This window comes from Pseudomonas sp. MF6755 (assembly GCF_016405635.1).
In the GTDB taxonomy this organism is placed as follows: domain Bacteria; phylum Pseudomonadota; class Gammaproteobacteria; order Pseudomonadales; family Pseudomonadaceae; genus Aquipseudomonas; species Aquipseudomonas haemolytica.
In genome coordinates this window covers 57,672-115,342 of sequence record NZ_JAEKDA010000019.1, presented here as the reverse complement: position 1 = coordinate 115,342, position 57,671 = coordinate 57,672, and the positions used below count along the sequence as shown (strand labels likewise).

Annotated in this window: 40 protein-coding genes and 2 riboswitches (2 of these 42 cut by a window edge); of the genes, 21 read left to right on the top strand and 19 right to left on the bottom strand. The window is 61.0% G+C overall.

The window, feature by feature from the left end; genetic code table 11:
* The 4 genes from JFT66_RS23880 to gloB all read right to left on the bottom strand — a co-directional run.
* Positions 1–436 carry the beginning of an extracellular solute-binding protein gene (locus tag JFT66_RS23880; RefSeq protein WP_153838302.1) on the bottom strand. It extends 1,403 nt beyond the left edge of the window, so only the first 436 of its 1,839 coding nucleotides appear in the window; the start codon lies at positions 434–436; its stop codon lies off the left edge, out of view.
* The gene (locus tag JFT66_RS23875) at positions 433–2,262 is read right to left on the bottom strand and encodes an extracellular solute-binding protein (RefSeq protein WP_034119365.1); all 1,830 of its coding nucleotides are present in this window, start codon (positions 2,260–2,262) and stop codon (positions 433–435) included. Before JFT66_RS23875 ends, JFT66_RS23880 begins: the two co-directional genes overlap by 4 nt.
* Before the next feature lie 226 nt (positions 2,263–2,488).
* Entirely contained in the window at positions 2,489–3,889 is a 1,401-nt protein-coding gene (locus JFT66_RS23870) for a transglycosylase SLT domain-containing protein (protein WP_034119364.1), read from the bottom strand.
* A 98-nt stretch (positions 3,890–3,987) separates the two neighbouring features.
* Entirely contained in the window at positions 3,988–4,755 is a 768-nt protein-coding gene (gene gloB / locus JFT66_RS23865; protein ID WP_198860308.1) for a hydroxyacylglutathione hydrolase, read from the bottom strand.
* 65 nt (positions 4,756–4,820) lie between these two features.
* Between gloB and JFT66_RS23860 the strand changes: the two genes are divergently transcribed.
* The 5 genes from JFT66_RS23860 to JFT66_RS23840 all read left to right on the top strand — a co-directional run bounded on the left by JFT66_RS23860 (position 4,821) and on the right by JFT66_RS23840 (position 9,910).
* The gene (locus tag JFT66_RS23860) at positions 4,821–5,579 is read left to right on the top strand and encodes a class I SAM-dependent methyltransferase (protein WP_034119362.1); all 759 of its coding nucleotides are present in this window, start codon (positions 4,821–4,823) and stop codon (positions 5,577–5,579) included.
* An 85-nt stretch (positions 5,580–5,664) separates the two neighbouring features.
* Complete coding sequence (gene rnhA, locus JFT66_RS23855) at positions 5,665–6,117, top strand: ribonuclease HI (protein WP_003173571.1); 453 nt, start codon at positions 5,665–5,667, stop codon at positions 6,115–6,117.
* A 70-nt stretch (positions 6,118–6,187) separates the two neighbouring features.
* The gene (gene dnaQ, locus JFT66_RS23850; RefSeq protein WP_198809844.1) at positions 6,188–6,928 is read left to right on the top strand and encodes a DNA polymerase III subunit epsilon; all 741 of its coding nucleotides are present in this window, start codon (positions 6,188–6,190) and stop codon (positions 6,926–6,928) included.
* Between the two features lie 136 nt (positions 6,929–7,064).
* Entirely contained in the window at positions 7,065–9,320 is a 2,256-nt protein-coding gene (locus tag JFT66_RS23845; protein WP_153872150.1) for an Orn/Lys/Arg decarboxylase N-terminal domain-containing protein, read from the top strand.
* A gap of 8 nt (positions 9,321–9,328) precedes the next feature.
* Positions 9,329–9,910: a GNAT family N-acetyltransferase gene (locus JFT66_RS23840; RefSeq protein WP_080752968.1), complete on the top strand. Its 582-nt coding sequence runs from the start codon at positions 9,329–9,331 to the stop codon at positions 9,908–9,910.
* 51 nt (positions 9,911–9,961) lie between these two features.
* On the opposite strand, the gene JFT66_RS23835 is transcribed toward JFT66_RS23840, so the two are convergent.
* Both JFT66_RS23835 and JFT66_RS23830 read right to left on the bottom strand, forming a co-directional pair.
* A complete protein-coding gene (locus tag JFT66_RS23835) occupies positions 9,962–14,179 on the bottom strand; it encodes a glycosyltransferase (RefSeq protein ID WP_198860307.1) in 4,218 nt (1,405 codons plus the stop codon).
* Between the two features lie 141 nt (positions 14,180–14,320).
* Positions 14,321–15,238 (bottom strand): LysR substrate-binding domain-containing protein, encoded by a 918-nt coding sequence (locus JFT66_RS23830; protein WP_198860306.1) that lies wholly within the window; start codon positions 15,236–15,238, stop codon positions 14,321–14,323.
* A gap of 183 nt (positions 15,239–15,421) precedes the next feature.
* On the opposite strand from JFT66_RS23830, the gene JFT66_RS23825 reads away from it, so the two are divergent.
* On the top strand, positions 15,422–15,760 hold the full coding sequence (locus JFT66_RS23825) for a hypothetical protein (protein WP_034119354.1): 339 nt from the start codon (positions 15,422–15,424) through the stop codon (positions 15,758–15,760).
* Positions 15,761–15,822: 62 nt separating this feature from the next.
* On the opposite strand, the gene JFT66_RS23820 is transcribed toward JFT66_RS23825, so the two are convergent.
* The gene (locus JFT66_RS23820) at positions 15,823–16,056 is read right to left on the bottom strand and encodes a hypothetical protein (protein WP_198860305.1); all 234 of its coding nucleotides are present in this window, start codon (positions 16,054–16,056) and stop codon (positions 15,823–15,825) included.
* Between the two features lie 227 nt (positions 16,057–16,283).
* Here JFT66_RS23820 and JFT66_RS23815 point away from each other — a divergent pair, with 227 nt between their 5' ends.
* The gene (locus JFT66_RS23815) at positions 16,284–16,841 is read left to right on the top strand and encodes an NADPH-dependent FMN reductase (protein WP_034119352.1); all 558 of its coding nucleotides are present in this window, start codon (positions 16,284–16,286) and stop codon (positions 16,839–16,841) included.
* 52 nt (positions 16,842–16,893) lie between these two features.
* Here JFT66_RS23815 and poxB read toward each other — a convergent pair whose 3' ends face one another.
* From poxB to JFT66_RS23800, 3 genes are all read right to left on the bottom strand, one after another.
* Positions 16,894–18,618, bottom strand: coding sequence for a ubiquinone-dependent pyruvate dehydrogenase (gene poxB, locus JFT66_RS23810; protein ID WP_198860304.1), 1,725 nt, complete (start codon positions 18,616–18,618; stop codon positions 16,894–16,896).
* Between the two features lie 249 nt (positions 18,619–18,867).
* A complete protein-coding gene (locus JFT66_RS23805) occupies positions 18,868–19,362 on the bottom strand; it encodes a DUF934 domain-containing protein (RefSeq protein WP_034119350.1) in 495 nt (164 codons plus the stop codon).
* Positions 19,346–21,004 (bottom strand): nitrite/sulfite reductase, encoded by a 1,659-nt coding sequence (locus tag JFT66_RS23800; protein ID WP_153872144.1) that lies wholly within the window; start codon positions 21,002–21,004, stop codon positions 19,346–19,348. The genes JFT66_RS23805 and JFT66_RS23800 overlap by 17 nt, the downstream gene beginning before the upstream one ends.
* Before the next feature lie 425 nt (positions 21,005–21,429).
* Here JFT66_RS23800 and JFT66_RS23795 point away from each other — a divergent pair, with 425 nt between their 5' ends.
* Positions 21,430–22,497: an ABC transporter substrate-binding protein gene (locus JFT66_RS23795; RefSeq protein ID WP_198860303.1), complete on the top strand. Its 1,068-nt coding sequence runs from the start codon at positions 21,430–21,432 to the stop codon at positions 22,495–22,497.
* On the opposite strand, the gene JFT66_RS23790 is transcribed toward JFT66_RS23795, so the two are convergent.
* Entirely contained in the window at positions 22,494–22,712 is a 219-nt protein-coding gene (locus JFT66_RS23790) for a DUF2970 domain-containing protein (RefSeq protein WP_153838294.1), read from the bottom strand. The genes JFT66_RS23795 and JFT66_RS23790 overlap by 4 nt on opposite strands.
* Before the next feature lie 113 nt (positions 22,713–22,825).
* On the opposite strand from JFT66_RS23790, the gene JFT66_RS23785 reads away from it, so the two are divergent.
* Positions 22,826–30,055 carry an NEL-type E3 ubiquitin ligase domain-containing protein gene (locus JFT66_RS23785; protein WP_198860302.1) on the top strand — a complete coding sequence of 2,410 codons (7,230 nt, stop codon included), beginning with the start codon at positions 22,826–22,828 and terminating at the stop codon, positions 30,053–30,055.
* Between the two features lie 54 nt (positions 30,056–30,109).
* Here the strand turns inward: JFT66_RS23785 and JFT66_RS23780 are convergent, their stop codons facing one another.
* Positions 30,110–34,921, bottom strand: coding sequence for a dermonecrotic toxin domain-containing protein (locus JFT66_RS23780; RefSeq protein WP_198860301.1), 4,812 nt, complete (start codon positions 34,919–34,921; stop codon positions 30,110–30,112).
* A gap of 136 nt (positions 34,922–35,057) precedes the next feature.
* Entirely contained in the window at positions 35,058–38,768 is a 3,711-nt protein-coding gene (gene metH / locus JFT66_RS23775; RefSeq protein ID WP_034119344.1) for a methionine synthase, read from the bottom strand.
* 166 nt (positions 38,769–38,934) lie between these two features.
* Here metH and JFT66_RS23770 point away from each other — a divergent pair, with 166 nt between their 5' ends.
* The 3 genes from JFT66_RS23770 (at position 38,935) to nfuA (ending at position 42,983) form a co-directional block, all read left to right on the top strand.
* A complete protein-coding gene (locus JFT66_RS23770) occupies positions 38,935–41,226 on the top strand; it encodes a fatty acid cis/trans isomerase (RefSeq protein WP_198860300.1) in 2,292 nt (763 codons plus the stop codon).
* Between the two features lie 87 nt (positions 41,227–41,313).
* Entirely contained in the window at positions 41,314–42,339 is a 1,026-nt protein-coding gene (locus tag JFT66_RS23765) for an acyltransferase family protein (RefSeq protein ID WP_034119459.1), read from the top strand.
* Positions 42,340–42,398: 59 nt separating this feature from the next.
* The gene (gene nfuA / locus JFT66_RS23760; protein WP_027606479.1) at positions 42,399–42,983 is read left to right on the top strand and encodes a Fe-S biogenesis protein NfuA; all 585 of its coding nucleotides are present in this window, start codon (positions 42,399–42,401) and stop codon (positions 42,981–42,983) included.
* A 302-nt stretch (positions 42,984–43,285) separates the two neighbouring features.
* Here nfuA and cobM read toward each other — a convergent pair whose 3' ends face one another.
* The 5 genes from cobM to JFT66_RS23735 form a co-directional block, all read right to left on the bottom strand.
* Entirely contained in the window at positions 43,286–44,032 is a 747-nt protein-coding gene (gene cobM / locus JFT66_RS23755) for a precorrin-4 C(11)-methyltransferase (protein ID WP_198860299.1), read from the bottom strand.
* A gap of 70 nt (positions 44,033–44,102) precedes the next feature.
* Entirely contained in the window at positions 44,103–44,495 is a 393-nt protein-coding gene (locus JFT66_RS23750) for a cobalamin biosynthesis protein (protein WP_198860298.1), read from the bottom strand.
* Positions 44,492–45,196, bottom strand: coding sequence for a CbtA family protein (locus tag JFT66_RS23745; protein ID WP_034119340.1), 705 nt, complete (start codon positions 45,194–45,196; stop codon positions 44,492–44,494). The genes JFT66_RS23750 and JFT66_RS23745 overlap by 4 nt, the downstream gene beginning before the upstream one ends.
* Before the next feature lie 11 nt (positions 45,197–45,207).
* A complete protein-coding gene (locus JFT66_RS23740; RefSeq protein WP_032875937.1) occupies positions 45,208–45,396 on the bottom strand; it encodes a CbtB domain-containing protein in 189 nt (62 codons plus the stop codon).
* Between the two features lie 97 nt (positions 45,397–45,493).
* Positions 45,494–45,707, bottom strand: a riboswitch (cobalamin riboswitch).
* Positions 45,708–45,852: 145 nt separating this feature from the next.
* Positions 45,853–46,272 carry a hypothetical protein gene (locus JFT66_RS23735; RefSeq protein ID WP_198860297.1) on the bottom strand — a complete coding sequence of 140 codons (420 nt, stop codon included), beginning with the start codon at positions 46,270–46,272 and terminating at the stop codon, positions 45,853–45,855.
* A gap of 196 nt (positions 46,273–46,468) precedes the next feature.
* Positions 46,469–46,668, top strand: a riboswitch (cobalamin riboswitch).
* Positions 46,669–46,761: 93 nt separating this feature from the next.
* Between JFT66_RS23735 and cobW the strand changes: the two genes are divergently transcribed.
* The 4 genes from cobW to JFT66_RS23715 are packed head-to-tail and all read left to right on the top strand — an operon-like array spanning position 46,762 to position 53,241.
* Positions 46,762–47,823, top strand: a complete 1,062-nt coding sequence (gene cobW, locus JFT66_RS23730; protein WP_233097184.1) for a cobalamin biosynthesis protein CobW — start codon at positions 46,762–46,764, stop codon at positions 47,821–47,823.
* A gap of 2 nt (positions 47,824–47,825) precedes the next feature.
* A complete protein-coding gene (cobN, locus tag JFT66_RS23725) occupies positions 47,826–51,587 on the top strand; it encodes a cobaltochelatase subunit CobN (RefSeq protein WP_198860296.1) in 3,762 nt (1,253 codons plus the stop codon).
* Complete coding sequence (locus tag JFT66_RS23720; RefSeq protein WP_198860295.1) at positions 51,587–52,585, top strand: ATP-binding protein; 999 nt, start codon at positions 51,587–51,589, stop codon at positions 52,583–52,585. Before cobN ends, JFT66_RS23720 begins: the two co-directional genes overlap by 1 nt.
* A gap of 53 nt (positions 52,586–52,638) precedes the next feature.
* The gene (locus tag JFT66_RS23715; protein ID WP_233097185.1) at positions 52,639–53,241 is read left to right on the top strand and encodes a vWA domain-containing protein; all 603 of its coding nucleotides are present in this window, start codon (positions 52,639–52,641) and stop codon (positions 53,239–53,241) included.
* Between the two features lie 125 nt (positions 53,242–53,366).
* Here the strand turns inward: JFT66_RS23715 and JFT66_RS23710 are convergent, their stop codons facing one another.
* On the bottom strand, positions 53,367–54,314 hold the full coding sequence (locus JFT66_RS23710; RefSeq protein ID WP_153838284.1) for a DUF1853 family protein: 948 nt from the start codon (positions 54,312–54,314) through the stop codon (positions 53,367–53,369).
* 145 nt (positions 54,315–54,459) lie between these two features.
* On the opposite strand from JFT66_RS23710, the gene JFT66_RS23705 reads away from it, so the two are divergent.
* The 5 genes in view from JFT66_RS23705 to JFT66_RS23685 are tightly spaced (at most 14 nt apart) and all read left to right on the top strand, a layout consistent with a single transcriptional unit that may run on beyond the window.
* Positions 54,460–55,350, top strand: coding sequence for an NAD(+) kinase (locus tag JFT66_RS23705; RefSeq protein ID WP_003217892.1), 891 nt, complete (start codon positions 54,460–54,462; stop codon positions 55,348–55,350).
* Entirely contained in the window at positions 55,347–56,321 is a 975-nt protein-coding gene (locus JFT66_RS23700) for a metallophosphoesterase (protein WP_442963613.1), read from the top strand. Before JFT66_RS23705 ends, JFT66_RS23700 begins: the two co-directional genes overlap by 4 nt.
* Entirely contained in the window at positions 56,318–57,187 is an 870-nt protein-coding gene (locus tag JFT66_RS23695) for a rhomboid family intramembrane serine protease (RefSeq protein WP_034119333.1), read from the top strand. Before JFT66_RS23700 ends, JFT66_RS23695 begins: the two co-directional genes overlap by 4 nt.
* Before the next feature lie 14 nt (positions 57,188–57,201).
* Positions 57,202–57,462, top strand: a complete 261-nt coding sequence (locus JFT66_RS23690) for a YeaC family protein (protein ID WP_034119332.1) — start codon at positions 57,202–57,204, stop codon at positions 57,460–57,462.
* Positions 57,459–57,671: the beginning of a DUF2797 domain-containing protein gene (locus tag JFT66_RS23685; RefSeq protein ID WP_034119331.1), read on the top strand. The gene runs 618 nt beyond the window's last position; only the first 213 of its 831 coding nucleotides appear in the window; it begins with the start codon at positions 57,459–57,461; its stop codon lies off the right edge, out of view. Before JFT66_RS23690 ends, JFT66_RS23685 begins: the two co-directional genes overlap by 4 nt.

Sequence of the window (57,671 nt, the reverse complement as noted above, 5' to 3'; positions counted from 1 at the left end):
CGTCCTTGATCAGGGTCTGGAAGGTGAACACCACGTCTTCGGCGCGGATCGGGTGGCCATCGTGGAAGCGCGCTTCGGGGCGCAGGTAGAAACGCACCCAACTGTTGTCCGGGGCTTTTTCGATTTTGCCGGCCACCAGGCCGTATTCGGTGATGGGTTCATCCAGGCTCTGCATGGCCAGGGTGTCGTAGATCAGCGGCAGGTTGTCCGCCGGCACGCCCTTGCTGATGTAAGGGTTGAGGCTATCGAAGCCGCCCATGGCCGATTCACGGAAGGTGCCGCCCTTGGGGGCGTCGGGGTTGACGTAGTCGAAATGCTTGAAGTCGGCGGGGTATTTGGGCGGCTCGTTGTAGAGGGTCAGCGCATGTTGCGGGGCGGCTTGCGCCGCGGTGCACAGCAACAGGCTGGCGAGCAAAGCAGTACGCAAAGACATCATTGGGCTTTCTCCGAAGCTTTCAGCCACCACGCGCTCAAGCCCAGGCTATAGGGCGGCGTGGTGACGAAGGCGAACCGGTTGCGGTACGCCAGGCGATGATAGTTGAGGTACCAGTTGGGAATGCTGTAGTGCTGCCACAGCAGCACACGGTCCAGGGCACGGCCGGCGGCCAGTTGTTCTTCGCGGGTCTGCGCCGCCAGCAGTTGATCCAGCAGGTGATCGACCACTGGGTTGGCGATGCCGGCGTAATTCTTGCTGCCCTTGATCGCCGCCTGGCTGGAGTGGAAGTATTGCCACTGCTCAAGACCGGGGCTGAGGGTCTGGTTGAGGGTCATCAGAATCATGTCGAAATCGAATTGATCGAGGCGCTGTTTGTACTGTGCACGGTCGACGGTGCGCAAGCGCGCATCGATACCGATATGGCTCAGATTTTCGACATAAGGTTGCAGGATGCGCTCAAGGTTCGGGTTGACCAGCAGGATCTCCAGGCGCAGCGGTTGCCCGTCCTTGTCGAGCAGGCGCTGCCCCGACAGTTTCCAGCCGGCCTCACCGAGCAGGGCCAGTGCGCGGCGCAGGGTGTCGCGGGGGATGCCGCGACCATCGGTTTGCGGCAGGCTGAATGCTTGGGTGAACAGGGCCGCCGGCAGTTGGTCGCGGTAGGGGGAAAGCATCAACCACTCATGCCCGGTCGGCAGGCCGCTGGCCGAGAATTCGCTGTTGGGGTAATAGCTCACGGAGCGTTTATAGGCGCTGCTGAACAGGGTGCGGTTGGTCCATTCAAAATCGAACATCAACCCCAGGGCTTCGCGCACCTTGGCCTGGCTGAAGGCCGGGCGACGGGTGTTCATGAACAAACCCTGGCTCTGGGTGGGAATCTGGTGGGCAATCTGTGCCTTGATCACATCGCCGCGATTGACCGCCGGGAAGTTGTAGCCGGTGGCCCAGTTCTTGGCCTGGTGCTCGATATAAATGTCGAATTCGCCTGCCTTGAACGCTTCAAAGGCCACGTCGCTGTCGCGATAGAACTCCACTTCGACCTTGTCGTAGTTGTAGAAACCCTGGTTGACCGGCAGGTCCTTGCCCCAGTAATCCTTGACCCGTTCAAACACCAACTGCCGGCCAGGGGCGACCTTGGTGATGCGGTACGGCCCGCTGCCCAACGGCGGTTCGAAGGTGGTGGCCTTGAAGTCGCGGTTCTTCCAGTAATGCTGGGGCAGCACCGGCAACTCGCCCAGGCGCAGGATCAACAACGGGTTGCCGGCGCGCTTGAATACAAAGCGAATGCGGTGGCGGTTGAGGATATCGACCCGGGCCACTTCCTGCAGGTTGGTGCGGTATTGCGGGTGACCATCTGTCAGCAGGGTGCGATAGGAAAACGCCACGTCATTGGCAGTGATCGGCTTGCCGTCGTGAAAGCGTGCCTCGGGGCGCAGGTTGAACACCACCCAACTGCGGTCCTCGCTGTATTCCACTGATTGGGCAATCAGCCCGTAGCTGGAGGTGGGTTCGTCGCCGGACGGCGCGTATTGGCCGGTGCCGACCATCAAGGGTTCGTTCAGCTCATTGACGCCGTATTGCAGGAAGTTGGCGGTGGAAACCGGGCTGGTGCCCTTGAAGGTGTAGGGATTGAGGGTGTCGAAGGTGCCAAATGCCATGACCCGCAATGTCCCGCCTTTGGGCGCTGCAGGGTTTACCCAATCGTAATGGGTGAATTTGGCCGGGTACTTGAGTGAGCCGAACTGCGCGTAACCGTGGCTCTCGGTAATCGCCGCGTTCGCAGCAAAGCTCAAGGCAAGACTTATTAGTAGAAGGAGAGGACGCTTCAAGTCAGAGATCCGATCCAGGCGGCTTGGGCTTTATGATCGGTACAGTAACAGCTTGTTCCGGCTGGAAAAAGCCAGTTGGAGCGATGGCGATCCAATGTGGGAGGGGCGGTGCGACGACTCGACTTGCTCCCGATAGCGGCCTGTCAGCCAATACATAGGCTGACTGACCCACCGCTATCGGGAGCAAGCCCCCTCCCACATTAGCCTCCCGGTGTTCTTGAGGCCTTTATCTTGGCCCGGAAACTACCAGCATCTGCCCTGGCTTCAACGCCTGGCCGGTGCGTGGGTTCCAACGCTTGAGATGTTGCATCTCGACGTTGAAGCGCTTGGCGACCATGTACAGCGAGTCGCCTTTCTTGACCTTGTACTGCACCGGTTTTTTCACGGCGGCCTTGCGGGTGTCCTGCATCACCAGGGTCTGGCCGACCTTGAGTGCCTGGCCGTTGAGCTGGTTCCAGCGCTGCAGGTCATGCACATCGACCTTGTTGGCCTTGGCGATCAACGTGAGGTTGTCGCCACTGCGCACCTTGTAGCTGCGGGTACGCCCGGCAACCGCCTTGGTCTCGACTTCGTCGAACACCGGTTTTCTAGGGCGCATACTCAGCAATTCTTCCGGCTTCATCGTCGAAAGGGTACTGGTCAGCAGTTGTGCCTTGGAAGTCGGTACCAGCAAATGCTGGGGGCCGTCGAGGGTGGTGCGTTGTTTCAAGGCCGGGTTGAGCTGGAACAGTTCGTCTTCGTCGATCTCGGCCAGCGCGGCAACCCGTGACAGGTCCATGCTTTGCTTGACTTCAACCACTTCGAAGTACGGCGTGTTGGCAATCGGGTTCAGGTTGACGCCATAGGCCTCCGGCGCCAGCACCACCTGGGACAAGGCCAGGAACTTGGGCACATAGTCCTTGGTTTCCTGGGGCAGGGGCAGGTTCCAGTAATCGGTGGGCAGGCCGAGCTTTTCGTTGCGCTCGATCGCACGGCTCACCGTGCCTTCGCCGGCGTTATAGGCCGCCAGGGCCAGCAGCCAGTCGCCGTTGAACATGTCATGCAGGCGCGTGAGGTAGTCGAGGGCGGCGGTGGTGGAGGCGGTGATGTCGCGGCGGCCGTCGTAGGCGCGGGTCTGGCGCAGGTTGAAGTAGCGGCCGGTGGAGGGAATGAACTGCCACAAGCCGACCGCATCGCTGCGCGAATAGGCCATGGGGTTGTAGGCACTTTCAATCACTGGCAGCAGCGCCAGCTCCAGGGGCATGTTGCGTTCTTCAAGGCGTTCGACAATGTAATGAATGTAGAGGCTGCCGCGTTCCCCGGCATTCTCCAGGAAGGACGGGTTGCTGGCGAACCACAGGCGCTGTTGCTCGATGCGCGGGTTGACGCCTGCACCGTCCTGCAATTGAAAGCCCCGACGCATGCGTTCCCAGACATCCTGGGGCACTTCGGGGCTAGGCTTCTCTGATAGCCAAATAGGTTTTTGCTTGATCTTGGCAGCAAGATTGGGTTTGGGTTGCACGGTGGATTGTGCAGCGTAATGGGTCGATTGGCAGCCCGCCAGAGTTGCGGAAACAGCCACCGCCACGGCTTGAGCCAGGCGGGTCAATGCGTCTGAAGAAATGGATTTACGAATAGATGACGACATTGGCTGGAAGTAAGTTCCGGGCAAAAATGTCGGGCGATTCTAGAAAGCGCTTTGGTTCCGGTCAACCATTCAGAAATTACGTATCAGATTGCATCCTGTTAGAACGTATCTTTCCAAGCCCTCAAGCTAGCAAACACCTCGGCCCCAGAGCGGTTGTCGCGGCCATTCCGTTCGTCCGCTTTTTGTTTAACGGATGTTTCAGCGGTACGTAGGAAAGGGTTAGTGAGCTTTTCCAGCGCCAAGTTGGACGGCAGCGTCATTTTACCGTGGGCGCGCAGTTGGGCGACTTTTCCCACGCGTTCAGCGATGTCGAGGTTGTCCGGTTCCACCGCCTGGGCGAATCTGAGGTTACTTTGTGTGTACTCGTGGGTGCAGTAGATCAGCGTATCGTCAGGCAGTGCCGCGAGGCGTTCCAGGGAGGTGTACATCTGGTGTGGCGTGCCTTCGAACAGCCGGCCGCAACCGGCCGCGAACAAGGTGTCGCCACAGAACAACAGGCCATGGCGATAAAACGCGATATGGCCCAGGGTATGGCCGGGCACGGCGAACACCTCAAGCTCCCAGCCCAGCACGGTGATGCGGTCGTTATCGGCCAGGCCGATGTCTCGTGCCGGGATGTTCTCATTGGCCGGGCCATAGACCGTCGCGCCCCACACACGCTTGAGTTGTTCGACGCCGCCGACATGATCGTGGTGGTGATGGGTGACCAGAATGTCACTGAGCACCCACTCGGGGTGGTTCTCCAGCCAGGCCAGGACCGGCGTGGCGTCACCTGGGTCGATCACCGCGCAACGATGGCTGCGATGGTCTTGCAGCAACCATATGTAGTTATCGGTAAAGGCGGGCAGGGCACTGATCTGTATCATTGTTTGATTCGCCAAGCTGAACACATTGGTGCATCTTAGAACGTCTTGGCGAGTTGGAGAATGCAATGACCGATAAAGCGTTCGCCCAGGCCGATCCTGAGTGGCTGGCCCTGATCAGCGCGGCCCGCGAATGGTTGTCCGGGCCGATTGGGCAATTTCTGCTGGATGAAGAACGGCGCATGCTCGAAGACGAGCTGGGCCGGTTCTTTGGCGGCTACCTGGTGCATTACGGGCCCTCGGCCGAAACCCCGCCCTCGGCGCCGCAGGTGCAGCGCAATGTACGCCTGGGTGCGCCGTTGCCAGGGGTGGAGATCGTCTGCGAGGAACAGGCCTGGCCCTTGAGCGAACACGCCGCCGATGTGGTGGTGTTGCAGCATGGCCTGGATTTCTGCCTGTCGCCCCATGGTCTGCTGCGCGAAGCCGCCAGCAGCGTGCGCCCTGGTGGCCATTTGCTGATTGTCGGTATCAACCCCTGGAGCAGTTGGGGCCTGCGCCGTGTGTTCGCCCATGACGGCCTGCGCCAGGCGCGCTGCATCTCGCCGTCGCGGGTGGGGGACTGGCTGAACCTGCTGGGCTTCGCGCTGGAGAAACGTCGCTTCGGGTGCTATCGTCCGCCGCTGGCGACGGCCAAGTGGCAGGGCCGCCTGGCCGGCTGGGAACGCCGAGCGGGTACCTGGCAACTCGCGGGTGGCGGCTTCTATCTATTGGTGGCGCGCAAGATCGTGGTCGGGCTGCGGCCGGTGCGACAGGAGCTGCGCCAACCCATGGGCAAGCTGGTACCGATGCCGATGGCCAAGGTCAACCGCAAGCAAAGCGAACCCTAAACCTCTTTTTGATTTCAGGCCGGGCTGCTCGGCCTCGGGATACTGTCGGTCAATTACCGCCAACCCGTTTTGATGGATGCAACCGATGACCGATAGCGTAGAACTCTTCACCGATGGCGCCTGCAAGGGCAACCCCGGCCCGGGCGGCTGGGGCGCCTTGCTGGTGTGCAAGGGTGTGGAGAAGGAACTGTGGGGCGGCGAAGCCAACACCACCAATAACCGCATGGAGCTGATGGGCGCCATTCGTGGCCTGGAAGAGCTCAAGCGGCGCTGCAACGTGCTGTTGGTGACCGACTCGCAATATGTGATGAAGGGCATCAACGAGTGGATGGTCAACTGGAAAAAGCGCGGCTGGAAGACGGCGGCCAAGGAGCCGGTCAAGAACGCCGACCTGTGGCAACTGCTCGATGAGCAATGCAACCGGCACGACATCACCTGGAAATGGGTACGTGGGCACATCGGCCACCCTGGCAACGAGCGCGCCGACCAGCTCGCGAACAGAGGTGTGGATGAAGTGCGTGGCTACAAGCAGAGCTGACGCCAGCGCTCGTGTTAACATCGCGCCCTTTTAAATGTACCGAACCGTTGAGAGCTGAACCCTGATGGCCATCCGATCTGTTGTACTCGATACCGAAACCACCGGCATGCCGGTGACCGATGGTCACCGGATCATCGAAATCGGCTGTGTCGAACTGATGGGGCGCCGTCTGACCGGTCGTCACTTCCACGTCTACCTGCAACCTGATCGGGACAGTGACGAGGGCGCGATCGGTGTCCACGGTATTACCGACGAATTCCTCAAGGGCAAGCCGCGCTTTGCCGAAGTGGCCGATGAGTTCTTCGAGTTCATCAACGGCGCCCAGTTGATCATCCATAACGCGGCGTTCGACATCGGCTTCATCAATAACGAGTTTGCCCTGATGGGGCAGACGGACCGTGCGGACATCTCCCAGCACTGCACGATCCTCGACACCTTGATGATGGCCCGCGAGCGTCACCCGGGCCAGCGCAACAGCCTTGATGCTTTGTGCAAACGCTATGGCGTCGATAACTCCGGCCGTGAACTCCACGGCGCCTTGCTCGACTCCGAGATCCTGGCCGACGTTTACCTGACCATGACCGGTGGGCAAACCAGCCTTTCCCTGGCCGGTAATGCCTCCGATGGTACTGGTTCGGCGGAAGGTTCTGGCAACCGACCTTCGGAAATTCGTCGTCTGCCGGCTGATCGCAAGCCGACGCCGATCATCCGTGCCAGCGAGCAGGATTTGGCCGAGCATGCGGCGCGGTTGGAAGCGATTGCCAAGTCGGCCGGTGCGCCGGCGTTGTGGGCTCAGTTGACCCAACAATAGCCCTGGCTCAATACAGTAAAAAATGTGGGAGCGGCTTGCTCCCACAGTTGATCTGCATGGCCTGCAAAATCTTCATTCGCCACATTCGCTCCCAGCTTCTACCCTTGAGTGCAAAGCCTCCGGAGTAAGAGCGCTCATGTACAAAGACCTGAAATTCCCCATCCTGATCGTGCACCGTGACATCAAGGCCGACACCGTTGCCGGCGACCGGGTTCGAGGCATCGCCAGGGAGTTGGAACAAGAGGGCTTCAGTATCTTTTCTGCCGTGGACTACGCCGAAGGGCGGCTGGTGGCCTCCACCCATCACGGTTTGGCGTGCATGCTGATCGCCGCAGAAGGTGCTGGAGAAAACACCCATCTGCTGCAAAACATGGTTGAGCTGATCCGCCTGGCGCGGGTGAGGGCGCCCAACCTGCCGATCTTTGCGTTGGGCGAGCAAGTCACCCTGGAAAATGCCCCCGCCGACGCCATGAGCGAGCTCAACCAACTGCGCGGGATTCTTTATCTGTTCGAAGACACCGTGCCGTTTCTGGCGCGCCAGGTCGCTCGCGCTGCACGCACCTACCTGGACGGTTTGCTGCCGCCGTTCTTCAAGGCGTTGGTGCAACACACCGCCGACTCCAATTATTCCTGGCACACCCCCGGCCATGGCGGTGGCGTGGCCTATCGCAAAAGTCCGGTGGGGCAGGCGTTTCACCAGTTCTTCGGGGAAAACACCCTGCGCTCGGACTTGTCTGTTTCGGTTCCCGAACTGGGCTCGCTGCTTGATCACACTGGCCCCTTGGCCGAAGCCGAAGCCAGGGCCGCCCGCAACTTTGGCGCCGACCATACGTTCTTCGTGATCAATGGCACGTCCACCGCCAACAAGATCGTCTGGCATTCCATGGTCGGCCGCGACGACCTGGTGCTGGTGGACCGCAATTGCCACAAGTCAGTGTTGCACTCGATCATCATGACCGGCGCGATTCCGTTGTACCTGTGCCCGGAGCGAAATGAGCTGGGGATCATCGGCCCGATTCCCCTGAGCGAATTCAGTCCCGAGTCGATCCGCGCCAAAATCGACGCCAGCCCCCTGACCCGTGGCCGGCCGCCAAAAGTGAAGCTGGCGGTGGTGACCAACTCCACCTACGACGGCCTGTGCTACAACGCCGAGCTGATCAAGCAGCAATTGGGCAACAGTGTCGAGGTGCTGCACTTTGACGAAGCCTGGTACGCCTACGCTGCTTTCCACGAGTTCTTCGCCGGGCGCTACGGCATGGGCACCTCGCGCACCCCAGACAGCCCCTTGGTGTTCACCACGCACAGTACGCACAAGTTGCTGGCGGCATTCAGCCAGGCGTCGATGATCCATGTACAGGACGGCGGCGCACGGCAACTGGACCGTGATCGGTTCAACGAAGCCTTCATGATGCACATATCGACCTCGCCGCAATACAGCATCATCGCCTCGCTGGATGTCGCCTCGGCGATGATGGAAGGCCCGGCCGGGCGTTCGCTGCTGCAAGAAATGTTCGACGAGGCCCTGAGTTTTCGCCGCGCCTTGGCCAACTTGCGCCAGCATATTGCCGCCGAAGATTGGTGGTTTTCCATCTGGCAGCCGCCCTCGGTTGCTGGCATCGATCGGGTGGCCACGGCGGATTGGCTGTTGCACCCTGGGGATGAGTGGCACGGCTTTGGCGACGTTGCCGAAGACTATGTGCTGCTGGACCCGATCAAGGTCACGCTGGTAATGCCGGGCCTCAACGCAGGTGGCGCCCTGAGCGATCGCGGAATTCCTGCTGCGGTGGTCAGCAAGTTCCTCTGGGAGCGCGGTCTGGTGGTGGAAAAGACCGGACTGTATTCTTTCCTCGTGCTGTTCTCCATGGGTATTACCAAAGGCAAATGGAGCACCTTGCTCACCGAGTTGCTGGAGTTCAAGCGCAGTTACGATGCCAATGTCAGCCTCGCCAGTTGCTTGCCATCGGTGTATGCCCAAGGGCCGGCGCGTTATCAAGGCATGGGCCTGCGTGACCTTTGCGACCAATTGCATAGCTGCTACCGTAGTAACGCCACCGCCAAGCACCTCAAGCGCATGTACACGGTGTTGCCGGAAATTGCGATGAAGCCCGCCGATGCCTACGACCAGTTGGTGAGGGGCGAGGTGGAAGCGGTGTCTATTGATGCCTTGCCAGGGCGCGTTGCAGCCGTGATGCTGGTGCCTTATCCGCCGGGTATTCCATTGATCATGCCTGGCGAGCGTTTTACCGAGTCAACGCGCTCGATCATCGACTACCTGGCGTTTGCCCGTACGTTCGATAGCAGTTTCCCCGGTTTTCTCGCGGATGTTCACGGGCTGCAACACGAAGATGACGGCAGTGGCCGTTGTTACACCGTCGATTGCATCAAGGGTTAAGGATGTTTATGCAAGCTGTAATGAACCCGAAGTATCCAGGGCTCAGCGTGCGGGTCGCCGACGAAGGTTTCGACGCCTATGTATGGGGCAATGATTTCAGTTTTGAGGTCAGCGTCTACGGTGTACCTCAGATGGGCCAGCGCGTTGATCAATGGCCTGTGGAGCGCGTGCTGCCGTACCGCAAGTGTTATGGCATCGACCCGGAAGAGTTCGCCAGCTTTCGCAATGCCACCGACAGCGCGATCTTCATGGCCTACCTGGATGACCGCGCGGTGGGGCATATCGTGGTCAGCACCAACTGGAACGGTTTTGCCCACGTTGACGAGTTGGCCGTGGTGTTACCCGCGCGACGCCATGGCGTCGCCAAGGCGCTGCTGGATGTGGCGCAGTTCTGGGCCCGCAAGAAAAACTTGCCGGGCATGATGCTGGAAACCCAGAACAACAACCTCGGTGCCTGCCGCCTGTATGAGCGTTGCGGGTATGTGATGGGCGGGATAGACCAACTGCGTTATCGCGGGATTGATCCGCAAACCCGCGAAGTGGCGATCTTCTGGTATCGGTTGTTCAAGACCGAGCAGGACGCGACTTGAACGTTACTGACAGGCAACGTTTCAAGCCGCGCCGGGCTGCTGGCGGTGAGGCTACGCGCCGAGCCACGAGTGCTCGGCACCCACTTCAATCTTTAGTTGCTCACGGAACGCCCTGTAGTGGTCCTTGGCTTCCTTCAGCGTTTCTGAAAGCCCGTCGGGCTCCATAAGGCCTTTGTCCGCAAAATACTGGCGAGTTTGGTTTTCCAGGTTGAACCGTTCGCCGAGCGTGCGTTTTCCATTAACCATGACCAAGTCCTTGGGCATTCCATCAAAGCCTGCGTCGTAGATGTCAGGTCGCTTGGATTTTAAAACGTCGTTAAACATGGTTGGGCCCACTGTTTCAAAAACCTTGCCTTCGTAGGTCAGAAAATCCTGGGTATAAGTGAATGTGCCGTTGGCGTCCCGGTCGATGGTCGGGCGATTGGCCTCAAAGTAGGGTTTGTTTTCGAGAAAACGGCGATTCTGCTCGGCGATCATTTGAGTGACGACCGGGTTGTCCGCCTGGGTGGCGAAGTTGCTTGTATTGTAGAAAAGCTTGTAGTCGGTGACTGGGTGTGCGACCGGCTGGCTGACCATGATATCCCCGTCGCCAGCGTTCAGGCCTGCCGATCCGACAGACCCTTTGATCACGTCATCTGTGTCCAGATAGATACCTCCATATTTATTCATCAGCGGGTAGCGTGCGACGTCCGAGGCGGCGGCGAGGTTCTGGCCCTGACCTTTGCGAAAGTATGAATACATGTCGGTGGTCTTCAAAGATTGGAAAAAGTCTTCTTCGTGCAGATTCATGACAGTGACACCGGGTGCGTCTTTTTCCAGCTTCAGTTTCATGGCCTGGAACAGCTCCGGGGTATCGGCATCGATGTGCACAATAGACTTGAACCCAGGGGTTTTCTCGGCGTTGTTCGCGATTTTGGCTACTAGCTTGTCGGGTATTTCGCCGCCTGCCCAGAAATAGTGAATGTCTTTGGGTAATGGCCTGACATTTTTGGGCTTGTGCAATATGGCCGGCGTGGCCGCTTCGATGAATCTGAATTGGTGCGATTCTATCTTCTTGGCTTTCATGAACTCATCAAGCGGTCCCTTCTGCCATGTGTTCTTTGCACTTCGCCAGAAATAAACCTTGTATTTGCCGCCTTGGCCCCAGGCACCTACCTGTGTGTCGAAAGTTGCGACATGGTTCATGCCATCGTATTTGATTGTGTAGGGATACGAAGGGGGGGTGCCTAATTTGACGTCGTCCACCGGCACAACGTAGGTGTCATCGTTGAGCTTCCACGCCGGCGGAGTTTGCCCGCCGATTAAACGATTGGCTGTGGCCGAAAGCTCCCAACCGTTGCTGCCCAGGTCCTTGACGGCAAGGTCGGGGTGGCCTGTGTTCGGGTGCTGGATAACACGCTGGCCATCCTTGAGTTTGGACTGATAGTGCCTGCCGTCGATTTTTATATATTCTTTGTTGCCCGGCCCCATATAGACATTGGCCTGCAAGCCTTTTACCTGCAGCAGATCAGGCGAGATATTGTCCGCGTAGTCCTGCAGCGCGGATGGGTTGAGCACTTTGAGTTCATCGGCGTTCGCGACCACGTGGGGCTTGAACTCCTTCAACAGCGCACCGTAGGGCAGCCCCTTTGCCACGTCATAGTCGTGCCAGTTGCCGTTGCGAAATACGGCACCGGCTTCCTCGGTGCGATCAAGTGCTTTATAGGTGCCTACGGCAACCACACCCTGCTGCTTGCCCGCTACTTTAAGCACCTCGTAGCTGCCGCTGGCGCCCCTGAGCACATTCGCTGCTGACCGCCCCTTGGACCAGACGAAGCGGCTGGCGCCTTTGAGCAAATCGCCCGTGCCACCCAGCGGGTTAAGCGCCTCGATCACGGCGCCGCCCAGGAATCGCGCTGCTTTTGTGGCGGTTTTCAGGCCGGTCACCCCCGTGGCAAGCACCTTGCCCGCCTGGGCAGCCTTACCGACGCCCAGTGTGACCAGGCCAACCACATCCAGGCCCAGGTCAAACAAGCCATCGCCGATGTTGCCCTTCATGAAATTGACAATTGCTGACCTGAAGGGAATCAGGTTGAGGAAAAAATTTCCGATTGCATCATCGGCGGCTGCGCTTTTGTCGTAGGAGGTCATGCCTTTGGCATGTTCAAGCAGGTCATCATTGTGCAGGTCGAGGGATTTGACGAATACTTTGGCGATGTAGTTCGTGCGTTCGGAATCGAATACTTGCGGTATTTGCGAGACCGTCGCCTTTTCCGTGGCCAGCTTGGTGTGCTCGTCTTCGAAAGGGTTGTACTGCACGGTTTTGTACAGCCTGTTGGCGTCTCTTCTTTCGAGTTTGTCGTAGGGCGGGGAGTACCGTTCGATGAGGAAGTTGTGCTTTGAAACAGTGCCGGTGCTGGTATCAATGCGATAGACGTTGACCTGACCGTCGCGAGTGGTCTTCACATCCAGTGTGTGACCTCGTTTGGTCAGGGTTTTCGTCCAGAAGTCGGTGCCTATTTTGTATTCGTTGGTATGGAAAAACTCGAGCTGGCCGTACTCGAAGTTCTGCTTGTCCTCTGGCGACAGGTTCGAGATGAGGTATCTGGCCAGGCCCGTGTGGCCTTTTTCCTGTTCCGCTATGGCTGCTTCGTAACGCTGGGTAAAAGCACTTGCTACCGTGAGTTTGCCGTTTGCGGATTTATCGCAGAATTCAACAATAGGAATCCGCTTGTCTTCGGTCACCCAATGTTCTTTCTCGCCTAGCTTGACCTTGTCACCTTGCATGACGATATCCAGCATCGAGTGGTCGCCGGGGAAGCGGCCGGGTCGTCCTGGGTTCAACCAGACTTTGCGAATGTTGTTTGCCTTGAAGACACTGTCCGGCACTCCCGGGAACTCTTCTCGCAGCAACTCGAGCGCCATTGCTTCACGGCTGGGAATGGACACTGCAAGCGCTGTGGACGTGGCTTGCAAGGCGCTTTGTTGGGCATTGAAGGCGGCTTGCACCGTCTGCATTTCCATCGGGGTATGCGCTGTGTCGCCGGCTTTCAATAGTCCCTGGACGACCCCCCAATTACTCAAGGCGTCGTGCTGGATACGCTTGAGGAGCGGTGCGCCGACATCGACGTCCTCGGCGGCAGCGAGCACCTCGCTATAGCTCATTGTAAGCACGCGCCCTGGCGATTGGGCCTCAAGCTTGGCCACCGCGATTGCCAGCTGTGCCCATGGGATGCTGCCGTAAGTCACGTTGGGCGGTATGTCCTTGACCCGGTATTCAGGCGCAACCCGTGCCAGCAGCATGCGGGCTGCAAGGTCGGCCGATTGCAAGGTGGCTCGCCCCTGGGCTACCAGATGGCGGCTCAAGCCGTCAATCACCAGCGCAGCCGGCTTATTCCAGTATTGCCGCTGCCCTAGGTCAAAGCCGGCGACGCTGTTGCGAGCCGGGGTGCCCAGGGATTCCGGGTCCAGGCCCAGATGGATCGCTGCCAGCAAGTAGTCATTGCTGCTGGCATTTGTCGCAATGCCGCCCAACTGGGTTTGTATAGCCTGCCCCAATGCCTGGACCTTGGCCGAGCCCAGCAGCGTTTCTACTGTGGAGCTGGAGTATTTGAAGTCATCGTTGGACAAGGTTGCCGCTGACAGCAGATAGCCAAGTACCCCTTTTTGCCTGTCGGCCAGTGGAAGTCCGGGCAATGTCGAGCCGGGAGCATTGAGCAGGTCGACAATGGCTTGTTTGTCCTGCGTTGCCAGCGGAGTCGGCCATGACAGCGCCCCGCTGAAATTACCCAGGGGGTGGGTGTGGACTTGCTGTATCGCACGCTGATACAGCGTGAGCAACTCTTCCAGGGTTTTAGGGACGTTCAAGCCACTGCCGCTGAGGAAGGTGTGAAGCTTGACCACGCTCGTTGGGGTCAGATTGTGTTTTTCGTAATAGTCGGAGAGTTCACAGACCGGCACTGAAAGGCTGGCCAGTTGTGCTGCCAGTTGTGTCTCAAGGCGGCTTTGCTGTTCGCTGGACACGTCACCCGGGAAAGCATTGGTCAGTTCTTCAAGGAGCGGGCGCAATTTTGCAGCCAGCTCTTTCCAGTTGCAGTGTTCAGCAAAGGCCTTTTTAAGGGCTGCAGGGTTGTCGAGCTCGTTGGGGCCAGGGTCGTTGGCCGAGACTTCGGGCCGGTTGTTGACGGGCTGGGGTTGCAGCTCGCCGAGAGCCGTGGCGGCTGATGGAGCGTCAGCCTGGCTCAGGGCCGTGACAGACAGGCGGGCAAGCGCGTGATGAAGGTTATTCATGGGAACCGTTCCTTAGTTTCAGATTCGTCCGATAGAAAGCGGCGTGGCGCTTCCTTCAGCGATTGGGTGTAGAAAACTTCGGACGAGGTTCCCGGCGCACCAGTACCGGATGTGTCAGAAAAGCGCGACTGAGGGGGAGCCTTAAGGTGCTGGCGTGCCCAGCGAAGCGCCGGCCAGCAAGGCTTCGGCTTTGTGCATGACAATCTCCAGCAGCGCGTTCAGCGCCGGCGTGGCTGCTGCGTCCTTCAAAGTCAGTGCGTAAAGGATGACAGGGATGGGAGGGGATAACGGGCAGCTATCCAGCCCCGATTCCCGCGCGCCGGCTGCAGTGAAAGGGTCGACAATCGCCAGCCCTTCGCCGGCTTCTACCATGCTGCGCATCATCTGGTAGGTCTGCACCCGCGTTTGCACCACCGGCAGCGGGCGCAAGGCTTGCAACTTGGTGTCCAGAAGGCGGCTGAGCGGGTCATGGCCCTCAAGCCCGATCATCGACTGACCGGCCAGGTCTTGCAGCGCAAGGTACTTCTGCTTGGGTTTGAGCCAGCCATGGGGGGCGAGCAATTGCAATTTGCCCTGGGCCAGTACGCTGCTTTGGATTTGGGGGTGTTCCGGGTCATGCAGGCTCAGGCCCACATCGGCTTCGTGCAGCAGTAGGCTCCTGACGATCTCCCGGGTTGGCTGGCTCGACAGATTGCACGGTGTATCCTGAAAACGCCTGCGCAGCGTGGCGATGCTTTGCGGCAACAGTTGATTGGCCAGGGGCGGGGTGCACAGTGCGCGCAGGGTGGGGGCGTGATGGTGTTTCAAACGGCTGGCCAGTCGCTGCACGGGCTCAAGGGCCTCGTACAGTCGGGCGATGTGCGTCTGCAACTCCAGAGTCTCCCGTGTTGCTTGCAAGCGCCCGCGCACACTGGCAAACAGCATGAAACCCAACTGCAACTCGGCATCCTTGAGGGTGGCATCTACCTCGCCCACGGAGAGTTGCAACCATTCGGCGGCCGTGCCGAGGTGTCCGGTCTGCAAGATGGCCTGAATCACTTCGATATGACGTAAACGCATGGCCGGAGTCTATGTGCAGCGCGACGGGGATTCAATGGTGCAAGGCATCGTGCGCAAAAAAGACTGCACGGGTCGCCCTGGCCTATGGCGTTCGGCCGCGACCTCACTAGAATGGCGCATCTGATCAGCAACGACCGCTGCCGGTTTTCCGGTACTTAAAACAAAAAACAGGTCTGGTCTCACATGCCTCCACCCTCGATGTTCTTCGGGGTAACGGCCAAGCAGCTTCTGGTCCTTGTGACCGTGGGGTGCGTGGCGGCTTACCTCTTCAATGATCACGCTGAACACACGCCGGAAAACCGCATACCGGAAGCGTTTATCCGTTCCCAGGAACAGGTGGGCGAACAGGTAGGCGCGGTGTTGGGCGTCACCTTGATCAGGCAAGTAGAGGCATACCCTGCGTACAACGCGTCGGGTTACACGCGTTCTATGTATGCGGTGGAGGGTGAGCGAGGAAAACTGCTGGTGACGCTCAAGCAAGATGGGCAAGGTATTGTGGTGACTGAGATCCGCAGCCCCTGATCACCTGCCCAGTCAACGCCAGCAATGGCCAGGACTGAGCGGGTCGATAAGGCGGGATCTTGTTACGCGGAGGTGGTTTGCGATTCGCGGACGATGATAGTCCCCGACTGGATCAGTTTGAATTCATCGCCTTCCAGTTTTTCTACACGGTCGCCAATGGCCAGCTTGTAGGTGGTGGTGGGCGTCGAGCCAGCCAGGTCGCCTTGCGCCGGGTTGGATTCCTGGAACTCATGCACCGAATACACGCGGCCTTCCGCGTCTCTGGCATGGAACTGTCCGACTAGTACTGCTGCCATCTGTTTAGAACCTCTGGAGATAAACACTCGATTTGCGGTTCTGTAGACCGTCAGTGAGCGGGGTAGTTTACCTATAAGAAAAAAATACTATTCGTTTAAAATTTCAGACATTTCCCACGCCTATGAATGCGCGTCAAACCCCTGCGGCGTTATCAAATCCTGCTGGTGTGCGTGGCGCGAAATCTCTATAACTACAAGCTCCTTTATTCAGAAGTCGGGAAACCTCAATGAGCAAGGTCTACACGATTGCCGTCCTGGTGGGCAGCTTGAGAAAAGAGTCGATCAACCGCAAGGTCGCCCTGGCCTTGGCCGAACTGGCCCCCGCCAATCTCAAGTTGAACATTGTAGAGATCGGCGACTTGCCGCTCTACAACGAGGACATTGACGGGCCAACACCGCCAGCAGCCTACAGTACTTTCCGTAAACAGGTGAGTTCATCCGACGCGGTGCTGTTCGTGACCCCCGAATACAACCGCTCCGTGCCGGCGCCGTTGAAGAATGCCATCGACGTAGGTTCGCGCCCTTACGGGCAAAGCGTCTGGAGCGCCAAGCCGGGGGCGATCATCAGCGTGTCGCCGGGTGCCATTGGCGGTTTTGGCGCCAACCATCACCTGCGCCAGTCCCTGGTATTCCTGGATGTATGGTGCATGCAGCAGCCGGAAGCTTATTTGGGCGCAGCGGGCAGTGTGTTCGATGAGGCGGGGAAGGTGTCGGAAAGGTCCAAGCCATTCCTGCAGGCATTCATCGATGCCTACGGCAAATGGGTCGAAAAGCAGACAGCTTGATTTGGCAATGAGATCCAATGTGGGAGCGAGCAAGCCCGCTCCCACAGGAGGGTTATCGCAGCCAGTTAGTCCTCGCCAGTTCTATCACTTCATCCCCGCGCCCGCTCATCACGGCCTTGAGCATATACAGGCTGAACCCCTTGGCCTGCTCCAGCTTGATGCTCGGCGGCATCACCAGCTCTTGAGTGGCGGTCACCACGTCTACCAGCACCGGGCCGTCATGAGCCAGGGCGCGGCGCAAGGCCGGTTCGAGGTCTTCGGATTGCTCCACGCGAATCCCCAGGATGCCCATGGCATTGGACATGGCCGCGAAGTCCGGGTTTTTCAGCTCGGTGCCGGTGTCGAGGTAGCCTGCAGCCTTCATCTCCATGGCGACAAACCCCAGGGACGAGTTATTGAACACAATGAGTTTCACCGGCAGATTCAGTTGCGCCAGTGAAATGAAGTCCCCCATCAACATGGTGAAGCCGCCGTCGCCAGACATCGAAATCACCTGGCGGCCAGGGAATGCCGCCTGGGCGCCAATGGCCTGGGGCATCGCGTTGGCCATCGAGCCGTGGTTGAACGAGCCGATCAGTCGGCGCTTGCCGTTCATCTTCAAGTAACGCGCAGCCCACACCGTAGGGGAGCCGACGTCGGCGGTGAAGATCGCATCATCGTCGGCCAGCTCGCTGAGCAAGCGTGCCACGTATTGGGGATGGATCGGTCGGTTGGTCTTGGACGGTTGGGCCAGGTCATCCAGACCTTGGCGGGCTTTTTCGTAGTGCTTCAACGAGGTATCGAGGAAGCTGCGATCGGTCTTGCGCGTCAGACGCGGCAGCAGCGCGTCGATGGTTTCACTGACATCGGCGGCGATGCCCAGGTCCAGCGTCGCACGGCGCCCCAGGGCCTGCGGATCGCGGTCCACTTGGATGATCTTGGCGTCGGTCGGATAGAACTGGCGATAGGGGAAGTCGGTACCGAGCATGATCAAGGTGTCGCAATCGAGCATGGCGTGGTAACCGGAGCTGAAACCGATCAGGCCGGTCATGCCAACGTCGAACGGGTTATCCCATTCCACATGCTCCTTGCCCCGCAGCGCATGCACCACTGGCGCGCCGAGGGCGTCGGCCAACGCCACTACCTGGTCGTGGGCACCGGCACAGCCGCTGCCGCACAGTAGGGTGACCTTCTGGCTGTCCTGGAGTATCTCGGTGAGGCGTTGCAGGTCCTGTTGCGCCGGCAAGGTGCGCGGCGCGTGCAAGGCCGGCCAAGGCTTGAGCTTGTCTTCCACTTCCAGCAGCGACACATCCCCCGGAATCACCACCACCGCCACGCCGCGATTGAGGATCGCCGAACGCATGGCACGGTGCAGCACTTGGGGCATTTGCTCGGGGTTGCTCACCAACTCGATAAAATGGCTGCATTCCTTGAACAGTTCCTGGGGATGGGTTTCCTGGAAATAGTTAAGGCCGATCTCCGAGGACGGAATTTGCGCAGCAATCGCCAGCACCGGCACATGGTTGCGATGGCAGTCGAACAAACCATTGATCAAATGCAGGTTGCCCGGCCCACAACTGCCGGCACACACCGTCAATTCACCGGTGGCGGCGGCTTCGGCACCGGCGGCAAAGGCGGCGACTTCTTCGTGGCGTACGTGCATCCACTCGATGCTGTCCATGCTGCGCAGAGCGTCGGTCAGGCCATTGAGGCTGTCGCCGGTCAGGCCCCAGATGCGCTTGATGCCCGCCTGTTCAAGGGTGGTCGCCAGTTGCTGGGCCAGGTTGATTTTCGCCATGAAGAACTCCAATCGTCAGTGAGGTTAAAAACTGCTGATCAATAGGGGACAGTTCGATCACGGCGGATGTTCACCGTTTAGTGTGAAGATTGCGTCATGGAGGCAAGGTATCGCCCACATAAATCAAGTGCTGACGCTCTCATGAAGAAAGCTTGCGAAAACAAAACACCCTGCGAAAGCGTAGCCTTCGCAGGGTGTTGGAGGACCATTGTCGGCCCTGGCGCGGCAGGGCTTTTCATGGGGCTGGGCTCAGCGCCGACGGAACAACGGCAGCGGCTCATCAGTGGCAGCCTGATAAGTTACCGAGAAGTCCTTGAGACTTTCCAGCGCTTCATACGGGTCTTTGTCGGCGCGCAAGGCGAAGGCATCGAACCCGCAGCGGTGAAGGTAGAACAGCTGGTCACGCAATACGTCGCCAATCGCGCGCAATTCACCCTTGTAGCCATAACGGTCACGCAGCAGGCGGGCGTTGGAGTAGTTGCGGCCATCGGTGAAGGCAGGGAAGTTCAGGGCGATGACCTGGAAGTGTTCCACGTCTTCACCGATCTCTTCGGCTTCTTCATCGGCGTCCAGCCACACGCCCAGGCCGCCGTCGCGGGCCTTGAGGGCGTGGCCGTGTTCGCGCCACAGGGCCAGCGGCACGATCAGGTCGTCGCAGTTGGAGATGCCGTCGAAGCTCGCGTCCTTGGGCAGCAGGTGCCAGGTTTCGTCGACGACTTCGTTGTTCTTAATGATTCGCTGCATAGACGCGCTCCTTGAACAGGTCGATGCCGATGCGCTGGTAGGTGTCGATGAAACGCTCATCTTCGGTGCGCTGTTCGATGTACACGTCGATCAGCTTGCCGATCACCTCGGGCATGGCTTCCTGGGCGAAGGATGGGCCGAGGATCTTGCCCAGGCTCGCATCGCGGCTGGCGCTGCCACCCAGGGACACTTGGTAGAATTCTTCGCCTTTCTTGTCCACGCCCAGGATGCCGATGTGGCCGACGTGGTGGTGACCACAGGCGTTCATGCAACCGGAGATGTTCAGGTCCAGCTCGCCGATGTCGAACAGGTAGTCCAGGTCGTCGAAACGGCGCTGGATCGATTCGGCAATCGGGATCGACTTGGCGTTGGCCAGGGAGCAGAAATCGCCGCCCGGGCAGCAGATGATGTCGGTCAGCAGGCCAATGTTCGGTGTGGCAAAACCGCCTTCGCGCAGCTCGCCCCACAGGGTGAACAGTTGGCTCTGCTCGACGTCCGCGAGAATGATGTTCTGCTCGTGGGAAGTGCGCAGCTGGCCGAAGCTGTAGCGCTCGGCCAGGTCGGCGACAGCATCCAGCTGCTTGTCGGTGATATCGCCTGGGGCGACGCCGGTAGGCTTGAGCGACAAGGTTACGGCAACATAGCCCGGCTTCTTGTGCGCCAGGGTGTTGCGAGTGCGCCAGCGGGCAAAGCCTGGGTGTTGCTGGTCGAGTGTGGCCAGCTCGGCGTCCTGGCTGGACAAGACCTTGTACTCAGGGTCGACAAAGTGCTTGGCCACACGATGCACTTCAGCTTCGGTCAGGGTGGTCTGGCCACCGCGCAGGTGTTCCATCTCGGCGTCGACTTTCTGGGCAAATACCTCAGGGGTCAGCGCCTTGACCAGGATCTTGATCCGGGCCTTGTATTTGTTGTCACGACGGCCATAGCGGTTATAGACCCGCAGGATGGCGTCCAGGTAGCTCAACAGGTCCTGCCACGGCAGGAACTCATTGATGAATGCACCGACCACCGGCGTACGACCGAGGCCGCCACCCACCAGCACGCGAAAGCCCAGCTCGCCGGCGGCGTTGTACACCGGCTCCAGGCCGATATCGTGCACTTCGATGGCCGCACGGTCGGAAGTCGAGCCATTGATGGCGATCTTGAACTTGCGCGGCAGGTAGGCGAATTCCGGGTGGAAGGTGGTCCACTGGCGCACGATTTCACACCACGGCCGTGGGTCGATCAACTCGTCCGCAGCGACGCCGGCAAACTGGTCGGTGGTCACGTTGCGCAGGCAGTTACCGCTGGTCTGAATCGCGTGCATCTGCACGGTGGCCAGTTCAGCCAGGATGTCCGGCACATCTTCCAGGGCCGGCCAGTTGAACTGTACGTTCTGGCGGGTACTGATGTGGGCGTAGCCTTTGTCGAAGTCGCGGGCAATCTTGGCCATCATCCGCGTCTGACGCGAAGTCAGTTGGCCATAGGGCACGGCCACCCGCAGCATCGGCGCAAAGCGCTGAACATAAAGGCCATTTTGCAGGCGCAGAGGGCGGAACTCTTCTTCGCTCAGTTCACCTGCTAAGTAGCGTCGGGTCTGATCACGGAACTGCTTGACGCGGTCCTCGATGATGCGCTGATCGTATTCGTCGTATACGTACATATAGGTCCTGTTCTCGGCAAATCTGCGCGCACGGCCGCGCACTCCCAACGGAGCCGGCGCACGATACCAGTTTGCGTATATGCGCAAAAGTGATGTTTGGGTATATGTAAATAACCAAACTGACTAATGAGAACCGTTATCGCGATATCCACATTTGTCATGCGGGCAATCATGATCTTTACTGTGGTCGAGTCTTAGTGCCGTCACCTATAAAACCGACAAGAGGCGATGCGATGAGCAATTCAACCAAAGCCCGTAAACCTGACAGTACCGTGGATGCCTGGGCTATTTTGTTCCTGATTATCCTGGTGGTGGGAACCGCCGTGTTCTGGGTCAGCCACCAGTAAAAAAGAGCGTTGATTGAGTCTCGATTGGCTGTCGATTTGCCACTATCATGGCGATCAATATTCCAGGCTCGAACAGCTATGTTGAAGGCTCTGATTGCGTGTGTGTGGTTAGCCGGATCGACGTACGGGGCAATGGCCCAGGCGGCGTCGGTGGTGTTTCTCAACCCGGGCACGTCCACGGAAACCTTCTGGGTCAGCTATGCGCAATTCATGCAGGCCGCCGCCAAGGACCTCGGCCTGGATTTGCGCATGCGTTATTCCGAGCGCGATGCCCATAACACCCTGATCCACGCCAGGGAAGCCCTGCAAGGCAGCGAGCGGCCTGATTACCTGGTGCTGGTGAATGAGGAATACGTCGCCCCGCAAATTCTGCGCATGGCGCAGGGCAGCGGGGTCAAATTGATGATCGTCAATAGCGCGCTGACGCCCGACCAAGTGCAATGGCTGGATGCCCGCACTGACGTCAGCTGGATCGGTAGTCTGGTAGCTGACGACGATCGCGCCGGCTACCTGATGCTCACCGACCTGCTGCGCCAGCATGGGCCGATTGCTCCCGATGAAACCCTCGATCTGTTGGCGTTTTCCGGCGTCAAGAACACCCCGGCTGCGCAGCGCCGTGAACAGGGGCTGCGCCAGGCCCTCGCCGAGCACCCGCAAGTGCATCTACGGCAGTTGGTCTATGGGGAGTGGAGTCGCGAGCGTGCCCTCGAACAAGCTACCCAGTTGTTCAAGCGTTACCCACAGACGGTGCTTGTGTGGTCGGCCAACGATGAGATGGCGCTGGGCGCCATGCACGCCCTGCAAGACAGCGGGCGTGTACCGGGCAAGGACGTGCTGTTCAGTGCGGTCAACAGCTCGCCGGGCATATTGAAGGCTCGCCTGGACGGGCGGCTGACCACGCTGGTCGCCGGGCATTTCACCCTGGGCGGTTGGGCCATGGTGCTGATCAATGATGACGCCAAAGGCGTCGACATCGACGCGTACGGCGGGCGGGATCGGCAACTGGCGCTGTTCCAGCTGATCGATACCGCACAGGCGCAGCGCTTGTCGGGGCCGATGCCGTCGGTGGATTTTCGCGCACTGTCGGCGGTGGGCAAGCCTAAGTCCTACCGTTACCCATTCAGCCTGCAATTGCTGCTGCGCTAAATCCCGGCCAGGTGCAGCACCAGCTTGACGATGCCGAACAGCGTGAGCGCAAACACGGCCGTGAACAGGATGCCCAGCACGATAAAATGGCTGGGTTTGCCGTGGGTAAAGTCGCGCGCTCGATTTTTCCCGCTCTGCACGCCAAAGGCCGCCGCCATCACGCTGTGCAGCATTTGCCAGAAGGTCGGCGGCTTGTTGTCGAGTGGATCGTCCATAAAACCCTCGTCACGAAGACTCTCCACCACAGCATAGACGCCCCGTATCTATACACCACCGGCCTTGGGCTGAACGGTGATGTGCTGTCACTTCATTTCACAGGAGTGACAGCATGTCCGATTTATCCCCTGATTCCACCGTCGCTAAACCACCGGCTGCAACCTTAAGTATTCACGGCGACTTCCTCGAAAAGGCTGTGCCGCAATGGCTGATCGACGCAACACCGGCCCGCCGCCTGGCGCTTAAACACAGCACGGCGGTCTTGCCGGATTGGTACATAAACGCCTCGCCCGAACAGCGCAAGACCGTCACTGCCAGCATCAAGGCCAGCACCCTGGCCCAGACTCGACTCGACAAAAGCATGGCCACGTTCCAGGACGTCGACACCTTCGCTCGGCCCTTACTGCTCAAGGCCTTGAAAGACCAGTACCAGGTGAACGTTGACGTCGACAAGACCCTGCTGTGCCTGCGCCGCCCGCTGGCGGTGACGGTGCTGGAGCTGGAAGTGTCGTCGTTCGAATTCCTCAAGTTGTCGATGCTGCAAGCTGCACTGCATAACTTCGAAGCCTGGGAGTGCAAAAGCGCTGCCTACCATGAAAGTTCCGGCTTTGTGGTACAGGCGGCCAGCCCTGACACCTTTGAAGCCACCACGCTTAACCTGACGGTCAGCCAGTTCCTGACGCTGTGCCGTGGCCTGGATGTGGGCGCCAAATACCAGGCCTACCTGAAGACGTTCTTCGAGCCTGCCGATGCCACGGCCAAGGCGACCCTGCGCCAACGGTTCATCGCCAGCCAGAAAGCCGCGATGCGCGCTGCCGCTGACCAGGCATTATTGACCCGGGACATCGAGCCTGCGGACCACAGGATGATCGTCTCGGTGATCAATGGCGAAGTGCACCCGAGGATGGGTGACAAGCAAGTCTGGTTCAACGACATGGGCCTGATGAAAAAGCGCATGACCGGCTGCGTGGCCTTCGTGATCGGCAAGAAGTACCGCTACAACGACGAAGTGATTCTCTACATTCCCCAGGACCCGGAGCATGCGCTCAAGCGCTATACCGCCGCGCAGATGCGCCAGGAATTCAAGCGCCTGTTCACCGCCAGAGACGGCATGCAGGCCAACGATGCCAGCCCCACGGCCTACCAGCGCTTTTTCAGCCAGTTCGTGCCGTATGCGCAGCGCGGGTATTACTACAGCCAATTCACCCAGGCGGCTGCCGATTCCCCGGGCGGCCCTTTGACGTCGCCGTGGCGCACCATCATCGAGACGGTCAGTGAGCTGTCGCCCGCCACCCATATCAAGGAGCTGCCACCGGCAAGTCCGGCAAAAATGGAACCGGCACCCGATCCGTATATCGCGCCCTCTTATGTCACCCGCAAGGGGCGCGGGCCGTGGGCGGACAATGTGGACCTGTGGGACTACCTGTTTGAGCAAAACCGCGACAAGGTGTATGCCGATGCCCGCAGCCATGCGGTGCCCACCGCCGAAGTCGATATCAAGGCGCGTGAAGCAAAACTCGCCCATCTGCTGGAAATCGGCTTGCTGGGGCTGAACATGGTCTCCATGTTCGTCCCGGTCCTGGGCGAAATCATGTTGACGGTGATGGCCGGGCAGTTGCTGTACGAAACCCTGGAAGGCTCGATCGAATGGGCAGAGGGCGACAAGCGCGCGGCCAAGGCGCACCTGGTCGACGTGGCCGAGAACCTCGCGCAGCTGGCTGTCATGGCCGGCGTGGGTGCAGCGGTGAGTAGATTCAGGGCAGTCAAGCCGGAACCGTTGATTGAACACCTTAGCCCCGTGACGTTGCCCAACGGCGAAACCCGCCTGTGGAAGCCCGACTTGAGTGGCTATGAAAGCCCGGTCGCGCTGGATGCCGGCCCAGGGCCGAACGTGCTGGGGCAGCATCAGCTGCAGGGCAAGACCTATATCCGCCAGGGCAATAAGGTTTACGAACATTTCTTTGAGGCGTCGACCCAGCAGTGGCGCATCAAGCACCCGAGCGACGCCGCTGCCTACCAGCCGATTCTTCAAAGCAACGGCCGTGGCGCCTGGCGCCACATCCTGGAACGGCCACTGGAATGGGACCGCCTGACCCTGCTGCGGCGCACGGGCCATACCACCGAGGCGTTTTCCGATACCGAGCTGATCAAGGTGGCGGATGTCAGCGGTGTCAGCGACAACGCCCTGCGCAAAATGCACATGGACCTCGCGCCACCGCCGCCCGAGCTGAGGGATGCGATGCGCCTGTTCAAGGCCGACGCCGACACCGGCCAGGTGATCGAACAACTGCGCGGCACCCAACCGATTGATGACCGCTATTTGTACGCGCTGCCGCTGGTGGCGGAAATGCCCGGTTGGCCAAAAACGCGGGTGCTTGAGGTATTCGAGGCACCGGGTTTATCGGGCGCGTCCGTCAAGTATGGCTCCGAGCGTCTGCCACGCGGCGCGACTGCCAAGGCGCCGATCAGGATCAGCCGTGCCGATTTCCTCGGCGGTCAACTGCCGGCGCACATTCTGGCGGTGCTTGATGAGCAGGAAGTCGTCGGCCTGCTGGGCGCGCAGGGCGCACGGGTGGTGGAGCTGCGGCCGCAAGAGTTTGGCAAGCAACTCACCGAGTACGCCCAGACCCGCAAGCCGGCGATTTTCGACAGCCTTTACGCCGGCACGGAGCCGGTGGCGAGCCAGGTCCGGCGGTTGCAGCGCGTATGTCCCGGGCTTAGCGAAGCGGGCGCCGAGGAAGCGTTGGCGCACGCGCGGCCTGATGACCTCAAACAACTGGAGGACGCACACCGGGTGCCCTTGACCTTGCTGGAAGAGGCCCGCTGGTATGCGCGCCAGGGTCGCCAAACCCGTGCCTATGCCGGTTTGCGCAGCGAAAACATGGCCTCGGCGGACAGCCGGCGCCTGGCACTGCATTGCCTGGAAAAACTACCGGGCTGGCCGGACACGCTGCGCTTGGAGGTGCGCGCAGACAGTGACAGCGGCACGCTGCTGGACAGCATTGGCAGCGAGTCGGCACGCGACAAGAAGTACCTGGTGAGAAAAAACTCACGCTTTCAGGCTTTCAATGCGCGCGGTGAAGCACTCAACAGCCTGCCCAGACAGGGCGACAATTTTTATGCCTCGCTGATGCACGCCTTGCCTGATGAAGCACGGCGCGGGCTGGGCGTGCCTCAGGTCGGCCAGAGCGCCGAGTTGCAGGAAAAAATCATTGAGTTTGCCGACCGTTATCGCAGTGAAACAGCACCGCAGGGCCAGCGTCCCAAGCCACCCGTGCGGGTCAACGACACACGGGTGGGGTACTACGCCAGCGGACGTGAGGTCGACGTGAGGGCAAATCTTGCGGCGCGGGCGCGGGTGATCTACCCGGAATTGAGCGACGCCCAGGCCAGTGCTTATATTCGCCAGTTGCAACAGCCGGGCAGGAGCGACAAGGCAATCTTCAACCTCCTGGAAAACCGCAGGCGCGAATATGAAGAGTTGGCGTCAACCCTTGACCAGTGGGTGGGCCGGCCTCCGGTGGCGCTGGACCCGTTCAGCGCCGCGCCGGACAATTCCGCGTATCTGCATAGAACCCAGGTCGCCCAGTTGCTCAAGGCGCAGTGGCGGCGCGCACCGCTGGCGAGGGAAGTACCGGGTGCCGAACGACTGTCGATTGTGATCAATGAGCCGTTGCCGCCGCTGACGGCTGACTTTGCGCATATCCGCGAGCTGTCGGTGGGCGGGCGCGGTTTGAGCGACGCCAACGCGGATGCCTTTCTGGCGCGATTTCCCAATGTGAGCAGTCTGTCTATTGGCGAGAGCGGTCGCGTGTGGGACCCGGCTACCTTCGGCATATCGCCGCTGACGACCGTGCCCAAGGCGGTGAGCGAGATGACTCAGCTCAAGCACCTGACGTTCAAGGCAGATGCGTCGTCGCTGGCGTCGGATTTCTCCTCGAAACTCAATGCGCTCACTTCGCTGCAGGCGCTGCATATCGAGTGCAGCGGGTTTTCTCCAGCGGCACTCAACAACCTGGATTTGTCCGCGCTTGTGCAGTTGAAACAGCTGAAGTTCGATGCGCCTCACGCGCTCTCGCAGTGGCCGGCTTATGCTGAAAACCTGGCCCAGTTGGAGCGTCTGGACCTGGCCAACACCAGTATCCGCGCATTGCCTGAGAGCCTGTATACCGGGCATGAAGACCTGTGGGCGGGCCTGTCGCTGGACTGGTCAAACTTCACCCGCGAGGCCTTCACGCCGGCGTATAAGTACGTGAAAGACTATCGGGGCGAACGGGTTCACCTGGCTGACCTGCACCAGATGGTCCGCGAGTACGCCAGGGGCGAGTTGCAGTCGTTGCTGGGCACCTCGCCGCTGACGGGCGCCTTGCACGAAAAAATCATGACCACCTGGAATACCCCAGTCACCCGCTTTGCTGCTATCGAAGCCCTGGCGGCAGAGTACAACGGGCTTTTTGCGCGGTTCTATCATCCGGCCACGCCGGCGTCGCGCCTCAGGTTACGTTCGCTACCCTGGCAAACGGGTGCCAACGCACACGTTATCAATGCCCTCGAAGCCAGCTGGCGCGGGGCGGTAGCCCAGCGTTATGAATTGACGGCCAACGTATCGGTGCTTGAGTTGCCAGCGCCGGAGTTTCGAGCGGACGCCGGGTCCTTGCCGGTGAGCACGGTTGAACTGCCGCAACTGCCGGCTGCCACCTTTTCCCATGTGCGCACGTTGCGGTTGGGCTGGCTGGGAGAGTCGACTGAGCAGACCCGTGGTTTTATTCGCGCGTTCAGCGGCACGCAAACCCTTGAACTGCGCGGCCATGGTTTGACCGAATTACCCATCGGCCCAGGTGACCTGCCTGCCTTGAGCCGACTCGACCTGTCCACCAACAGCCTGGTGGTCACGCCAGCGGTCCAGACGCAACTCAATGGTCTGAGCAGCCTGGAGCAATTGAATCTAAGCCATAACCCACTGAAGGCGTTGGATGTCAGTGAGTTGACGCATCTCAAGGCGCTGAATGCGCGAGCGAGCCAATTGCAGGCCTGGCCAACCGGGGCCGAGGGTTTGCCGCAGCTGGCGTGGCTCGACTTGCGCGATAATCAACTGCCGACATTGCCGTCATCCGTGTTGGCGAACGACGCGTTGATGATGAAGGTCAACCTGGCGGGGAACCGCTTCCTCCCGGACGGTGAGGTTGCGCTCAAGGCGGCACGCCAGCGGGTTGAAACCGCTCAAGGTTTGCCCGAAGGAGCGCTGAGCCGGTTTGAACAGCAAGCCCTGCCAGCCGCTTTTCCACCGGAAGAAACCGGCTGGTCGATGGCGCGTTATTTATTGCCACTGCCTGGACCAATAGATGCCGCGGAAGGCGTTGCGGGCTTCGCCAAGCGCTTGCAACAGTTGAACCCGGCGCTGACTGAGGATCAGGCGCTGCAACGGCTGGAACAACTGCGTGACAGCGGGTCGAGCGACCCACAGATAGACGCGCAACTGAGCGCATGGCGCCGGGAGTGCGAGTCCCTGACGCGCCAGCTCAATGGCTGGCTGTATACCCGCGATTTGCATGCAGCGGACGTGAGCGTATTGGCCGAAGAACGGCAACTGGCAGCGGCCAAAATCAGTGAATGCTGGCAGCGTGGGGTGTCTGGTGATGCAGAGGCCGAGCTGAGTCTGCACGGCCTGCAAATCGACCATCTGCCTGAATTGGACCTGCGCTTTCAGCATGTGCGCAGCCTGGACTTGACCGGTGTGCGCTTTTCGGGGAAGGGTGCCGATGGCTTTCTCAACAGCTTCCCGGCGTTGCGCAAGCTGGTTCTGAGCGGCAACGAGCTGACGGCGTTGCCCGAGGCGGTGCAACACATGGGCCAGCTGGAGCAACTGGAATTGGCCGCCAACGCTTTCAGTGATCCAGAGCCCCTGTACCGCCAATTGGGCGGTGAACGCTTGCGCCGTCTGGACCTCGGCCACAACAACCTGAGCGAGTTCAGCACCAGCGCCTTCAGCCGCCTGGAAGCCCTCGACCTCGGCTACAACGACATTGCCCAGTGGCCCGACGGCGCATTGGAGGCCACCGACCTGCGTACGCTGAACCTCAGCGGTAATGCCCTGACGACGTTTCCGGACCGCTTGCTGGGGGGCAGTCACGATCAATTGGTGACCGGAACGAACCTGGCCGACAATCACCAGCTGTCGCTCAACGCGCTGGAGCAGCTCAGGCACTACAGCGATGCCCACCAGGGGCAGGGCGTCATGGGCCTGACCCGCGAGGACATCAACCTCAGGATTGCCGCGCTAGAAAGCGACTCCGACATCGGCTCTGGAAGCGACTCCGGCGCTGATTCGGACGGTGACTCCGACGATGATAATGACGCCGGGGCGGCCTATGAGCCCCTGGAAATCATTCTTGACCCAGCGGGTGAGGCGGGTGAAGCGGCGCTGGCGTCCTGGCTGATGAACACGCCCTCGGCCCTGGCCGCATCCAGGCGGCAGCTGTGGGTGCAACTGACCCAGGAGCCCGGCCACGCCCCCTTCTTTCATTTGCTTTCGCAACTGCGTGATACCCACGAGTTCAGGTTCACCCGCACTGATCTCACTCGGCGGGTCTGGGAGGTGATCGAAGCGGCCGCCAGCAATGCGCAACAGCGCGAGACGTTGTTCGCGGCCTCGCAAACCCACAACACCTGTATCGATGGGCGCACCCTTACGTTCAGTGCAATGGAGGTGCTGGTGTTCGAGGAGCGTGTGTTGCGTGACGTTCCGGTCCACAACTTGAGGCTGCGCGGCCAACGGTTGTTGGACCTGTCCCGGCAACTGTTCCGGCTCGACCAGGTCGATACCTTGGCCGAACGCAATGCCCAGGGGCTGGACAGGGCCGAAGTACGCCTGCAGTACCGCATCGGCATGACCCGCGGGTGGCCAGACGGCCTCGACCTGCCAGGGCAACCCACCTACATGGCGTTTGCTACGCCGCTCAGCGGGCAGGCCTTGAATAGCGCGCGTGCGCTGGTGCTCGCGGCGGAGGGCGCCGATGGGTTTTATGAAAGCCTGATTGCCCGGGATTATTGGCTCAACTACCTGCGCGAGCGCTACCCCGACGCTTTCAATGCGCTGGAGCAAAATGCTTTACGGCGTCAGGATGCTTTGGAGGACGCACACAGTGCCAGGCAACCCGGCACCGAGAGCCAGGAACGCTACGAGGTGGAGTTGACCCTGTTGGAGATCGAGTTGGGCAGCGTGCGGGCGCAGAAGCTGCTTGAGCTGTCGCGAAAGGAGGTGCTGGAGCTATCGACCGGCACGGTTGAGACCTCACCGCCGAGACCGGCATCGCCGCAACCCGGTCCGTCCTGGAAGCAGTAGTTTTTCAAGCCCCCATACCCGCAGGTGCGGGTATGGGGGCCATTGGTTGGCAGGTTACGCTTGCAGCGGCGGTTCCAGTATCAGGAACAATTTCTGATCCAGGGGCGGTCTGATCAAGGCTTTGTCCATCAGGACGGCAGTGCGGTTATCTGCCGCGGCTTGTTCGATCACCTGCCGGCGCGTCAATGATTGCTGCTCCGGGAGTTTCAAGTGGGCGAAGCTGTGTTGCGCTGCCGGCGTCAGCTCCGTGGGGTAGTGGAAGTGCGCATACCACAACACCTTGAGCGTTTGTTTGTCCTTCACTGAGTATTCGGTCAGAAAATCACCGGCTGCGAGTAGTTTTCGGCTTTTGACCAGGTTGATATCGATGAAGCCTTTTTTGTGCAGGTAGTCGATGTTTTCAGCTTTGGGGAGCTGTTGCATGTAGCCCTGCGCGCGCACCTCGTGAGCCAGGTTGCGAGCGGCCCGTGCCCTGTCACCGTAGGCCTTGATCAAGTCGTCAGCCTCGGCGTGGGTGGCATGGTCTTTTTTGATCTCATTGGCCAAGGCTTCGATTTTGCTCGCATGCTGGGTCAACATGTCTTCCCATTCCACCGGGCGCAGGGTTTCCCGTCGTGTGGGATCGCCAAGTTTTCGCTGTTGGTCGCGTATCGTGCGCTCAATTCTTGCCCTTTCGGCAAATACGGATTCTGCACTGCGTTTAATCGTGTTCAACGAGCGCTTTACCGGCGCGCTCGGTGATACGACCGGCGCCGCTTGGACAACCTCAGCCCAGACGCCTTCAGCAGCATGTTCGTGGTAGCTGGCGACAATCTTCTTGGTGTGCGGGTCGGTGATATCGACAAAATTGCCCGGCATGTCTGGCTGAGGCGCACGCAGGTCACCCACCAGCGTGCGTTGGTTGCGCGTCCTGATGACTCGGCGGGTGGCGGGTTTTTCACGCGCGGGGGCAGGTAGTCTGGGTCGGTGAGCGAACCCTTCTTCTGAAAGAATCAGGTCGGCCAGTTCGGCTTCAAGGTCGGTACGGGCGCTGCCAATCTCATCGAGGAAGGTTGCCCGATATTCCTCGCGCACAAAGCCGGAACCCATTTCAGCCAGCGACCTGACGGCGTTCTCCAGCCGGTCATAGCGCTCAAGCACGTCCTTGAGCACCTCAATTTGCTCAAGCGTCGAGTAGCCACGGGTGCTGCGCATTTCCGTATGCGCCAACACACTGGTGACGGTTTTGGCGTCGGTGAGCACCATGATGTATGGAAACTCGGCGAGTTCCCGGGATGGGTGAGTGCGATCAAATACCAGTTCAGTCAGGAAGATCAGTGCATGTTGGTTGAGTGTGCTTGAAGAGATGTTTTGATCACTGGGGCTGTCCTGCAATAGCAGTTGGCGCAAGGCAGGGTCTGCTTGCTGGAGGATATTCTCGACGTGTTGGGCAGGCTCGATCTTCTGTTTGAGCACGTCAAATTGCTGCTTCCTGATGTGCCTGAATTCCTCGTAGGCGTCTGTGATGCCATTGGGTAACTGCGTATTGACGCGGTCATGCACTTCATCTTCCGTTTCGCCGCGCTCGGTTTGAAGCGTGTCCAAGAGCTTTTGCGACATGACCTCATAGACCGCGCCCCAGTAATTAAACAGGGCCCTGGTGTTACTGTTGCGACGTTTTACATGGTTCGGATCGGTCCTGTCGGCTGCCACCAGTTCACCGGCGAGGGTTACCATTTGCTGCAGCATGGAAACTGACTCATGACCTTGCTTCAGATACCGCTCAACGGCGATCTCCCAGTCGACCTTGGCCTGTGCCGTGGAAAGGCGCCGTTGCTCATGGCGTTGAGTCATTCTGACGTGCAACGCTGGAATCGCAGCCGTGTTGGCGAGCCTTGACCAATCTGCACGCAGGTCTATCCGCTCTTTCGCCAGCCGGTTGCGGGCGTCGTCCAGCGCGACTTTAAGCTCTATCGATTTTATCGCCACCGGTACGAATCTCCCCTCAAGTGCACTCAGGTCTCGCTTGAGCGCATCGATTCGTTCGCGTTGTATACGCAGTTGTTCTTCCAGCTTTTTCTTGGGCATGCCGCCTTCAAGACGCGCCTTGCGCTCAAGGCGCCAATGCCCCTGATTGTCGCTGACCAGCTTGAAACCAGGGTGCAGTGGGCGTTGTGGATCCACCAGGTAAACCTCACCAAACCCCGGCACCACGCTGACCTGAAACAACAGCCCGCCGACGCTGGCATGCCAGGTTTGGCCAATACGGTACAGCCCCATGAGTGGGCCGCTGGCCTCTGGCGGCGGCAAGGTTTCGGGCCAGGGCACGTGGACGTCGAGCAGCGCCTTGAGCAACTTCGCACTCGCCTGTGGGCTGGCCAGCGAGCGGCTGAAATCCAGGGCGGTGCGGCCGGTTGCCGGGGGTTCGCCGGGCAGCGTCACGGCACCGTGGCGAATCAGCGACTGACCGGTCTGGAGCGGTCGGCCCGCCGGATGGCGCCAGGTGGCCAGGCGCAAGGCACTCTCTTCGGGCGCGGGGCGCGCCAAGGGCTGGCGGCTTCGAGGGGAGGCGCTGGTGGCGTGCAACAGCAGCATGGCGGTATTGAGCAGCAGGTCAATCAGCGCCAGTTCACGCGTGGTCGGGTCGCTGCTGTCCAGGCCGGCCAGGTCCTGCTCCAGGCTGCTGACCAACACCAGGAACCAGCCGGCCAGCATGGCCGGGCCGCGTACCAACGGCAACAACAGGGTATTGAACAGCAGCCACGCGCCCTCCATCACAATGGCCCAGCGGCTTTCGTGGTTGGACACCGACTCGCGGTCCGCCAGGTCGACCATCGCCCGCGCGGTGCTGCCGAACAAGTGGCTCAGCAGTTGGCCGTTGATCTGTGACTGCAGCCATTCCTCGGCGCCTTCATCCACGGCCAGCGTCGCCGGTGCAGGGTCTTCAGGCGGCGCGAACTCATCCCCCGGCAGGAAGCGAATGATGTGCGGCTGTTGGATCCCGCCGTTGTCATAAATCGGCCGAGCCGTGTCGCTCAGCCAGGTCAACACACTGCTTTGCAGTTCGCCGGGGCTGGCAAGCGCCTCGAGCAGAGCCTGGCGTGTCGGGTATTGAGACAGGGCCTCGGCGTACAGCGGTCGGTACAGCACGTGTGGGCCAACGGTTGCGTCCCGGGGTTCGATCACGAAGAAGTTGCTGACGGCATCCGGCGTTGCCCCGGCTTTGCGGCACAGGGCCAGTGGGCGCAGGACGATTTCCTGAGCGTCGACGACTCGGTCTGCGGGTGTCTCGCCCATCAGCGCTTTCACATTGCGATAGCCGGTGGCGGTGACCCCGTGTTGTTGCCGAATCGCGTATTCCAGGGCGCGCATCGGCAGCTGCACTTTGAGTTCGCGGGTGAAGAGTTTTTCCCGTCGGCGCGCGTCGACGGTGTCCGACAGCAACAGGTCTTTGATCTTCTGCGGGTAGGCCGTTCCGATGTCGACACGCTGGATCAGGCCCTGGCTGCCCAGCACATAGTCTTCGTTCAGCCAGTCCGGCAGCGCCCCGGCGGTTTTGGACCGTAGCGTCAGCGTGCCTTTAGGCTTGCCGGCCAGGTTCTTCACCGCCAGCTCCGTCAGCGACAGCTGCACATGTTCGATAATGCCGGCGCCGCCTGGGTAACCGGCCGCCACGGCGAAGTCCAGCAGTACATCGTCGGGGTCTTGGTCGCCGTGGTCGGCCTGCATCTGCTTGCGCAACGCATTGCGGCTGAAAGCATGGATGTTTTCCACGCCCTCATTGAATGAACGCCCCTGATTGAGGCGCAGCACCTGGGCCATGTCCTGCAGGTGGCGGTGGTAGGCAAAGCGCTCATTGGCGCCAGCTTGACTGAGCCACGCCGGGAGTTTTTCGCTGACCTTTTGCAGGTGCGCCGGGGCGGGCACGGCGGTTTGTGTAAACAGCAAGGCAGGGTCCGTGAGCGTTTCCAGAGTGCGGTCAAGTGCCGCTTCGCTTTGCCCCTGATAGGCCAGCGTTTCGAGGTCTTCCAGTTGCTGATTGAGAATAAGCCCGGCCTGTTGCTCAAACACGTTGCCGTCTGGTTCATTGCGCCGCCACGTCAGGCTGTCGAACTGAAACTGCGCCTGCATCCGCGCGCCCCAGGCTTCGCCAAAGGCGTCCAGGGAGCCAAACGGCTCGACAACGCCTGCTACGCTGCACAACAGCACCTGTCTGTCGCGCACCAGCAGCAGGTCCGGCGTCAACAGGCACACCTCCTTGCCGGCTTTAGACAGTGTGGTTTCGATGAAATACGCGTAGGTGGTCGGCGTGGAGCGGGGCAGGCGTTCCACGCGTGACGGCCAGGCGGCGGTGGTGGCCAGCATGTCCCTGTGGGTGTCGCTCAGGCCCTGGCGACCGGCTGCCGCTGCGGTCATCTGGCCATTGAGCCACTCGCCCAGCCATTGCCAGCGGCTGCTGCCGAGGCTGTCTGTTTCGCTCCAATAGCTGGCCAGGTCCGCTTGGAAGTGCAGGTAAAGCGAGCCTGGCAGCTCGTCGATGATTTGTGCAATCACCTGCATATCGATATCGGGCAGGCGGCCGCCGCTAATGGGTGACAGATAATACGGCAGGCCGTTCTGGGGGCGCAGGTCAAGCAGGCGCGGGTTCAGGACGTGGGCCATCGCGACACTGATCAACAGCGGGAACGCGTAGCAGGTATTGGCGCCGCAGGGCGTTGGGCCGGCGAGTTTGAGCGTGAGCAAGTCCACCTTCAGACTCGGGTAGTGCTCACGGATGCCAGCCCGTAGAGCCTTGAACACCACTGAAAACAACGCCGGGCGCGTGGCGAAATGAGCATGGATAGCCTGGGCCGGCAAAGGGCTTTGGGCCACGGGTAAATCGGGCATGAAGAAATCCTTTTTCTGTGTGTACCCGGTGTCAGGTGAGCTGCCGGGACAGCGGGCCGAAGATCGGCCCAGCACAGAAAAACGGATTTCTTCCTGACGGGGGCGGCATTGGGATACCGCACGCCTTGGCCAGTGTTTAGTTGTCGTACCCCAGGTTGGGCGCCAGCCAGCGCTCGGTCACGCTCAGGTCTTGAGCTTTGCGGGCGGTGTAGCTTTGCACCTGGTCCTTGTCGATTTTGCCGACAGCAAAGTACTGCGCCTGCGGGTGGGCAAAGTACCAGCCGCTGACGGCCGCTGCCGGGAACATCGCGTAGTGCTCGGTGAGGAATACGCCGCTGCGCCCGGCGTGCATTTCGCGAGCCTCGGGGTCGAGCAGTTGGAACAGCTGGGCTTTCTCGGTGTGATCCGGGCACGCCGGGTAGCCCGGGGCAGGGCGGATGCCGCTGTATTGCTCCTTGATCAGCGCCTCGTTATCCAGCTGCTCGTCCTTGGCATAGCCCCAGTGCTCTTTACGCACTTGCTGGTGCAGCCATTCGGCGCAGGCCTCTGCCAGGCGGTCGGCCAGGGCCTTGACCATGATCGAGTTGTAGTCGTCACCGGCGTCCTGATAGGCCTTGGCGACCTCTTCGGCGCCGATGCCGGCGGTGGTGATGAAGCCGCCGATGTAGTCGGTCACACCGCTGTCTTTAGGCGCAACGAAATCGGCCAGGGAGAAGTTCGGCTTGCCGTCGGTCTTGATGATCTGCTGGCGCAGGTGATGCAACTTGGCAATCGGCTGGCCGTCATCGCCGTAGACTTCCAGGTCATCGTCCTGCACCTGGTTGGTTGGCCAGAAACCGAACACCGCACGGGCGCTGATGAGTTTCTCGTCGATCAGCTTCTTGAGCATTTCCTGGGCGTCGGCATACAGCGCGGTGGCGGCTTCACCGACCACTTCGTCCTCAAGGATGCGCGGGAACTTGCCGGCCAGGTCCCAGGAGATAAAGAACGGCGTCCAGTCGATATACTCGGCCAGCACCTTGAGGTCGATGTTATCCAGCACCTTGGCGCCGGTGAAAGTGGGCTTGACCGGCGTGTAAGTGCTCCAGTCGAACTGCGGCTTCTTGGCGATGGCCGCCGGGTAGCTCAGGCGTTCGGTGCGCGCACTGCGGTTGGAGGTGCGCTCGCGCACGTCGATGTATTCCAGGCGGGTTTTCTCGACGAAACCGGCCTTCAACTCCTTGGACAGCAGCTGCGTGGCCACGCCCACCGCACGGGAGGCGTCGGTTACGTAGATCACTGCGTCGTTGCTGTACTTGGGCTCGATCTTCACCGCCGTGTGCGCCTTGGAGGTGGTAGCGCCACCGATCATCAGCGGCAGGTGGAAGTCCTGGCGCTGCATCTCGCGGGCGACATGCACCATCTCATCCAACGACGGCGTGATCAGTCCGGACAGCCCGATGATGTCGCACTTCTGTTCCTTGGCTACCTGCAGGATCTTCTCCGCGGGCACCATCACGCCCAAATCGACAATGTCATAGCCGTTGCAACCCAGGACCACGCCGACGATGTTCTTGCCGATGTCATGCACGTCGCCTTTGACCGTCGCCATGAGGATCTTGCCCTTGGCTTCCGGCTTGTCGCCCTTTTCCAGCTCGATGAACGGGATCAAGTGGGCCACGGCCTGTTTCATTACGCGGGCGGACTTCACCACCTGGGGCAGGAACATCTTGCCGGCGCCAAACAAGTCGCCAACGATGTTCATGCCGGACATCAGCGGGCCTTCGATCACTTCGATCGGGCGGGCGAACGACTGCCGGGATTCCTCGGTGTCTTCGACGATATGGGTGGTGATGCCCTTGACCAGCGCATGTTCCAGACGCTTGTTGACCTCCCAGCCACGCCATTCTTCGGTTTCGGCTTCCTTGACGCTGCCGTCGCCCTTGTATTTGTCGGCAATGGCGAGGAGGGCGTCGGTGCCTTCCGGGGTGCGGTTGAGCACCACGTCTTCTACCGCGTCACGCAGCTCGGCCGGGATCTGGTCGTAGATCTCCAGCTGGCCGGCGTTGACGATACCCATGGTCAGGCCGTTGCGGATCGCATACAGCAGGAACACCGAGTGGATCGCCTCGCGCACCGGATTGTTGCCACGGAACGAGAACGACACGTTGGACACGCCACCGGAGGTCAGCGCATAGGGCAGCTCGTCGCGGATATACGCACAGGCATTGATGAAGTCGACAGCGTAGTTGTTGTGCTCTTCGATACCGGTGGCGACGGCGAAGATGTTCGGGTCGAAGATGATGTCTTCCGGCGGGAAGCCCACTTCATTGACCAGGATGTCGTAGGAGCGTTTGCAGATTTCTTTCTTGCGCGCTTCGGTGTCGGCCTGGCCGGCTTCGTCGAAGGCCATCACCACCACGGCGGCGCCGTAGCGCTTGCACAGCCTGGCGTGGTGAATGAACTGCTCCACGCCTTCCTTCATGCTGATGGAGTTGACGATGCCTTTGCCCTGGATGCACTTGAGGCCCGCCTCGATCACTTCCCACTTGGAGGAGTCGATCATGATCGGTACGCGGGAGATGTCCGGCTCGCCGGCAATCAGATTGAGGAAGGTCACCATGGCCTTCTTCGAATCGAGCATGCCCTCGTCCATGTTGATGTCGATCACCTGGGCACCGGCTTCTACCTGCTGCAGGGCGACTTCAAGGGCTTCGGTGTAGTTGTCTTCGCGGATCAGCCGGGCGAACCTGGCTGAGCCGGTGATGTTGGTGCGCTCGCCGACGTTGACGAACAACGAACTGCGATCAATGGTGAACGGCTCCAGGCCCGACAAGCGGCAGGCCTTGGGAATGTCCGGGATCGGGCGCGGCGCGTAACCGGCCACGGCGTTGGCGATGGCTTCGATATGGCCCGGTGTGGTGCCGCAGCAGCCGCCGACGATGTTGAGGAAACCGCTCTGGGCGAATTCTTCGATGACCTTGGCGGTTTCCGAGGGCAGTTCGTCGTACTCGCCGAATTCGTTCGGCAGGCCGGCGTTCGGGTGGGCCGAAACGTGGGTGTTGGCCTTGTTCGACAGCTCTTCCAGGTACGGGCGCAACTCGCTGGCGCCAAGGGCGCAGTTCAAACCCACCGAGATTGGTTTGGCGTGGGCCACGGAGTTCCAGAACGCTTCGGTGGTCTGGCCCGACAGGGTACGGCCGGAGGCGTCGGTGATGGTGCCGGAAATCATGATCGGCAGTTCGATACCGAGTTCTTCAAACACGCCTTGCACGGCGAAGATCGCGGCCTTGGCGTTGAGGGTGTCGAAGATGGTTTCGATCAGGATCAGGTCGGCGCCGCCTTCGATCAGGCCCTTGGTGGCTTCGGTGTAGTTTTCCACCAGCTCATCGAAGGTTACGTTGCGGTAGCCGGGGTTGTTCACGTCCGGCGACAGCGAGCAGGTGCGGCTGGTCGGGCCGAGTACGCCGGCGACAAAGCGCGGCTTGGCCGGGTTCTCGGCGGTCTTGGCATCGGCGATCTTGCGCGCCAGGCGTGCGCCTTCTACGTTCAGCTCATAGGCCAGCTCTTCCATGCCGTAGTCGGCCATGGAGATGCGCGTGGCGTTGAAGGTGTTGGTTTCGAGGATGTCGGCACCAGCGTCCAGGTAGGCTTTTTCGATGCCGCCGATGACGTCCGGACGAGTGAGCACCAGCAGGTCGTTGTTGCCCTTGACGTCACTCGGCCAGTCGGCGAAGCGTTTGCCGCGATAATCCTGCTCTTCGAGCTTGTAGCTCTGGATCATCGTGCCCATGCCGCCGTCGAGGATCAGGATACGGTCCTTGAGGGCTTGGTGAAGGGCTTGCAGGCGAGCGCTACGATCGGGCATGGGACTACTCTGGTCAGGCATTACGGAGGGGGTGGATCATAGCAAACCTGTGCCGATTCAGAGCATGTACGGGTTCCGCATGAATATCGCTCATGTTGGTGGCGGCCGTGGCCCGGTAGAATCGCCGGCACTTTTATAGCGTACGCATTGAATCGGGACCGGATACATGTCACTTCGTCTTATCACCAGCGCCATCCTGGCACTGGTCGCCTGTATCGCCCAGGCACAAGGTCCCGCTGCGGCGATCTCCTATACCCGCGACATCCAACCGATTTTCACCGAGAAGTGCGTGGCCTGCCACGCCTGCTACGACTCCGCCTGCCAGCTCAACCTGGGCAGTGCCGAGGGCGCGGCCCGTGGCGCGAGCAAGGTGCCGGTGTACGACGGCGAGCGCAGTCAGGCCGCGCCGACTACGCGCCTGTTCTATGACGCATTCGGCAAGCAAGCCTGGCAGCAGAAGGGCTTCTATTCGGTACTCGACGCCCAGGGCAGCCAGGCCGCGTTGATGGCGCGCATGCTGGAGCTGGGGCATAACGCGCCGCTGCAACCGAATGCCAAGCTGCCTGAAGAAATCGTGTTGGGCCTCAATCGCGAAAACATGTGCGCGACGCCCGGTGAGTTCAATGCCTACGCCGGCGCCCATCCCAAGGAAGGCATGCCGCTGGCCGTCACTGGCCTGACCGACCAGCAATACCAGACCCTGCAACGCTGGCTGGCCTCCGGTGCGCCGATAGACGAGCAAGGCCTGGCACCCAGCGCCAGGGAAGCCTTGCAGGTGCAGCAGTGGGAAAACCTGTTCAACCAGCCGGGCGCCCGGGAAAGCCTGGTGGCGCGCTGGTTGTACGAGCATTTGTTCCTGGCGCACGTCTATTTCGAGAACGGCGAGGCGGGGCATTTCTTCCAATGGGTACGTTCGCGTACGCCAAGCGGCCAGCCGATCGACCTGATCGCCACCCGTCGTCCCAACGACGACCCGGGCACTCAGGTCTATTACCGCCTGTGGCCGGTGCAGGGCGTGATCGTGCATAAAACCCACATCACTTACCCGTTCAGCGCGGCGAAAATGGCGCGGATCAAAGACCTGTTCTATTCCGGCGACTGGCAGGTGAGTGCCTTGCCGGGCTATGGGCCGGGTCGCCGCGCCAACCCTTTCGAAACCTTCGAGGCGATACCGGCCAAGGCGCGCTACCAGTTCATGCTGGATAACGCCGAGTACTTCGTGCGCACCTTCATTCGTGGGCCGGTGTGCCGTGGGCAGATCGCCACGGACGTGATCCGCGATAACTTCTGGACCCTGTTCCAGGAGCCGGACCACGACCTGTACATCACCGATGCGCGTTACCGCGGCCAGGCCACGCCACTGTTGGCCATGCCGGGGCAAAACGATGATGTTGGCAGTGTGCTGGGCCTGTGGCTGGCCTATCGCGACAAGCGCAACCAATACGAAGCCCTGCGCCGTGACAGCTATGCAGACCTGCCGGCGCCGAGTTGGTCGAGCCTGTGGGCGGGCAATGACAATGCCTTGTTGACCATCTTCCGCCATTTCGACAGCGCTTCGGTAACCAAGGGCTTGATCGGCGAAGTGCCGCAGACGATGTGGTTGTTCGATTACCCGCTGCTGGAGCGCACCTATTACCAACTGGCAGTGAACTTCGACGTGTTCGGCAATGTGTCGCACCAGGCCCAGACGCGCTTGTACTTTGACCTGATCCGCAACGGTGCCGAGCAGAACTTCCTGCGCCTGATGCCGGCCGATACCCGCGAGGATTTCCTTGATGACTGGTACCAGAACAGCGGCAAGCTCAAGCTGTGGCTGGACTATGAGGCTATTGATGACGACAAGCCGAGCGGGCTTCACCTGGATGAAAAAGACCCTAAGCGCGACTTCGCCAATCAACTGCTGAGCCGCTACGGTGCCCTTAACGTCAGCCCCGATCCGATCAACCGCTGCCTCGGGGCCTATTGCTCGCGCCCGGGTATCGGCCCGGCCTTGCAGGATGCCGAACAGGCGCTTAGCCGCCTGACTTCGCGCCCTGCGGCGGGGCTCAAGGTGATCGATCAGTTGCCCGAGGCCACGATGTTGCGCATCGAAACCGCCAGCGGCCAGCGCGTTGTCTACAGCATGCTGCGCAACCGCGCCCACAGTAACGTAGCGTTCCTGCTAGGTGAGGCCTATCGCTATCAGCCGGGGCTGGACACACTGACCATCTACCCCGGGGTGATGAGCAGTTATCCCAACTTCATGTTCAACATCCCGGCCCACGACGTGCCGGCATTTGTCACGGCGATGGAAAATGCCAAGGATGCCAAACGCTTTGAAAAGATCGTTGATCGCTGGGGCGTGCGTCGCAGCCATCCACAGTTCTGGCAGTACTTCCACGATCTGTCGCAGTACATTCGGGAAACCACCCCGATGGAGGAGGGAGTATTGGACATGAACCGCTATGAGAACCTATAACGACTGTCAGTGATCCAGTCATCTCCCCAAACGGGCGCTGAAGTGGTCGGATATTTGCCTTGCGGGAATGGAAAAGGTATTCCGATGATGTTGATTTCAGTGCAGGCGCTACGTGCCTTGGCGGCGTGGATGGTGGTAGGGCATCACTTCATTCAGGTGTTTTTTGAATTTGATGTGGACACCCCGCTGGCCTACCTGTTTGCCGACAAGGGTGGCATTGGGGTGGATATATTCTTTGTCATCAGTGGCCTGGTGATTTTCCTCGCGACCGCGGACAAGGCGCTGACCCCCTGGCAATTCATGCTCATGCGCCTGGCACGGATCGCGCCGGCGTATTGGTTCTATACGCTGCTCATGGCTCTGGTGGTTCTGGCCGTACCCTCGATGTTTCCAGAAGCTCAGGTCGTGCCCAGTCATGTACTCCTGTCGCTGCTGTTTATCCCGGCCGAGAACCCGGGTGGGTTTGGGGTGTATCCGTTACTGGATGTCGGCTGGACCCTGAACTTCGAGATGCTGTTCTATGTTCTGTTTGCCGTGGCTTTGTGGGTTCGCGGGTCTTACCGGTTGTGGGTAGTGGCCGCGTTGCTGTATCTCGTGTGCTGCATCATCAGCCCTGCTTTGAACCTGGCCAGCGGGTTCTACAGTAACGACATCGTGCTGGAATTCCTGATGGGCATTGTGATCGGCATGCTGTACCGCCGTGGCCTGTGCCGGGCCAGGGCGTGGCTGCCGCTGTTGGGCATCGCGGTGGCGCTGGCGGCGATTTATCACGGGGCAGATGTACCCCGAGCGCTGGAGTGGGGCGTGCCCAGTGCGCTATTGGTTATCAGCTGTGTGGCCCTGGAGCCTTACTTCCAGGGTTCGCGCATCTTGAAGTTGCTCGGTGATTGCTCTTATTCGGTGTACTTGATCCACGTATTGGTGCTGGTCGCCGGGCGGTGGGTTGCTGAACGGATGGGGCTGGACCCCTACGCAATCCTGCCGGTTTGCATCGCGGTGATAGCGCTGGGCGCCTATGGCAGCTACCAATGGCTGGAGAAAGCAACCTATCGCACGCTCAAGCGTTGGCTGGGCGTTGAGGAGCGGGTAATTATTTCCCGACAAAAATACTAGGACTTTGTACCTCTGTAATGATTTGGCGTAAACTGCCGGCAAGCCTGTGAGGAGTTTCCATGACTGCCATAACCATTACCGACGCCGCCCACGATTACCTGGCTGACCTGCTGTCCAAGCAGAACACCCCGGGTATCGGCATCCGCGTCTTTATCACCCAGCCCGGCACCCAATACGCCGAGACTTGCATTGCCTACTGCAAGCCTGGGGAAGAGAAGCCTGAAGACACCGCCCTGGGGCTGAAAAGCTTCACCGCGTACATCGATAACTTCAGCGAAGCCTTCCTCGACGACGCTGTGGTCGACTACGCCACCGACCGCATGGGCGGCCAGTTGACCATCAAGGCGCCCAACGCCAAGGTGCCGAACGTCAACGCCGATAGCCCGGTCAACGAGCGCATCAACTATTACCTGCAAACCGAGATCAACCCGGGGCTGGCCAGCCACGGGGGCCAGGTGAGCCTGATCGACGTAGTGGATGACGGTATCGCTGTATTGAAGTTCGGCGGCGGTTGCCAGGGCTGTGGCCAGGCGGACGTGACGTTGCGCGAAGGCATCGAGCGCACCCTGCTGGAGCGTATTCCTGAGCTCAAGGGCGTACGTGACGTGACCGACCACACGCAGAAAGAAAACGCCTACTACTGAGTAAGGTGTTCACTGCGAGCATAAAAAACGGCGCCCCGTGAGCGCCGTTTTTTTTGATTTAAATTCAGTAAGTTGCTGTTACCCACGGATTCAAGCCTGCGTTCGGCCAGCGTGGTTTGACGGGGCGCCTAAGATCAAAAGCCAGATCAAGATCAAGAGCGGCTCGCTTCGCATCGTAGTTATCGTTGTCAGCTACGAAGTTGTGTAGATACCCATGCTCATCGGGGGCAAGGCCCCTCCCACATTTTTCTGTATTTATTAATAAAAATCAGTGTGTTGATTTTACTTTGTGAAGTAAAAAATCAAGGCCGATAAAGGTGTGCATGCCCGGCCCGATACAGCGACGACTCACTGAAACTGTCACTGGCCAGCACCCGGCCCACCAAAATCAACGCAGTACGCCGGAACCCCTTGGCTGCGACCTTGCCGGCAATATCCGCCAGGGTGCCGACGGCCCAGTCCTGATCCGGCCATGTAGCCCGGTGCACCACGGCTATCGGGCAATCGGCGCCATAATGCGGCAGCAGCTCGGCGACGATCTTCTCCAAGTGGTTGACACCCAGGTGAATCGCCATGGTCGTGCCGTGGCGAGCCAGGCTGTCGAAGTCTTCACCGGCCGGCATGCTGGTTTTATCGGCATAGCGGGTCAGGATCACGCTCTGGGCAATGTCCGGCAGGGTCAGTTCGGTTTCCAGCAGCGCCGCACAGGCCGCCACTGCCGTGACCCCGGGAATGATCTGGAAGGGGATGCCCAGCTCACGCAAGTGGCGGATCTGCTCGCCTATAGCCCCATACAGGCTTGGGTCGCCGGAGTGCACGCGTGCCACATCCTCGCCGTTTGCGTGGGCAGTTTTGATCAGGTCGATGATCTGCTCCAGGTGCAGCTCGGCGCTGTTGACCACCTGTTGCGCCCGATGGCCTTCCAGCACCGCCGCAGGTACCAGCGAGCCGGCATAGATGATCACCGGGCAACTGCGGATCAGCCGCTGGCCCTTGACGGTAATCAGTTCCGGGTCGCCGGGGCCTGCGCCGATGAAGTAGACGGTCATGGAGGATTCCTGTTGAAAAACGGGCGAGCATGAAGATTGCTCATGATCGAGAACGGCAATTATCGGGTTTTTAACCGGTACAGGCTAATGCAAAGGCGGCCTGGGCGGTTTTCTTGCGGGTGATCAGCAGGCGGGCAGGGCCGTGGGCGAGTTGCTCGGCCAAGGCCAGGGCGGCGCTTTCGGCGATGCCGTAACAGCCAGTATGGGCAAAAGCCAGGGCTGACTTGTGGCTCAGGCGGTGTTCATAACCGGCCAACTGTTGCGCACTGAAACACTGGAGTGGCAAGTCCAGCAACTGGGCCAGGGCCAGCAACCCGGGTTCATCCTGTTTGCGATCAATGCTCGCCAGCGCCGTAATGCGTTGGCGCTCGATGCCGCCTTCGGCTAGCGCACTGTCAAACAGGCCCAGCAGGGTGTGAACATCACAACCCCGCTGGCAACCCAGGCCGACTACCAGGGTCATGCCGAGTATTGATCATCGCGGTTGCGGCGGAACAGCCAGGCGCTGATCAGGCCCAGGGCCAGCCAGAACGCCACGTTGGTCAACTGCGAGGCGATCTTGAACTGCGCTTCGAGAGCCTCCGGGGCCAACATCGAATGCACTTGTGGCTGTGGCGCACCGATGATATGAGGCACGGCAAGGATCGCCACGCCCAGCACTTTCAACAGCCAATTGCGCCCGAACACGATCAGCGCGATACCCGCAGCGGTGGAAGCTGCGGTGCCGATCCACCAGGTCTGGCGCAGCGCAAGGTCAGCCGCTGCAGTGCCCGGTAATTCCGGTGGCAGGCCCAGGGTGGGTGCCAGCACAAAGGTCGCGTAACCCGCCAGGCCCCAAAGCAAACCCTGGGCGGTGCGGGTCGGTGCGCGCAAGGTGTACAGGCCGGCCAGCATCAGCGCAAACCCGACCGCCACTACCAGGTTGCCACCGGTAGTCGACAGCACGCGCTGCCAGCCATCTTCCGGCTCCCAAGCTTCGGCGTCGTGGGTGTGGGCAGCGGCCCCTGCGGCATGTTCATGGGTGACTTCGGCGACAGCCGGAGCCTTTTCATAGGTCTCCGCCTGCAAAATCAACGGCGCGACCCACAAGCTTTGCAGCAGGGTCAGCAGCAGGGCGGCCAACAAGCCGGTGAACCCTGCGGTTCGGGCGATACGCTTGATCATGTCGGCAAGTCTCAGTGGCACGGGAACGCGGCGCTGTGGCGGGTATCGTGGGCCGCGTTGTGCACGGCCTCGATATGCGAGAAGCCGGCGAAATACACAAGGCACGCGCCCAGGATCGACGCACCGATAGCGGCAGTCAGGCGTTGGCTCAAGGTGGCGGTGCTGCTGGCGGAGTGCGAAGTGCTGCTGATGATCGACATGGCGCGTCCCTTTCGAGTGTCAGGGTGAAACGAGCGCATGAAAACCCCGCGAGCCAGGCACGCAGGGTTCTGAACAGCGCCCGCCCACCGCGGGTTTGTTATCTGATTTTTTCGGGCCGGTCTCCGGGCTTGCGAGGGGCGGCTCTTGAAAGAGTCCAGCCTGATAAGCATCTCCTTCCCATGCACAGCACAGTGGATTTGACGCTTCGCTCGCTTACCGTTGCGGGGGCAGCACCGGAGTTGCCATAGGTCTATGGCGCACCGATTTCCCGTTTCACCCTGTGAAGGGCACCCGAAACAAGATGTGTAGGAGAGCATGAGCGGGAGTTATGCGTCAATGAGGGTTGTATGGCATTCAGGGTTTGGCCCTTCCCCGTGGATGGAAAGGGCACTGTTGAGTTCAGTCATACCCCTAGAGGCAGCCGGCTATCGTTCGCTGCACCGGCCTTCAAGGTTTTACTCGGCAAAAGCGACTGTCGAACGGCGTCCGGCGGCCACATTCTCTGCATCATCGAGGGTAAATGTGCCGTTGAGCGGGAACATGGTGCTCCCGCCAATCAAGTCGAGTTCCTTGAACACGTCTTTGCGCTTCAAAGTCTCCGCCGCGATCTCGCTCTGGCGTGCTGTTGGCGGTGTGCCTCGCAGCGGCACTCCGTCAGCTGTCCTCTTGAGCGAATCGCGGGTGATGGTTTCGGAGTCGAACCTGGGGTCATGCAAGGCGTCCATATTGTCGATGATTTCTTGCAAGAGCTCCTCGCGAGTCAGCAGGTCGACGGGCCGTTCGCTGGTGGTGGTCTGCGGATTTTCTCGCTGGGTGATAGCGTGCGTTTCGGCAGGCGGTGCTGTATTGATGTGTGGCGAGACTGTGAGTGCCATTGTTGACTCCATAGAATGTTGGGTGAACCACGCATCAATGGCCTTGATGACGTGGCAGAGAGTTGTGGTTTGCGCTGCGCAAATGATTCCTTGAACCGACAAGTAATTTGTTTCAAGTTGATTGGGCCTCGCGTCGTGCAGGTGAGCGCTTCTGTGGCGTGCGAACGATCAATATTGACCGGTTCTCCCGCACTGCGTAGCCTTGCACCCTCGAGGTTCTTCGGCCCAGGTCGAAGCTAAGAAGGGAACGCGGTTCAAGCCGCGGCTGCCCCCGCAACTGTGAAGGGTTCAGTTGACTGCCACGCCACTGCCGAGACGGCGGGAAGGCGCAGTCAGCGTTGGTCGCAAGACCTGCACGCCCCAAGCCAGGAGACCTGCCTCGTCACCGATTTTCCAATTCAACCGGGCGGGGTGATCCGGTGACGAAATCCGCTGCTGCGCGATGCCGCAGGGCCTGTCGTCCCGTATGCCCGCCCCAAAGGGCATCCGATGAAAACACTGGCCAAACTTCCCGTCACCATCGTTACCGGCTTCCTGGGCTCGGGCAAAACCACGTTGCTGCGCCATATGCTCGACAACGCCCAGGGCCGTCGGATTGCGGTGATCGTCAACGAGTTCGGCGAGCTGGGCATTGACGGTGAAATCCTCAAGCAGTGCTCCATCGGTTGCACCGAAGAAGAAGCCAACGGCCGCGTGTACGAACTGGCCAACGGTTGCCTGTGCTGCACCGTGCAGGAGGAATTCTTCCCGGTGATGCGCGAACTGGTTGCCCGTCGCGGTGACCTTGACCATATCCTCATCGAAACCTCGGGCCTGGCCCTGCCAAAGCCACTGGTACAAGCCTTCCAGTGGCCGGAAATCCGCAGCGCCTGCACAGTCGATGCGGTGATCACCGTGGTCGACAGCCCGGCCGTGGCCGCTGGTACGTTCGCCGCGTTTCCGGATCAGGTCGATGCCCAGCGCAAACTCGACCCGAACCTGGACCACGAGTCGCCGTTGCACGAACTGTTCGCCGATCAACTGGCCAGCGCCGACCTGGTGATCCTCAACAAAGCCGACCTGATCAGTGCCGAAGACCTGGCCCGCGTGCGCCTGGAAGTCGCCGAAGAGCTGCCGCCGGCGGTGAAGGTCATCGAAGCCAGCAGCGGTCGCCTGCCCCTGGACGTGCTGATTGGCCTGGGCGCCGGGTCTGAGGAACACATTGATGCACGCCACAGCCATCACGATCACCATCACGAGGGTGAGGACGACCACGATCATGATGCCTTCGATTCCATCTCCATCAACCTGCCCCAAGCCGACGAAGCCGTACTGCTCGAGGCCTTGACGCAATTGGTTGTCCAGCACGGCATTCTGCGTATCAAAGGCTTCGCCGCGATCCCGAACAAGCCGATGCGCCTGCTGATCCAGGGCGTGGGCACGCGCTTCGACAAGCACTTCGACCGTGCCTGGGGCGCCGATGAAGCGCGGACCACGCGCCTGGTGCTGATCGGCCAGGAACTGGATGCCGCTGGCCTTGAAGCGCAATTGCGCGCCGCCCTCAGCGTTTAACCATGCACCTGCTCAGGACCCAACCCGGTGGTTTCGTCGCGGACGACAATATTGCCGACCTTGGCCAAACCCCCGCTGAACTGGTGATCCTGTGCAGCGGCGATTCCAGCCTGGCGCTGCTCGCCGAAGCGGCGCAGCAGTTGCCCTTGGATTACCCCAGCCTGCGCCTGGCCAACCCGATGCAGGTGCAGAACCACGCCTCGGTCGACCTGTACGTTGATGAGGTGTTGCGCCACGCCAAGGTCATCCTGATTTCCCTGCACGGTGGCATTGGTTATTGGCGCTATGGCATCGAGCGTCTGGTGGAGCTGGCCGAACGCGGCGTCACCCTGATCCTGGTGCCGGGGGATGATCGCCCGGACCCGGAGCTCAGTGGCCTGAGCACCGTTGATGCCGAACAGCGCGAGCGGCTGTGGCACTTTTTGCGCCAGGGTGGCCTGGGCAATGCGCTGGATTTTTATCACTGCCTGGCCAGTGCCCATTTGGGCCGCGACTATGCCTGGGCGGAGCCGCAAACCCTGCCGCGTACGGCGATCTATCACCCCAATAAAGCCAATGCCCGCCTCAATGACTGGCAGGCCGATTGGCGCGCCGATTGCCCGGTGGCCGCGGTGCTGTTCTACCGCTCCCACTTGCAGGCGGCCAATACCGGTTTTATCGATGTTTTTTGCCAGCGCTTGCAGGCCGCGGGCCTTAACCCGTTGCCCATCGCGGTGGCCAGTTTGAAAGAGCCCGGTTGCCTCACGGTGGTCGAGGACCTGCTCGACGACGTGGACGCTGCGGTGATCCTCAACACCACGGGTTTCGCCCAATCCAGCCCCGAAGCGCCGCACCTGCGCCCGTTTCGGCGCAATATCCCGGTAATCCAGGCGATCTGCGCCCAGGATAACCAGCCCGGATGGCAGGCCAGCGATCAGGGGCTCGGCCCCCGCGACCTGGCGATGCATATTGCCTTGCCGGAACTGGATGGGCGCATCATCAGCCGGCCCATCAGTTTCAAAGACCTGGCCTGGCGCAGCGAGCGCAGCCAGTCGGACGTGGTGTGCTACCGCGCAGCGCCTGAGCGCATGGATTTTGTCGCTGAACTGGCGCGGCGCTGGGTCGACCTGGCCCGGGTGCCGAATGCTGAAAAACGCATCGCCCTGATCCTCGCCAATTACCCGACCCGCGACGGTCGCATCGGTAACGGTGTGGGGCTAGACACGCCGGCGGCGGCGCTGAATATCCTGCGTGCCCTGCAAGCCGAAGGCTATCCGGTGGCGCAGCTGCTTCCCGACAGTGGCACCGCGCTAATCCATACGTTGCTCGGCGGCGTCACCAACGACCTCGACAGCCTCGACCTGCGCCCCTGCCATCAAAGCCTGGGCCTGCAGGATTACCAGGCGATGTTCGATCGCCTGCCGGAGTCCAATCGCGAGGCCGTGCTGGAACGTTGGGGCACCCCACAAAACGATCCTATGTTTCGCGACGGTCGCATGATGATCGCCGGCCTGCGCCTGGGCCTGACCTTCGTCGGCATCCAGCCGGCCCGGGGTTACCAAGTGGACGCCAGTGCGGTGTACCACGACCCGGACCTGGTGCCGCCCCACGGCTACCTGGCGTTTTACTTCTGGCTGCGCCACACCTACGGCGCCCATGGCGTGATCCATGTGGGCAAGCACGGCAACCTGGAGTGGTTGCCGGGCAAAGGCGTGGGCCTGTCGCAAAACTGCTGGCCGGATGTGTTGCTGGGGCCTTTGCCGAATATCTACCCGTTTATCGTCAACGACCCGGGCGAGGGCGCCCAGGCCAAGCGGCGCACCCAGGCGGTGATCATCGACCATCTGATGCCGCCACTGACCCGCGCTGAAACCTACGGCCCGCTGCGTAACCTGGAGCTGTTGGCCGACGAGTACTACGAAGCACAATTGCTCGACCCGCGCCGCGCCCTTGAGTTGCAAAAAGACATTCTCAAGCTGGTGCGCGAAACACGCATCGACCAGGAACTGGAACTGGACGGCGAGGCTGACGCCGACATTTGGTTGCCGCGCCTGGACACCTACCTGTGTGACTTGAAGGAGTCGCAGATCCGCGACGGCCTGCATATCTTTGGCGAGTCGCCCGAAGGTCGCCTGCGCATCGACACCTTGCTGGCGCTGCTGCGCATTCCCCGTGGCGATGGCCGTGGCCCGCAATCGAGCCTGCTGCGGGTGCTGGCCAAGGCATTCGACCTGGGTTTTGACCCGCTCGATTGCGCACTGGCCGAGCCGTGGACGGGGCGGCGCCCGTTGGTGCTGCAAAAGATTGATGGGCAGTTGTGGCGCACCGCCGGCGATACCCGCGAGCGCTTGGAGCTGTACGCGGCGCGTTTGATCGAGCAAGCGCTGGAAGGCCCCATCGAGCAATTGGAGGAGCCCGGCTGGGAGGACGTGAAGTCGGTCATCGAAAGCCTGCGCATTGTCGTGGCGCCACGCCTGGATGCCTGCGGCCCGGCGGAAATGTGCGGTTTGCTGGATGCCTTGAATGGGCGCTTTGTGCCGGCAGGGCCCAGCGGTGCGCCAAGCCGCGGGCGTCTGGATGTACTGCCGACAGGGCGAAATTTCTTCACTGTAGACGTGCGCAATCTGCCAACCACCACGGCCTGGCGCATCGGCTTTCAATCGGCCAATCTGATTCTTGAACGTCACCTGCAAGACCACGGTGACCATTTGCGCCAACTCGGCCTGTCGGTCTGGGGCACGGCGACCATGCGTACTGGCGGCGACGATATCGCCCAGGCCATGGCGCTGATGGGCGTGCGCCCGGTATGGGCCACCGGCAGCCAGCGGGTGGATGATTTTGAAATCCTGCCGATCAGCTTGCTCGACCGCCCACGTGTCGATGTGACCCTGCGCGTTTCCGGGTTCTTTCGCGACGCCTTCGCCAACCTGATCCGCCTGTTCGATGCGGCGGTGCAGGCGGTGGCGGCCCTGGACGAACCGGACGACATGAACCCGCTGGCCGCCAAGGTGCGCAGCGAGCGCCATGCGCTACTTGAGTCGGGGCTGGACGCAGAGGCCGCGGCGAAACAGGCCGGCTGGCGCATCTTCGGCGCCAAGCCGGGCGCCTATGGCGCGGGTGTGCAGGGCGCGATTGATGGGCGCCTGTGGCAAAGCCGTGAAGACTTGGCCGAGGTCTACCTGAACTGGGGCGGCTATGCCTATGGCGGCTCCGACGAGGGCACCGCCGCCCGCGAGCAATTCGCCCAGCGCTTGAGCCAGGTGCAGGCGGTAGTGCAGAACCAGGACAATCGCGAGCACGACCTGCTCGATTCCAACGACTACTACCAGTTCCAGGGTGGCATGCTCGCCGCCGTGGAAACCCTGAGCGGTGACAAGGTCGCCAGCTATCATGGCGACCATAGCCAGCCAGACCTGCCCAGAATCCGCACCTTGAAGGAAGAGCTGAACCGGGTGATCCGTGCCCGCGCCGCCAACCCCAAATGGATCGAAGGCGTGAAGCGCCATGGCTATAAAGGCGCATTCGAGATGGCCGCGACCGTGGATAACCTGTTCGCGTTCGACGCCACGACCGCGCTGATCGATGATCATCAATATGCACTGCTGGCCGATGCCTACCTGCTCGACCCTGACACCCGGGCCTTTGTGCAACAGCACAACCCCGACGCCTTGCGCGACATGACCGAACGCATGCTCGAAGCCCAGCAGCGTGGCATGTGGCAGGAGCCGGGGGCGTATCGCGACGCATTGGAAAACCTGTTGCTGGATATAGAAGAAGACAGCTGATGACTGATATTCCCCATTTTCCGCTGTCCGCTGTGGTCGGCGCCGACGACCTGAAACTGGCGTTGTGCCTGACCGCCATCGACCCCAGGATCGGCGGTGTGCTGATCGAAGGGCCGCGCGGCATGGCCAAGTCGACCCTGGCCCGTGGCCTGGCAGACCTGTTGGCCAGCGGGCAGTTCGTCACCTTGCCCCTGGGCGCGACCGAAGAGCGCCTGGTCGGCACCTTGGACCTGGATGCCGCGCTCGGCGAGGGCCGTGCACAATTTTCTCCCGGCGTGTTGGCCAAGGCTGACGGGGGTGTGTTGTATGTGGATGAAGTCAACCTGCTCGCGGACCACTTGGTGGACCTGCTGCTGGACGTGGCCGCCAGCGGCACCAACCTGATCGAGCGTGACGGCATTTCCCATCGGCATTCGGCGCGCTTTGTGCTGATCGGCACCATGAACCCGGAAGAGGGCGAGCTGCGCCCGCAGTTACTCGACCGCTTCGGCTTCAATGTGGCGTTGAGCGGGCAGACCTTGCCCGCCGAGCGCGGGCAGATCATCCGCCGTCGCCTGGATTTCGACAATGATCCGGCCGCGTTCTGCGCGCAGTGGGCTGAACCCCAGTCCGCCTTGCGCGAGCGCTGCACCCAGGCGCGAGCACGGCTCGATAGCATTGAGTTGGATGACCCTGCGCTGGCGCGGATCACCGAGCGCTGCTTTGCGGCCGGTGTCGATGGCCTGCGCGCCGACCTCGTCTGGCTGCGTGGCGCCCGCGCCCATGCCGCGTGGCGCGGCGCGGCAGCCATCGGCGAGGAAGATATCGAAGCGGTGGCCGAGTTTGCCTTGCGCCACCGCCGTCAGCAGCAAACGCCACCGGCCGCGCCGCCGAGTGAAGGGCAGTCGTCGAAACCTTCTGAGACCTCACCCGGCCAAGGCCAATGGGGCGATATGCCCGCACCGGCCTTGCCCATGGGCGAACGCCGCGATGTGCCGGCCTGGCCAAAAAAGCCCTAGGCATTCGCCCCCGACCTGACGCGGGGGCGAATGCCCGGCCCCAGGCGGGGCGACTGGACAACGGCAGGCAAGGCAAGGCGCGCAGCGCGCAGCAGGGTTCGATCGATTGGCCGGGCACGTTGCTCGGTGGCCGGCCGCAATGCCGTGCAGATGTGCTGTTCCACCTGCGTAGCCGTTCGGCCCCTGAACTGTGGCTGGTGATTGTCGATGCCTCGGCGTCCACCCGACGCCATCGTGCGTTGACCGATGCCAAGGGGTTGTTGGCCCAGTTGTTTGACGATGCGTATCGGCAACGGGCGCGCATGGCGTTACTCACGGCCAGTGGGCGCTCGCCCAAATGGCAGGTGCAGGGGCTCAAGGCCGCCAAGGGCTTGGCGGGCTGGCTGGATCAACTGGGCGCGGGCGGTGGCACGCCGTTGCTGGCGGCGTTGAACGAGGCCGGGCATTGGCTGGCGGCGCGGCGCAAGCGCTATCCCGGCGAGCAACAGCAGTTGCTGGTGGTGACTGATGGGCGGCTCAAGGCGATCGGCGCGGTACCGCGATTGGAGTGCCCAGGGATGTTGGTGGATATCGAGCGTGGGCCGATCAGGTTGGGGCGGGCCCAGGAATTAGCTGCCGGGTTGCAGCTCGATTATCGGCATATCGATAAGCTGTAGCGTCTGGGCCATTGCCTTCGCGAGCAAGCCCGCTCCCACATTTAACCGCATTCCAAAGGGTGTACTTGGTTAAGTGTGGGAGCGGGCTTGCTCGCGAAGAGGCCCTTATCAACAGTACAAAAGTGTCAGCCCGCCCCAGGCACATTCGGCCAAAGATCCGCCACCAGAAACAGTCTCTCCGCCTCTTCCCAATCCTCACCGGCCTGCACCATCCGCACCAGCAACTGCGCGGGTGCCATCGGGTCCAGTTGCGCCAGCCAGCCCTGCATCTGCGCGTCACTCCACACCTCATCCGCCGGGTAATGCGCCGGCGCCAGCCAGGCATGGCGGGGCAGGGGTTGCCAGCGGCCGGCTGGGCGGGTGCTGACAAAATCCTGCCAATCACGCTGGTGCAACCAGCGCCCGCGCAAATGCTGCGGATGGGCGCCGAGCGGGGGTTGCGCCGCGCCGGGCCAGGGGTAGAGCAGGTAACCGCCGAGCCACAAATGTGCATCGAACGCTTGGATATCCAGCGCTGCCAAGGCTTCGCGACTTTCGGCCCGCGCCGAAATCGGCAGTTGGTGCTGGGCCAGGTGTGCCAGCTTGCGGTCCAGCCGGTCATGGCACCCAGGGCCGAGCCATTGCGCGGCGTCTTCGCCATCGCCGTCCTGCGGGCCCAGGTAGAGCTTGATCGCCAGTTCCAGGTGGTGCACGCCATCGCGGTCGCGCAGCAGCATGTCCAGCTCGCCCAGGGTATGCCCGGCCCGGCGGATCGGCAGGTTGGCCGCCAGTAACTCCACGCCCGGCGCATGCTGCACGGCAAACTGCCACAAACGTTCGTAGTAGAGGCCCAGGCGCCGCGTGCGCGACAGGCTCAGCCACTGCTGCAAGGCGCTGCTGTCGCGGTCCAGCTGGCGTAGCCAGGCTTCGAGCAGGTGGGGCGCCTGCACCCAGTCACTGCCGGCCAGCGGGTGGCGTTGCGGCCACGGCGTCTGCGCCAGCATCGGCGGGGCGAGCATCACCCACGCCAGGTCGCGCACCTCGGGGTGGCGCAATTGACGGGGCAGGGCGTGCAAGTCAGGGAACACGGTCATGGTCCGAGCATAGCCTTTTCAACCGGGTGAGGGTGCTTGAGAACCATTGTCATCAAGGCTTGGCGGCGACAAAGGATTTTGCCTGAGACGGCCTTTCGCCCATAATCGTTCTTTTTGCCACACCCCAAAACCCCGCAGGAGCCCCATGGAGCAATTTCGCAATATCGGCATTATCGGTCGCCTGGGCAGTACCCAGGTGTTGGACACCGTCCGCCGGCTGAAGAAGTTTCTGCTCGAGCGCCACCTGCATGTGATCCTCGAAGACACCATCGCCGAAATCCTCCCGGGCCATGGCCTGCAAACCTCGTCGCGCAAGATGCTCGGCGAAGTGTGTGACATGGTCATCGTGGTCGGCGGCGATGGCAGCCTGCTCGGTGCCGCCCGGGCGCTGGCGCGGCATAACGTGCCGGTGCTGGGGATCAACCGCGGCAGCCTGGGGTTTCTCACCGATATCCGCCCCGATGAGCTGGAAGTCGAAGTGGCCAAGGTGCTTGATGGCCATTACCTGGTGGAGAACCGCTTCCTGCTGCAAGCCGAAGTGCGTCGCCATGGCGAGGCCATCGGCCAGGGCGACGCCCTCAACGATGTGGTGCTGCACCCGGGCAAGTCCACGCGGATGATCGAGTTCGAGTTGTATATCGACGGCCAGTTCGTGTGCAGCCAGAAGGCCGACGGCCTGATCGTCGCCACGCCCACCGGCTCTACTGCTTACGCGCTGTCGGCGGGTGGCCCGATCATGCATCCCAAGCTCGATGCCATTGTGATCGTGCCGATGTACCCCCATATGTTGTCCAGCCGGCCGATTGTGGTCGATGGCAACAGTGAGCTGAAAATCGTGGTGTCCAAAGACATGCAGATCTACCCGCAAGTCTCCTGCGACGGGCAGAACCATTTCACCTGCGCCCCCGGTGACACCATCACCGTGAGCAAGAAGGCACAGAAGTTGCGCTTGATCCACCCGCTGGATCACAACTACTACGAAGTGTGCCGCACCAAGCTGGGCTGGGGCAGCCGCTTGGGGGGTGGAGGCGACTGATGCTCGATCCCGCGCGTAGCTACGACCTGATTGGTGACGTGCACGGTTGCGCTCATACCCTTGAGCACTTGCTCGACCAATTGGGTTACCACAAGCAGGGCGGCACCTGGCGCCACCCGTCACGCATGGCGGTGTTCCTCGGCGATATCATCGACCGTGGCCCGCGCATCCGCGAGGCGTTGCATATCGTCCACGACATGGCCGAGGCCGACCAGGCGCTGTGCATCATGGGCAACCACGAGTTCAACGCCCTGGGCTGGTCCACCCCGGCACCGCCCGGCAGTGGCAAGCAGTTCGTGCGCGAGCACAACCCACGGCATGCGCGGTTGATCCACGAGACCCTGACCCAGTTCGAACACCACCCGGCCGACTGGCACGACTTCCTCGGCTGGTTCTACGACATGCCGCTGTTTGTCGATGCCGGGCGTTTCCGCGTGGTGCATGCGTGCTGGGACGAGGGCTTTATCCAGCCGCTGCGCGCGACCTTCCCGGACGGCTGCATCGACCAGCACTTCCTGCAAGCCGCCGCCGTACCGGGCAGTTTCGCCTGCAACGCCTTCGACCGTCTGTTGCGCGGCACCGATATGCGCCTGCCCGACGGCCTTACCCTGACCGGTGGCGATGGCCTGACGCGCTCGTTCTTCCGCACTAAATTCTGGGAAGACGACCCCAAGACCTACGGCGATATCGTGTTCCAGCCCGACGCCTTGCCAGAGCCGGTGGCGCGCACGCCATTGTCTTCCACGGAAAAGAATTCCCTGCTGCGTTATGGCGTCGATGAACCCTTGTTGTTCGTCGGCCACTACTGGCGCAGCGGCAAACCGGCGCCGATCCGCCCGAACCTGGCCTGCCTGGACTACAGCGCAGTGCTGTACGGCAAGTTGGTGGCGTATCGGCTGGACCAGGAAACCCAACTGGATCCGCGTAAATTCGTATGGGTCGACGTTGAGCGGCCCGAGGTTATCAAATGAGTACCGTGGCCGTTTTGCGCTTGCCCCTGAGCGTCGACCTGGGCGGTTTTGTCAAACTGCTGCAACGCATGCAAGTGCCCCATCGCGTTAGTGAAGAGGCGGGTGAGCAAGTGTTGTGGGTGCCCGAGAGCATCAGCGACGATGTGCGCGTGTTGTATCAGCGCTTTCCTGCAGGCGACCCGGATCAGCAACTGGATATTCCCGAACAGGCGCCGGTTGCGCGGCCAAGCTTTGTCCAGCAGGTGCGTCACAGTCCGGTCACGGCGCTGGTGCTGCTGGCCAGCCTGATCGTCGGTGCTGTGACCTTGCTCGGCGAAAACCTGCAAGCCATGGCCTGGCTGACCTTCCTGCCGTTCCGGGTGCTGGGCGAGTACATCCAGTTCACACCGCTTGCCGACACGTTGGCATCGGGGCAGTGGTGGCGCCTGGTCACGCCGATGCTGATCCACTTCGGCATCCTGCACCTGGCCATGAACGGCATGTGGTACTGGGAACTGGGCCGGCGCATTGAAGCGCGCCAGGGCAGTATCAACCTGCTGGGCTTGACCCTGTTGTTCAGCCTGGTCTCCAACTATGCTCAATACGCCTATGGCGGCCCCGGCCTGTTTGGCGGTTTGTCCGGCGTGCTGTATGGCCTGCTCGGGCATTGCTGGATCTTCCAATTATTGTCGCCCAACCCAGCCTATCGCCTGCCCCGTGGGGTGCTGGTGATGATGCTGGTGTGGTTGTTGCTCTGCCTGTCGGGGCTGGTCTCGATGATCGGCTTCGGCGAAATCGCCAACGCGGCCCACGTGGGCGGCTTGGTCATCGGTTGCTTGACGGGTTTGCTCGGTGGTTTGTACAACCGTCGCAAAGCGTCTATTTGATAAGGAAGAGCCTTATGTCCTCTTTTGCTGAAATGATTGAAAACATCACCCCGGACATCTACGAGAGCCTCAAGCTCGCGGTGGAAATCGGCAAGTGGTCCGATGGCCGCAAGCTCACCGCCGAGCAGCGCGAGCTGTCCTTGCAGGCGGTGATCGCCTGGGAAATCCAGAACTTGCCCGAAGATCAGCGCACCGGCTACATGGGCCCGCAGGAATGCGCCTCCAAGTCGACTCCGGTGCCGAACATCCTGTTCAAGTCGGATGCGATCCATTGATTGAAATTGGTCGCGGTGCAGTCAGCAAAATGTCGGCGCAACTCGGTGAGCCGACCGTTCAATACGCTTTTCGCCTGGGCGATACCGAGGTGCCGGTCAACCCCTTGATCGGCACCCATGTGCGCCTGGAGTACCTGGGGGCCATTCATTGCAGCCATTGCGGGCGCAAAACCAAGACCAGTTTCAGCCAGGGGTATTGCTACCCGTGC

Bases quoted from the DNA above. Each gene is read 5' to 3' on its own strand.
- nfuA (WP_027606479.1), top strand. From the start codon at position 42,399: ATGACTGCCATAACCATTACCGACGCCGCCCACGATTACCTGGCTGAC.
- JFT66_RS23820 (WP_198860305.1), bottom strand. From the start codon at position 16,056: ATGGCAGCAGTACTAGTCGGACAGTTCCATGCCAGAGACGCGGAAGGC.
- JFT66_RS23845 (WP_153872150.1), top strand. From the start codon at position 7,065: ATGTACAAAGACCTGAAATTCCCCATCCTGATCGTGCACCGTGACATC.
- JFT66_RS23780 (WP_198860301.1), bottom strand. From the start codon at position 34,921: ATGCCCGATTTACCCGTGGCCCAAAGCCCTTTGCCGGCCCAGGCTATC.
- JFT66_RS23830 (WP_198860306.1), bottom strand. From the start codon at position 15,238: ATGCGTTTACGTCATATCGAAGTGATTCAGGCCATCTTGCAGACCGGA.
- JFT66_RS23870 (WP_034119364.1), bottom strand. From the start codon at position 3,889: ATGTCGTCATCTATTCGTAAATCCATTTCTTCAGACGCATTGACCCGC.
- JFT66_RS23690 (WP_034119332.1), top strand. From the start codon at position 57,202: ATGTCCTCTTTTGCTGAAATGATTGAAAACATCACCCCGGACATCTAC.
- JFT66_RS23765 (WP_034119459.1), top strand. From the start codon at position 41,314: ATGTTGATTTCAGTGCAGGCGCTACGTGCCTTGGCGGCGTGGATGGTG.
- JFT66_RS23840 (WP_080752968.1), top strand. From the start codon at position 9,329: ATGCAAGCTGTAATGAACCCGAAGTATCCAGGGCTCAGCGTGCGGGTC.
- JFT66_RS23705 (WP_003217892.1), top strand. From the start codon at position 54,460: ATGGAGCAATTTCGCAATATCGGCATTATCGGTCGCCTGGGCAGTACC.
- cobW (WP_233097184.1), top strand. From the start codon at position 46,762: ATGAAAACACTGGCCAAACTTCCCGTCACCATCGTTACCGGCTTCCTG.
- JFT66_RS23785 (WP_198860302.1), top strand. From the start codon at position 22,826: ATGTCCGATTTATCCCCTGATTCCACCGTCGCTAAACCACCGGCTGCA.
- JFT66_RS23800 (WP_153872144.1), bottom strand. From the start codon at position 21,004: ATGTACGTATACGACGAATACGATCAGCGCATCATCGAGGACCGCGTC.
- JFT66_RS23695 (WP_034119333.1), top strand. From the start codon at position 56,318: ATGAGTACCGTGGCCGTTTTGCGCTTGCCCCTGAGCGTCGACCTGGGC.
- JFT66_RS23745 (WP_034119340.1), bottom strand. From the start codon at position 45,196: ATGATCAAGCGTATCGCCCGAACCGCAGGGTTCACCGGCTTGTTGGCC.
- poxB (WP_198860304.1), bottom strand. From the start codon at position 18,618: ATGGCGAAAATCAACCTGGCCCAGCAACTGGCGACCACCCTTGAACAG.
- JFT66_RS23770 (WP_198860300.1), top strand. From the start codon at position 38,935: ATGTCACTTCGTCTTATCACCAGCGCCATCCTGGCACTGGTCGCCTGT.
- JFT66_RS23805 (WP_034119350.1), bottom strand. From the start codon at position 19,362: ATGCAGCGAATCATTAAGAACAACGAAGTCGTCGACGAAACCTGGCAC.
- JFT66_RS23710 (WP_153838284.1), bottom strand. From the start codon at position 54,314: ATGACCGTGTTCCCTGACTTGCACGCCCTGCCCCGTCAATTGCGCCAC.
- cobN (WP_198860296.1), top strand. From the start codon at position 47,826: ATGCACCTGCTCAGGACCCAACCCGGTGGTTTCGTCGCGGACGACAAT.
- JFT66_RS23795 (WP_198860303.1), top strand. From the start codon at position 21,430: ATGTTGAAGGCTCTGATTGCGTGTGTGTGGTTAGCCGGATCGACGTAC.
- JFT66_RS23835 (WP_198860307.1), bottom strand. From the start codon at position 14,179: ATGAATAACCTTCATCACGCGCTTGCCCGCCTGTCTGTCACGGCCCTG.
- JFT66_RS23750 (WP_198860298.1), bottom strand. From the start codon at position 44,495: ATGACCCTGGTAGTCGGCCTGGGTTGCCAGCGGGGTTGTGATGTTCAC.
- JFT66_RS23735 (WP_198860297.1), bottom strand. From the start codon at position 46,272: ATGGCACTCACAGTCTCGCCACACATCAATACAGCACCGCCTGCCGAA.
- JFT66_RS23815 (WP_034119352.1), top strand. From the start codon at position 16,284: ATGAGCAAGGTCTACACGATTGCCGTCCTGGTGGGCAGCTTGAGAAAA.
- metH (WP_034119344.1), bottom strand. From the start codon at position 38,768: ATGCCCGATCGTAGCGCTCGCCTGCAAGCCCTTCACCAAGCCCTCAAG.
- cobM (WP_198860299.1), bottom strand. From the start codon at position 44,032: ATGACCGTCTACTTCATCGGCGCAGGCCCCGGCGACCCGGAACTGATT.
- JFT66_RS23720 (WP_198860295.1), top strand. From the start codon at position 51,587: ATGACTGATATTCCCCATTTTCCGCTGTCCGCTGTGGTCGGCGCCGAC.
- rnhA (WP_003173571.1), top strand. From the start codon at position 5,665: ATGACCGATAGCGTAGAACTCTTCACCGATGGCGCCTGCAAGGGCAAC.
- JFT66_RS23825 (WP_034119354.1), top strand. From the start codon at position 15,422: ATGCCTCCACCCTCGATGTTCTTCGGGGTAACGGCCAAGCAGCTTCTG.
- gloB (WP_198860308.1), bottom strand. From the start codon at position 4,755: ATGATACAGATCAGTGCCCTGCCCGCCTTTACCGATAACTACATATGG.
- JFT66_RS23740 (WP_032875937.1), bottom strand. From the start codon at position 45,396: ATGTCGATCATCAGCAGCACTTCGCACTCCGCCAGCAGCACCGCCACC.
- JFT66_RS23860 (WP_034119362.1), top strand. From the start codon at position 4,821: ATGACCGATAAAGCGTTCGCCCAGGCCGATCCTGAGTGGCTGGCCCTG.
- JFT66_RS23790 (WP_153838294.1), bottom strand. From the start codon at position 22,712: ATGGACGATCCACTCGACAACAAGCCGCCGACCTTCTGGCAAATGCTG.